Annotated in this window: 48 protein-coding genes and 1 pseudogene (1 of these 49 running past the window's edge); 20 read left to right on the top strand and 29 right to left on the bottom strand. The window is 67.9% G+C overall.

The genetic code is table 11. The features are described 5' to 3' along the window. Both OO71_RS11755 and OO71_RS11750 read right to left on the bottom strand, forming a co-directional pair. A protein-coding gene (locus OO71_RS11755) for a protein kinase domain-containing protein (RefSeq protein WP_051791459.1) crosses the window boundary here: on the bottom strand, positions 1–1,191 show its 5' portion. 1,086 nt of this gene lie to the left of the window's left edge; only the first 1,191 of its 2,277 coding nucleotides appear in the window; it begins with the start codon at positions 1,189–1,191; its stop codon lies off the left edge, out of view. Between the two features lie 75 nt (positions 1,192–1,266). After that, on the bottom strand, positions 1,267–2,250 hold the full coding sequence (locus OO71_RS11750) for a winged helix-turn-helix domain-containing protein (RefSeq protein ID WP_033289751.1): 984 nt from the start codon (positions 2,248–2,250) through the stop codon (positions 1,267–1,269). A gap of 67 nt (positions 2,251–2,317) precedes the next feature. On the opposite strand from OO71_RS11750, the gene OO71_RS11745 reads away from it, so the two are divergent. Further along, on the top strand, positions 2,318–3,505 hold the full coding sequence (locus OO71_RS11745) for an MFS transporter (RefSeq protein WP_033289750.1): 1,188 nt from the start codon (positions 2,318–2,320) through the stop codon (positions 3,503–3,505). Here the strand turns inward: OO71_RS11745 and OO71_RS11740 are convergent. From OO71_RS11740 to OO71_RS11730, 3 genes are read right to left on the bottom strand one after another with little or no spacing between them, the layout of a single operon-like run. Next, positions 3,497–4,846 carry a four-carbon acid sugar kinase family protein gene (locus OO71_RS11740; protein WP_033289749.1) on the bottom strand — a complete coding sequence of 450 codons (1,350 nt, stop codon included), beginning with the start codon at positions 4,844–4,846 and terminating at the stop codon, positions 3,497–3,499. The genes OO71_RS11745 and OO71_RS11740 overlap by 9 nt on opposite strands. Further along, entirely contained in the window at positions 4,836–5,207 is a 372-nt protein-coding gene (locus OO71_RS11735) for a VOC family protein (protein ID WP_033289748.1), read from the bottom strand. The genes OO71_RS11740 and OO71_RS11735 overlap by 11 nt, the downstream gene beginning before the upstream one ends. Positions 5,208–5,245: 38 nt before the next feature. Then, entirely contained in the window at positions 5,246–6,595 is a 1,350-nt protein-coding gene (locus tag OO71_RS11730) for a tryptophanase (RefSeq protein WP_033289875.1), read from the bottom strand. A 173-nt stretch (positions 6,596–6,768) separates the two neighbouring features. Between OO71_RS11730 and OO71_RS11725 the strand changes: the two genes are divergently transcribed. After that, positions 6,769–7,386 carry a cupin domain-containing protein gene (locus tag OO71_RS11725; RefSeq protein WP_162186065.1) on the top strand — a complete coding sequence of 206 codons (618 nt, stop codon included), beginning with the start codon at positions 6,769–6,771 and terminating at the stop codon, positions 7,384–7,386. On the opposite strand, the gene tsrT is transcribed toward OO71_RS11725, so the two are convergent. Beyond that, entirely contained in the window at positions 7,379–9,040 is a 1,662-nt protein-coding gene (tsrT, locus tag OO71_RS11720; protein WP_033289746.1) for a tryptophan 2-C-methyltransferase, read from the bottom strand. The two genes, OO71_RS11725 and tsrT, sit on opposite strands and share 8 nt — an antisense overlap. Before the next feature lie 433 nt (positions 9,041–9,473). Between tsrT and OO71_RS11715 the strand changes: the two genes are divergently transcribed. From OO71_RS11715 to OO71_RS11700, 4 genes are all read left to right on the top strand, one after another. Continuing rightward, complete coding sequence (locus OO71_RS11715; protein ID WP_162186064.1) at positions 9,474–10,448, top strand: AraC family transcriptional regulator; 975 nt, start codon at positions 9,474–9,476, stop codon at positions 10,446–10,448. A 129-nt stretch (positions 10,449–10,577) separates the two neighbouring features. After that, entirely contained in the window at positions 10,578–11,261 is a 684-nt protein-coding gene (locus OO71_RS11710) for a FadR/GntR family transcriptional regulator (protein ID WP_033289745.1), read from the top strand. A 1-nt stretch (position 11,262) separates the two neighbouring features. After that, complete coding sequence (locus OO71_RS11705; protein WP_033289744.1) at positions 11,263–11,715, top strand: VOC family protein; 453 nt, start codon at positions 11,263–11,265, stop codon at positions 11,713–11,715. 450 nt (positions 11,716–12,165) lie between these two features. Beyond that, on the top strand, positions 12,166–13,497 hold the full coding sequence (locus OO71_RS11700; RefSeq protein WP_063740054.1) for a DegT/DnrJ/EryC1/StrS family aminotransferase: 1,332 nt from the start codon (positions 12,166–12,168) through the stop codon (positions 13,495–13,497). 24 nt (positions 13,498–13,521) lie between these two features. Here the strand turns inward: OO71_RS11700 and OO71_RS11695 are convergent, their stop codons facing one another. Together OO71_RS11695 and OO71_RS11690 are read right to left on the bottom strand one after the other, a co-directional pair. Beyond that, positions 13,522–15,129, bottom strand: coding sequence for a N,N-dimethylformamidase beta subunit family domain-containing protein (locus OO71_RS11695; RefSeq protein ID WP_033289743.1), 1,608 nt, complete (start codon positions 15,127–15,129; stop codon positions 13,522–13,524). A gap of 9 nt (positions 15,130–15,138) precedes the next feature. After that, entirely contained in the window at positions 15,139–15,618 is a 480-nt protein-coding gene (locus OO71_RS11690) for a VOC family protein (protein ID WP_033289742.1), read from the bottom strand. Between the two features lie 189 nt (positions 15,619–15,807). Between OO71_RS11690 and OO71_RS11685 the strand changes: the two genes are divergently transcribed. Next, on the top strand, positions 15,808–16,671 hold the full coding sequence (locus tag OO71_RS11685) for an HpcH/HpaI aldolase family protein (RefSeq protein ID WP_051791457.1): 864 nt from the start codon (positions 15,808–15,810) through the stop codon (positions 16,669–16,671). A 15-nt stretch (positions 16,672–16,686) separates the two neighbouring features. Then, on the top strand, positions 16,687–17,505 hold the full coding sequence (locus tag OO71_RS11680; protein ID WP_051791456.1) for an SDR family NAD(P)-dependent oxidoreductase: 819 nt from the start codon (positions 16,687–16,689) through the stop codon (positions 17,503–17,505). A gap of 169 nt (positions 17,506–17,674) precedes the next feature. Here OO71_RS11680 and OO71_RS11675 read toward each other — a convergent pair whose 3' ends face one another. Continuing rightward, the gene (locus OO71_RS11675) at positions 17,675–18,415 is read right to left on the bottom strand and encodes a FadR/GntR family transcriptional regulator (protein ID WP_033289870.1); all 741 of its coding nucleotides are present in this window, start codon (positions 18,413–18,415) and stop codon (positions 17,675–17,677) included. 296 nt (positions 18,416–18,711) lie between these two features. On the opposite strand from OO71_RS11675, the gene OO71_RS11670 reads away from it, so the two are divergent. From OO71_RS11670 to OO71_RS11650, 5 genes are read left to right on the top strand one after another with little or no spacing between them, the layout of a single operon-like run. After that, positions 18,712–20,283 carry an ABC transporter substrate-binding protein gene (locus OO71_RS11670; RefSeq protein WP_033289741.1) on the top strand — a complete coding sequence of 524 codons (1,572 nt, stop codon included), beginning with the start codon at positions 18,712–18,714 and terminating at the stop codon, positions 20,281–20,283. Further along, positions 20,280–21,311 (top strand): ABC transporter permease, encoded by a 1,032-nt coding sequence (locus OO71_RS11665; RefSeq protein WP_245633646.1) that lies wholly within the window; start codon positions 20,280–20,282, stop codon positions 21,309–21,311. The genes OO71_RS11670 and OO71_RS11665 overlap by 4 nt, the downstream gene beginning before the upstream one ends. Further along, positions 21,308–23,254, top strand: coding sequence for a dipeptide/oligopeptide/nickel ABC transporter permease/ATP-binding protein (locus OO71_RS11660; RefSeq protein WP_051791455.1), 1,947 nt, complete (start codon positions 21,308–21,310; stop codon positions 23,252–23,254). The genes OO71_RS11665 and OO71_RS11660 overlap by 4 nt, the downstream gene beginning before the upstream one ends. 44 nt (positions 23,255–23,298) lie before the next feature. After that, positions 23,299–24,321 (top strand): ABC transporter ATP-binding protein, encoded by a 1,023-nt coding sequence (locus tag OO71_RS11655; RefSeq protein ID WP_245633645.1) that lies wholly within the window; start codon positions 23,299–23,301, stop codon positions 24,319–24,321. A gap of 46 nt (positions 24,322–24,367) precedes the next feature. Continuing rightward, positions 24,368–27,316: an FAD-dependent oxidoreductase gene (locus tag OO71_RS11650; protein WP_033289740.1), complete on the top strand. Its 2,949-nt coding sequence runs from the start codon at positions 24,368–24,370 to the stop codon at positions 27,314–27,316. A 43-nt stretch (positions 27,317–27,359) separates the two neighbouring features. On the opposite strand, the gene OO71_RS48725 is transcribed toward OO71_RS11650, so the two are convergent. The 14 genes and pseudogenes from OO71_RS48725 to OO71_RS11585 form a co-directional block, all read right to left on the bottom strand. Next, complete coding sequence (locus tag OO71_RS48725) at positions 27,360–28,106, bottom strand: sterol carrier protein domain-containing protein (RefSeq protein ID WP_281178407.1); 747 nt, start codon at positions 28,104–28,106, stop codon at positions 27,360–27,362. A 109-nt stretch (positions 28,107–28,215) separates the two neighbouring features. Next, positions 28,216–28,605 (bottom strand): annotated as a pseudogene (locus OO71_RS53315) (GNAT family N-acetyltransferase); the annotation flags it as partial. A 1,090-nt stretch (positions 28,606–29,695) separates the two neighbouring features. Continuing rightward, entirely contained in the window at positions 29,696–30,955 is a 1,260-nt protein-coding gene (locus tag OO71_RS11640) for a phthiocerol/phthiodiolone dimycocerosyl transferase family protein (RefSeq protein WP_033289739.1), read from the bottom strand. 202 nt (positions 30,956–31,157) lie between these two features. Further along, a complete protein-coding gene (locus OO71_RS11635) occupies positions 31,158–32,432 on the bottom strand; it encodes a polysaccharide pyruvyl transferase family protein (protein WP_033289738.1) in 1,275 nt (424 codons plus the stop codon). A gap of 60 nt (positions 32,433–32,492) precedes the next feature. Beyond that, a complete protein-coding gene (locus tag OO71_RS11630; protein WP_033289737.1) occupies positions 32,493–33,638 on the bottom strand; it encodes an acyl-CoA dehydrogenase family protein in 1,146 nt (381 codons plus the stop codon). A 4-nt stretch (positions 33,639–33,642) separates the two neighbouring features. Beyond that, a complete protein-coding gene (locus OO71_RS11625; protein ID WP_156096259.1) occupies positions 33,643–36,045 on the bottom strand; it encodes a hypothetical protein in 2,403 nt (800 codons plus the stop codon). Next, on the bottom strand, positions 35,999–37,264 hold the full coding sequence (locus OO71_RS11620) for a sedoheptulose 7-phosphate cyclase (RefSeq protein ID WP_033289736.1): 1,266 nt from the start codon (positions 37,262–37,264) through the stop codon (positions 35,999–36,001). Before OO71_RS11620 ends, OO71_RS11625 begins: the two co-directional genes overlap by 47 nt. Positions 37,265–37,356: 92 nt before the next feature. Continuing rightward, the gene (locus OO71_RS11615) at positions 37,357–37,590 is read right to left on the bottom strand and encodes a lipoyl domain-containing protein (RefSeq protein WP_033289735.1); all 234 of its coding nucleotides are present in this window, start codon (positions 37,588–37,590) and stop codon (positions 37,357–37,359) included. Beyond that, positions 37,587–38,576 (bottom strand): alpha-ketoacid dehydrogenase subunit beta, encoded by a 990-nt coding sequence (locus OO71_RS11610; RefSeq protein ID WP_033289734.1) that lies wholly within the window; start codon positions 38,574–38,576, stop codon positions 37,587–37,589. The genes OO71_RS11615 and OO71_RS11610 overlap by 4 nt, the downstream gene beginning before the upstream one ends. After that, positions 38,573–39,520, bottom strand: a complete 948-nt coding sequence (locus OO71_RS11605) for a thiamine pyrophosphate-dependent dehydrogenase E1 component subunit alpha (protein ID WP_033289733.1) — start codon at positions 39,518–39,520, stop codon at positions 38,573–38,575. Before OO71_RS11605 ends, OO71_RS11610 begins: the two co-directional genes overlap by 4 nt. Further along, a complete protein-coding gene (locus OO71_RS11600; RefSeq protein ID WP_033289732.1) occupies positions 39,517–39,954 on the bottom strand; it encodes an FAS1-like dehydratase domain-containing protein in 438 nt (145 codons plus the stop codon). The genes OO71_RS11605 and OO71_RS11600 overlap by 4 nt, the downstream gene beginning before the upstream one ends. A gap of 8 nt (positions 39,955–39,962) precedes the next feature. Beyond that, positions 39,963–40,424, bottom strand: a complete 462-nt coding sequence (locus tag OO71_RS47275) for an FAS1-like dehydratase domain-containing protein (protein WP_051791452.1) — start codon at positions 40,422–40,424, stop codon at positions 39,963–39,965. Then, positions 40,421–41,983 carry an AMP-binding protein gene (locus OO71_RS11590; protein WP_033289731.1) on the bottom strand — a complete coding sequence of 521 codons (1,563 nt, stop codon included), beginning with the start codon at positions 41,981–41,983 and terminating at the stop codon, positions 40,421–40,423. The genes OO71_RS47275 and OO71_RS11590 overlap by 4 nt, the downstream gene beginning before the upstream one ends. Positions 41,984–41,992: 9 nt before the next feature. Further along, a complete protein-coding gene (locus OO71_RS11585; protein ID WP_033289730.1) occupies positions 41,993–43,138 on the bottom strand; it encodes an acyl-CoA dehydrogenase family protein in 1,146 nt (381 codons plus the stop codon). Positions 43,139–43,248: 110 nt separating this feature from the next. On the opposite strand from OO71_RS11585, the gene OO71_RS11580 reads away from it, so the two are divergent. The 6 genes from OO71_RS11580 to OO71_RS11555 all read left to right on the top strand — a co-directional run bounded on the left by OO71_RS11580 (position 43,249) and on the right by OO71_RS11555 (position 49,443). Next, positions 43,249–44,466 carry an iron-containing alcohol dehydrogenase gene (locus tag OO71_RS11580; protein ID WP_051791451.1) on the top strand — a complete coding sequence of 406 codons (1,218 nt, stop codon included), beginning with the start codon at positions 43,249–43,251 and terminating at the stop codon, positions 44,464–44,466. 140 nt (positions 44,467–44,606) lie between these two features. Continuing rightward, positions 44,607–45,464 carry a 3-hydroxybutyryl-CoA dehydrogenase gene (locus tag OO71_RS11575; protein WP_051791450.1) on the top strand — a complete coding sequence of 286 codons (858 nt, stop codon included), beginning with the start codon at positions 44,607–44,609 and terminating at the stop codon, positions 45,462–45,464. Between the two features lie 29 nt (positions 45,465–45,493). Beyond that, positions 45,494–46,489, top strand: a complete 996-nt coding sequence (locus OO71_RS11570; RefSeq protein ID WP_033289729.1) for a 3-oxoacyl-ACP synthase III family protein — start codon at positions 45,494–45,496, stop codon at positions 46,487–46,489. Between the two features lie 19 nt (positions 46,490–46,508). Then, on the top strand, positions 46,509–47,891 hold the full coding sequence (locus OO71_RS11565) for an acyl-CoA carboxylase subunit beta (protein ID WP_033289728.1): 1,383 nt from the start codon (positions 46,509–46,511) through the stop codon (positions 47,889–47,891). After that, entirely contained in the window at positions 47,888–48,109 is a 222-nt protein-coding gene (locus OO71_RS11560; RefSeq protein ID WP_033289727.1) for a biotin/lipoyl-binding carrier protein, read from the top strand. Before OO71_RS11565 ends, OO71_RS11560 begins: the two co-directional genes overlap by 4 nt. Continuing rightward, the gene (locus OO71_RS11555) at positions 48,106–49,443 is read left to right on the top strand and encodes an MFS transporter (RefSeq protein ID WP_033289726.1); all 1,338 of its coding nucleotides are present in this window, start codon (positions 48,106–48,108) and stop codon (positions 49,441–49,443) included. Before OO71_RS11560 ends, OO71_RS11555 begins: the two co-directional genes overlap by 4 nt. A gap of 4 nt (positions 49,444–49,447) precedes the next feature. Here the strand turns inward: OO71_RS11555 and OO71_RS11550 are convergent, their stop codons facing one another. Then, positions 49,448–50,335: a formylglycine-generating enzyme family protein gene (locus OO71_RS11550; RefSeq protein WP_033289862.1), complete on the bottom strand. Its 888-nt coding sequence runs from the start codon at positions 50,333–50,335 to the stop codon at positions 49,448–49,450. A gap of 63 nt (positions 50,336–50,398) precedes the next feature. On the opposite strand from OO71_RS11550, the gene uriH reads away from it, so the two are divergent. Next, the gene (gene uriH, locus OO71_RS11545; protein ID WP_033289725.1) at positions 50,399–51,334 is read left to right on the top strand and encodes a uridine-preferring nucleoside hydrolase UriH; all 936 of its coding nucleotides are present in this window, start codon (positions 50,399–50,401) and stop codon (positions 51,332–51,334) included. Here uriH and OO71_RS11540 read toward each other — a convergent pair. Genes OO71_RS11540 through OO71_RS11520 form a run of 5 tightly spaced genes read right to left on the bottom strand, consistent with a single transcriptional unit; the run spans position 51,331 to position 57,530 of the window. Next, positions 51,331–52,287, bottom strand: coding sequence for a LacI family DNA-binding transcriptional regulator (locus OO71_RS11540; protein ID WP_033289724.1), 957 nt, complete (start codon positions 52,285–52,287; stop codon positions 51,331–51,333). The genes uriH and OO71_RS11540 overlap by 4 nt on opposite strands. Before the next feature lie 7 nt (positions 52,288–52,294). Next, on the bottom strand, positions 52,295–53,101 hold the full coding sequence (locus OO71_RS51595; protein WP_033289723.1) for a ribokinase: 807 nt from the start codon (positions 53,099–53,101) through the stop codon (positions 52,295–52,297). Next, on the bottom strand, positions 53,098–54,030 hold the full coding sequence (locus OO71_RS11530; RefSeq protein ID WP_033289722.1) for a nucleoside hydrolase: 933 nt from the start codon (positions 54,028–54,030) through the stop codon (positions 53,098–53,100). The genes OO71_RS51595 and OO71_RS11530 overlap by 4 nt, the downstream gene beginning before the upstream one ends. Continuing rightward, the gene (locus tag OO71_RS11525) at positions 54,023–56,221 is read right to left on the bottom strand and encodes an arylsulfatase (protein ID WP_033289721.1); all 2,199 of its coding nucleotides are present in this window, start codon (positions 56,219–56,221) and stop codon (positions 54,023–54,025) included. The genes OO71_RS11530 and OO71_RS11525 overlap by 8 nt, the downstream gene beginning before the upstream one ends. Continuing rightward, positions 56,214–57,530, bottom strand: a complete 1,317-nt coding sequence (locus OO71_RS11520) for an MFS transporter (protein ID WP_051791449.1) — start codon at positions 57,528–57,530, stop codon at positions 56,214–56,216. The genes OO71_RS11525 and OO71_RS11520 overlap by 8 nt, the downstream gene beginning before the upstream one ends. Positions 57,531–57,671: the final 141 nt, after the last annotated feature.

Raw genomic sequence — 57,671 nt, 5'->3', positions numbered from 1 at the left:
GGCGTTGATCCGTTGTCGCGCAGCAGGATCCGCTCCTCCGGCCACCTCGGGGTACTGGAGGTCGTACTTGAGCGGCAGCGCCTGCTCCTGCCCGGCGAGCGTTTTCACCGCCACCGTGAGCGGCGCGGGCGGCGGTGGATCGCTCTTGTTCCCGAAGATCAGAATCCCACCCGTGACCAGCGCGCCGACCACCACGATCGCCGCCGCGATCTTGCCGATGATCACCGCGGTGACGCCGGTTCCGGTTCCCGTGGCGGGCACCCCGGCCGCCACCGCACCGGCCGCGACCGGCGCCGCGGCAGTCCCCGCGCCGGTCAGCAGCGCCAGCGGGGTCAACGCGGTCAGTGCGGCGACCGAAGTGGCCAGCCGCTTCCAGCCGCGCTTCTCCCAGTTCCGTCCGTACGCCTTGCGCGCGACCGTTTCCAGCTCGGTCACGAAAGCGTCCGCTGTGGACGGTCGCCACGCCGGATCCTTGGCCATCCCGCGCGCGATCAGCGGCCGCAGCGCCTCGGGGACGGTGTCCAGCGGCACCGGCGCCCGTTCGTGCATCGAGCGCAGTTCCTGGGTGGTGTCCGCCTCGAACGGCCGATGCCCGGTGATGCTCTCGTAGAACACGCAGGTGGCGGCGTACACGTCGGTGGCAGGCCGGCCCGGCTGCCCGGACCACTGCTCCGGCGCCATGTACGACGGCGACCCGGCAGTCAGCCCGCTGTGCCCGGCCAGCGTGGCCAGCCCGAAGTCAACGAGCTTCGACTCCCCTTCCCGCGACACCAGCACGTTTCCCGGTTTGTAGTCCCGGTGGACCACCCCGGCCGCATGCGCGCCGGCAAGGCCGAGCAGCGAACCCTTCAGGATCGCGAGCGCCGATTCGGGGGCGAGGACGTTCTCCGTCGCCAGCAGCGCGCGCAGCGAAACACCGGGTACGGCCTCCATCACCAGCGCGGCCCCGTGCGGCGTCTCGACGAAGTCGAACAACCGCACCACGTGCGGGCTCCGGACACCCGACAGCAGCCAGGCTTCGCGGCGGAACCCGTCCACGATCCGGGCGTCGGCAAGCAGATCCGGCTGCAGGTACTTGATGGCCGTCAGCTGTCCCGACGCCTCGTGCTTGGCCAGCACGACGCGGCCGAAGCCGCCGGTGCCGAGCACGTCGACCTCGGTGTACCCGGGCACGCGCCAGGTGTCGCTCATCCCCGCCGTCACGATCCTCCCCGTTTCCCGGTCGTGGAGGACATCAGACCACGAGCATCCGGCTGATGTGGCATCTTAGGCAAAGTTGTCACAGTTGTCAGGCCGGAGCAGCGCCAAGCCGCGGCGGGTCGTCTGGTAAAGGACAGTACGGCCGGACCGCTGCCCGGCGACCAACCCGCTGTCCCGTAACACCCGCAGATGCTGCGACACCGCACTCGGCGACACGCGCAATGCCTCGGCGAGCCCGGTGGTGGTGGCAGGGGAGCGCAGCGCGTCGAGCAGTTCGGCGCGGCGCCGCCCGAGCAGGCGGATCACGTGGTCCGGCGCGGGATCGCGGTTCCACAGTGCGCCGCTTCCCCGGGCTGGGTACCGCACTGTGGTCTGCGTGGTGGTGTGCAGCTTGAGCAGAACCCGCGGCGGCCCGAGCACCACGGGGGAGAGCACCAGGCCGCCCGCCGGACGGCCGGGCGAAGGACGATGGTCGCGGCGGAGAATCAGCCGTCCGTCGCGCCAGTTCACCTCGGCATGCAGGTCGGCGAACAACCCGCTGGCACCGCCGTCGGCCCAGCGCCGGGCGCGGTAGGCGATGTCGGCGTCGAGCACCGCGCGCAGCCGGGACCAGTGCGGCGCAATCAGCCGATCGTGTGCCTGGCGCAGTTCTGCCGCAATCGCGTTGAGCCCGGCTGCAGGTTCGGCTGCGAGCGCCCGGGCGGCTTCGGGTAACCGGTCGCCGAAAACCCCGTGCAGGCTCCGCCGGACTTGAGCCGGAGTGGTCGCGCGCATGGCTTCGAGGGCTTCGTCGATGGTCGTCGTGGCCCGGGCCGGGGCGGGCAGCAGGAACTGGGGCCAGCTCGTGCGGTCGTTGACGATCAACGGCCACGTCCATGCCAGATCGAGTGGCCGGGCGGCGAGTTCCCGGCGCGCCCAGCGGACCCACGGCAGGTGCCGATGCGGCGTGCGGGCGAGGGTCTGCAGCCCGGAAATCGTCTCGGACAGCGGCGAGAAGGCGAGCCGGGTGTCCGCCAGGTCGCCGATGGTCAACTCCAGCGTTACCGGCACCCCCTGATTATGCAGTACCGGGCTTAATGGTGGCGAACACACGTTCGAGTCATTCACGGTGGCAGGCATGACACACCGTGAGCTTCCGGCGGCCTACTGGCGGCTGTGGTGGGCGTCGGCGGTGGACAACGTGGGCGACGGCGTTTTCACGGCCGCCGTCCCCCTTCTCGCCGTCACGATCACCCGAGACCCGATCCAGCTCTCGATCGTCTCCGCCGCGACCTACCTGCCGTGGCTGCTGCTCTCGCTACCGGCGGGCGCTCTGGTGGACCGGCTGGACCGGGCCCGGCTGATGTGGCGGTCGCAGGCTCTGCAGACCGTGATCGTCGGGATTGCTGCCGCTCTGATCTGGTTCGGCGCCATCGGCATTCCCGGCCTGGCCTTGATGGGATTCGGCCTGAGCGCGTGCGAGGTCGTGTTCGCCACCGCGTCGCTCGCCATCCTGCCGGACCTGGTTCCCGGCCCGCTGCTGGCCCGCGCCAACGGCAACCAGTACACCATCGCCAGCACCGGCCAGAATTTCCTCGGACCACCCATCGGCAGCCTGCTGTTCGCCGCCGGTGCGGCTTTGCCGTTCGCCGTGGACGCGGCTTCCTTTGCGCTGTCCGCCGCAGTGCTGGCAACCCTGCCCCGCCGCTCGCGCACCCGTCCGGCCCGGACCCCGATGCTGGACGGAATCCGCTGGCTGACCCGGCATCGCCTCCTGCGCACCCTGGCCGCGCTGCTCGCCGTCAACGCTTTTTGCTTTCAGCTCGGCAATGTCACCGTCGTGCTGCTCGCCACCCAGATCCTCCACGTCGGCACCCGCGGCTACGGCCTGCTCCTCGCCGGCGCCGCCGCGGGCAGCGTGCTTGGTGGTCTGGTGAACGCGCGAGTGGTCGCCAAAATCGGTGCCCTGCCGGCATTGTTGACCGCGCTCTCGGCCAACGTCGTGATCTTCGCGCTGATCGGTCTCAGCCCGAACGCCGTGGTGCTCGGCGTACTGCTGGCGTTGAACGGTTTCGCGACGACGCTGTGGAGCGTGGTCACGGTGAGCTTGCGGCAGCAGGTCGTACCCGCGGACCGGCAAGGCCGCGTGCACAGCGTGTACCGCATGCTCGGCTGGAGCCTGATCCCTCTTGGCGCGCTGGCGGGCGGCTTCGTCGCGGACACCCTCGGCATCCGCGCCGCGTACCCGATCGCGGGGGTGGTGCGGGGAATCGCGTTGGTGGTGGCGTTACCGGCGATCCTGTCGGCGATGCGGACGTCAGGCTGACCGGAGCTTTTCCACCACCGCCGCAAGGGAATGTTCGTCCCCGACATTCCCCGCGAATACCACGTACGGCATCCCCGCGAACGGACCTCCGACGGGTTCCCACAGTGAAACAATGCCGGGCAACAACGTCCCGCGGGCGATAGCGCGCCGGATGCCGAGGCTTTCCGTGGCGATGTCGCTGGACGTGATGCCGCCCTTGGCAATCACGAAAGCCGGACGCTGCGCTTGTGCAGTAGCGGTGACAGTCTCGACCAGCGCACTCGACACCTCCCGCGCAATGGCCAGACCGTCGTTTCCCCGGACCACCTCGCGACTCGTCCGGATCACCACGTCCCCGTGCTGCAACGCCTTTGCTGCCGCAGCAGCAACATCGGCGATGTGCCCGCCGCGCGTACCCGGATCCAGCACCGCAGGCGCGGAAAGCTCGATTTCCCGGACCCCGTCGAGCTTGCGCAGTTCCGCCAGCTGGCGCGTCGTCAGGTCCACATGCGATCCGGCCACGATCAACCCGTGGCCGGTACTTTCCGGGCCCGGCAACGGATCCCGGGCCGCCTGCCCGATCCTCGCCCGGACGAACGACGGCCCCACCCGGTACAGCAGCCGGGTTCCCGCTGCCTCGGCCCGGACGATCGCCAGCGCAAGCACGCGCAGATCGTCGTCGCACACCGCGTCCACCACCACCGGCTGCCTGTCGCGCAGCGTGCTCAGCAGCCCGGCGACGTGGTCGGGCCCGCCGAGCCGCACGTCCTCGATGCCCACCGCCAGCACCTGGTCCGGCTTGATCCGCCCGGCGGTCTTCTCGGCGACCCATTCGCGCAGATCCGAGCTGTGGTACCCGAAAGTGGCATCCCGGGCGAACTCGGTCTCGCCCACCGGAACCAGGCCCGCCGGGGTGCGCATCCAGTGCGTGGCGCCCAGGGTGACCCGCCCGGCCTCGACGTACGCCGGAGCCAGCACGACCCCGTCGATCGGCCCGAGCTCGTCGGCCAGAACGTCGGTCTCCAGCGGGAAATGCCCGCGCAGGGTCGAATCGCTCCGGCTCGCCACCACGATGTCGCGCCCCGCCGTACGGAGCGCGCGGACCACTTCCCGGTTGCGGTCCGCGGCCTCGCGCGCGGGCAGGCTGCGGGTGTTGGTGAGCACGTAGCAGGCCGGATGCCGGACGCCCCAGCGCACGTCGGCACCGGACCAGCCGGTGATCACCGGCACGTCGGCGACGGTCTGCGTCCCGGTGGGGTCGTCGTCGAGCACGACGACGCACGGGCCGCCGTCGATCGCGCGGGCGACCTCCGCGGCGCTGACCGGCCGCACCGGCGGCAGCGCGCCGAGGTCAGGCGCCACGGAAGTTGAGCTCCAGCCGGATCTTGCTCGGATCGAACAGATAGACCTGCCGCAGCGGCAGCCGGGGGCGCGAATCGACGGTGTCGTAAGGGATCCCGAGCTCGTCGAGCCGGGCGCGGAGGCCGTCGAAATCCTGCGCTTCGAACGCGACGTGGTCGATCGGCCCGGTCCGTGCGGCCCGATCCTCCCCGACCTCGTTCACGTGCACCACGGCATGCCCGCCGATGCACAGCCACGCCCCTTTGACGTCCAGCGCGGGCCGGTCCCCGAGCGTCATGCCGAGCACGTCGCGGTAGAAGGAGATGGTGCCGCCGAGGTCCGCGGTCTCGATGTTGTAGTGGTCGAGGGAGGTGAGGAACATGGTCTCAGGCTAACATTGGTTGACCGGTGTGCCAATCCTCAGTTCAAGGGCTTGAGCACCGCGGTGAAGTGCCGCAGCGCATCGGCCTGCTCGACGATGCGGTAGCCGGGAAGGTCCGCCGCCGCAGCCGCGATCCGCGCTGCCGCCTCGGCCACGTACTCGAGGTGGTTGCGGGTGTACACCCGGCGCGGCAACGCGAACCGGACGAGTTCGCGGGGCGCGGGCAGATCCGGTCCGCCGTCCGGATTGCGGCGCCCGAAGACGAGCGTGCCGAGCTCCGACACCCGCACGCCGCCTTCGCGATACAGCGCGTTGGCGAATGCGGTCGCCGGCAGCTCGTGCGCGGCGATGTGCGGGAGCAACTGGGCCGCGTCTACGTAAACGGCATGACAGCCAACGGGTTCGACCACCGGCAGACCGGCTTTCGTGAGCCGGGCGCCGAACCACTGCGCCGATTCGGTGCGGTAGCGCAGGTACGCCGGATCGGTGACCTCGACGAGCCCCTGCGCGAGCGCGTCGAGGTCGCGTCCGGCCAGACCGCCGTAAGTGGGAAAGCCCTCGACGGCGATCAGTTGCTCCCGGCAGCGCGCGGCGAGTTCTGGGTCGGTGAGCGCGATCAGGCCGCCGATGTTCGCCAGGCCGTCTTTCTTCAGGCTCGCCCAGCACCCGTCGGCGAGGGTGAACATCTGCCGCGCCACCTCGCGCGGCGATTCACTCGCATGTGCGGAATCCCGTGCAGTGATGAGGTAAGCGTTCTCGGCGAAGCGGGATGCGTCCAGCAGCAGCCGCACGCCGTGGCGGGAACAGAGGTTTCGCGCCCCGGCGATGTTGGCCATCGACACGGGCTGGCCACCGGCCGCGTTGTTCGTGACGGTGAGGACCACGCAGCGCACCCTCGCCCCGTCGGGGGAGGTGAGCAACTGCTCCGCGCGGGTGAGATCGAGGCCGCCGCCGAACCCGGCTTCCCCCTGGCCGGACGGGAAATCCAGCGCGGTCGCCCCGGCCGCTTCCACACTCGCCCTGGTGGTGTCGAAATGCGTGTTGCTGACCGAGAGGTCGCCGTCGCCGAGCAGCGCGCCGAGCAGAATGCGTTCGGCGGCCCGGCCTTGGTGCACGGGAATCACTTCGGGGTACCCGGTGAGCTCGCGCACGACGGATTCGAAGCGCTCGAACGACCTCGCACCCGCGTAGGACTCGTCCCCGCCCAGCAGCGCCGACCATTGCGCCGCGGACATCGCGCTGGTCCCGGAATCGGTGAGCAGGTCGATGGTGATCGCCGAGGACGGCACGCGGAACAGGTTGTGCCCCGCGTGCTCGAGCGCGCGTTCGCGTTCTTCCCTGCTGGGAAAGGGGATCGGCTCGACCATCTTGACGCGGAAGGGTTCCATGAACGCCGGCACCTCCGCAGCGTAACGACCGGGCACGGCCCCGCACGATCCGATTCGCGTCGGCGACGATCCGGATCGCGCCCGTCCCGTGGCCAGGAACTGTCCACCCGGACAGCAAAATCCGTACTGGCGCCGGAGTCGGTATGCAGTCATGCTGCCAGGACCGGGTTTCGATGATGAAGCCGGCGATCGTGGAGGGCGGGCTGATGACCATGGAGCGAGACCATTGGCCGATGCTCCGGGAGGAGACGGAACCGCCGTGGCTGTCCCGTTTCCGGCTGGAGCAGCTCGATCCCGACCGGTTCGACGCGCGCTTGCGCCACGTCGACGTGTGCGACGGGCTCGCGCTGTCGTACCTGACCTTCGGCGGTCCGGTCGAGCTCGAGCTGCGGCCGATGATCAAGACCTACCTCGCGGTGATCCCGATGCGGGGCGAGGTCCGGCTGGTGGCCCCGGGCACCGACGTGCGCGCGACCACCGAGCGGGCGGCGGTCGTCGATCCGGTCGACGGCCATTGGCAGGTGTGGTCTGCCGAGGCCGAGGTGCTGTTCGTGCATGTGCACATCCGCCGGGTCTCCGGCGTCACCGGGAACCGGCGGCGGGCGCGGCTGCGGCCGGTGCTCGACCTCGCCACCCCGGCGGGGCGGAAGTGGCTGGACTCCCTGATGTCCCTCGTCCGCCGGGCCGACGACCTGGCCGACCTGCCACCGGCAGGCGAGCCGCCGCTCGACGTCCTCGCCAGGGCCGACGAGCTGACCCGGGCGCTGCTGCGCCTTCAGTCGGTCAACTGACGGTGTCCTGCATGATTTCCTGCCGCCGCGGCCAGTGCGACCAGTACGCGCCGGTGTACCCGAGCTCGCTCAGCCGCAGCAGCAGCGGGTTGTCGGCGTAGTTGTTGTCCTCCGGGGACAGTCCGGGGGACGTCGGCAGCATCACCCGTGGGCGGTCCGCGAGGGGCACGCAGTCCCACAGCAGCGCCAGGCTCTTCTCCCACCGGTCGCCGGGGCCGGGCGCGCCGCCGTCGCCTTCCGGGAGGCCGGGGGAGAAGTAGTACACCGGCCGGAAACCGCCGCGGCGGTCGAACATGAACTGCCGCTCGTAGGCGACGGTGCCGGTGCACCGGTCCTGCGGGGTGAGCAGGATCGGCTCGGTGGCCGTGTTGGACTGGACGCCCGGAACGGACGTGGTCCCGTCGCTCTGCGCGGCGAGGCTGCGGCCCAGCGGGGAGTACGGGAACGCCCTGATCCCCAGCGTGTACCCGACCACCGTGGCCCCCAGGTCCAAAGTGGACTGTACGCAGTCGCGCAGCGTCTCCTCGGTTTCGCCGGGCATGCCGAGCAGCACCTCGACCATGGTCAGCATGCCGAGCTCGTGCGCCCAATCGCAGACTTGCCCCACGTCCTCGGTCCGGTAGAATCGATGCCCTTTTCCGGAGACCTTCCAGCCGTCGAGCACGTCGTCGCGGACGTGGTCGGGGGCGACGTTGATCCCGGCGCAGCCCGCTTCGGCGAGCAGCCCGGCGTACTCGGCGTCGAACGGGGCGGGCTGGACGTAAATCCACAACCGCAGGTCGTGCAAGGAGGAACCGGCGGACGCTTTCTTCCGCCGCACGATTTCCCGCAGCACCTTTTTGCTGTGCGCGATGTTGAGGTTGAACTCGCTGTCGGTGGTGTGCAGGTCGTGCACGCCCTGAATGATCAACGACTCCATTTCGTCGACCACCGCCGACGGCGCCCGTAATGCGAAACGATTCCCTTTCGCGTCGGGTTCCACGCAGTGCGTGCACGCGAATGGGCAGCCGTTGCGGGTGAGAATGTTCCCCAGCCCGCCGCGGCGGTAATACGCCAGGTTGTCCACTTTGTTCGGGGACCCGGAGCGCCGCGTGTACGGCGTCGTGACGTTGACCATCCGCGCCCGCCCGCGGTCGATCGTGATGCCGTCCGGCACGGTTTCGCGGACGTGTCCGGCGTGGTCGTTGACGATCAGCCCCGGCACGCTGCGGCCGTTTCCGCCGCTGGCCAGCGCTTCCGCGAGCTGTACGAGGGTCAGCTCGCCCGGGCCCTTGACCCCGAAGTCGATGCCGAAGTAGTCGACGAGCGCGAACGGCATCGACGAGAACCCGACGCCGCCGCCGACGACCGGCGCGGCCGAGCAGCCGCGGATCGCGGCGATGATGTCGCGGTGCGAATCGAGGAAAACGCGTTGCTCCTGCGGATAGATCGTGTCGGTATTCCGCACCGTCACGCCGACCAGAAAGGGTGACCGTTCGGCGAAATAACGATGAACAACGTCTTGCCAATGATCACGGACCAGAGTGAGATCGAGAATGTCGGTCTCGAACCCGGCGGCCTCCAGTGAGGTCGTCAGGATATCGAGTGCATACGGCGTGATCGGCGGGTGCACCAGATTCGGATTGACCAGCGTGACCAGGTTTGTGTCTGTCATTGTTCCCTCTCCCGAGTACCCCGTTCATCACAACGCATGTGCTCGGGAAGGTGCTGCGCGGTTGCGCGAAGAGGACGGAACGGGGCGCCAACCGGACGGCGGTGCGTGCCGCCTGTGCCGGTGTCCGGTCCATGAGGGGACGTTGCCCGCTATGTTGCGATGTGGTAACACTCCATTGACGGTGTTAGCATTTGCCGACAGTTTGCCGTCGAGCACGCGTTTGACCAGCAGGACACCGGTTTCCGGCGGGTGCACCCGTGCCCCGCCGCGGTACCGGGCAGGCGGGTCCGGTGGCTGACCCGCTCGTTCCGGTGACCCGCATGGTGGTACGGCACTGGTAGCGTGCTCGCCAGAATCAATATGCATGTTGCAGGTTGCAGGCACGACGGATCGGGTACCACTCAGGAGAACCGTGCTTCCCGGGGGAAAGATGATGACCGAGCCCCTCACGTTGCTGAGACGACACGAGTTGTTCCGTTCGGACGACCTTGGCCAGGTCCGCGAGGAAGTGGCTCGGATCTTCTGTCCGCACGAGCTGGCGTTGTACGGGCGAGGGGCGCGCCTCGATGCCTTCGTGCGGTCGAAACGGCTCAAGAACATGGCGGTCAACCTCATCGCGTACGGCGGCGATGTGCTGATCGAACCGGGCAGGCTCGACGATTTCTTCGTGGTCATGATGCCGCTCACCGGGAGTGCGCACATCCGGTCGGGCAGCGAGGAAATCGAGTCGTACCGCGGTCTGGCGTCCATCCCGCATCCCGACCGGCCGCTGCGGATGCGCTGGACCGCCGACTGCGTGCAGCTGATCATCCGGATCGACCGCGCCGCGCTCGAGGCACACCTGCGCGACGAGCTCGGGCATCCGCTCAACGACGGGTCGCTCACGTTCCGCCTCGGCATGGACGTGACGTCCGGGCTCACCGCGAGCTGGCGCCGGGTCTCCCTGATGTTCGCCCGCGAACTGGACCACGACGAGAACATCCTCGACCGGCCGGAACTGGTCGGCGACTGGGAAGCGCAGCTGATGGCGGGCCTGCTGAACGCCCAGCCGCACAACTACAGCGGCGGCACCGGTGCGTCCCCGGCGGCGAAACCGGAGGTCAACTCCGCGATCCGGCTGATCAAGGACCGCCCGGCGGAAGACTGGACGGTGACGCGCCTCGCCCGGGTACTGGGTGTCGGCCCGCGCAAGCTCCAGCAGGGACTCCAGGAGATCGGCACGACGTTCACCCACGAACTGCGCACCGCCCGGCTGCAACGTGTGCACGACGCGCTGCACGCAGCCGTCCCCGGCACGATTTCCGTGTCGAAAGCGTTCGCACAGAACGGAATCAAGCACCACGGCCACGGCGCCCGCCAGTACCGCGAACTGTTCGGCGAGCGCCCGTCCGACACGCTGCACCGCTGAGCCCGCCCGCGCGTACGCAATCGGGATCGCCCCGCGCGCACGAAGGCCGGGCGGGCCCCCGTGATCACGCTACGCTCGGTAACCCCGCCCCGGAACGGGGCTTCGGACCACGGCTGGAGGTGACGGGACATGATGTCCGGACCACTTTCGCATGGGAACGCCCCGGTCAGTGACGTCGCCCGCCTGCTGATCACCTCGTTCGAGTCGGGGTCGCTGGGTCCGGGGCAGAAGCTGCCGTCCGAGCGGCGGCTGTGCGAGCTGATGGGCGTCGGCCGGTCGAAGCTGCGGGAGGCCATGAAGTCGCTCGAGCTGCTGGGCCTGGTGGAACAGCGGGTGGGCGACGGCACGTACCTCGCCGGCATGAGCTCGGAGCTGCTGCCCGAAACCATTGCCTGGGGCGTGCTCCTTGGCGATCGCGACACGGCTCAGCTGCTCGAAATGCGCCGCCTGGTCACGGTCGAGGCGGCCGGATGGGCGGCCGAGCGGCGGTTGCCGGAGCAGCTGGAGCACCTGCACGAACTGTGCGCCGCGATGGCCGCCGATCCCGATCGTTTTGGCGACGCCAACGCCGCGTTCCACCGGCTGATCGGGGAAGCGAGCGGGAACGGGGTGCTGTCGGGCACGGTCGCGAACCTGCACTCCCTGCTGCTCGTCCGGATCAACCGGGTCGAGGACGCCCGTCAGACACTGGCGGAGTACGAGCTCCTGCTGAAGGCCATCGACGTCGAGGACGCGACGACCGCGCGTGCCTCGATGGCGGTGCACGTCGAGCGGGTGGCCCGGAAGATCCGCGCATTCGGGACGGACAACTGACGTGGGGATCACCGGTCTGGACCACACCGGAATCGTCGTCCCCGACCTGGAGCAGGCAATCCGCTTCTACACCACCGCTTTCGGTGCCGAGGTGGTCGGCCGGGAACCCGACACCGACGTCGACCCCGACGCAATCGGCCTTCCGGGAGAACCCGTCCGGCTGCGCGGCGCCCTCCTCCGCTGCGGCGCGGGCCTCCTGGAACTCCATGAATACCTCACCCCACGCGGCCGGGAATCCCGTCGCCCCTGCGACACGGGGATCGGCCACCTCGCCTTCGCAGTCACCGACATCGACGCGATGTACACGAGCCTGCGCCGCGAAGGGGTCACGTTCGGAACCACCCCGCAGACCATCGAAACCGGCCTGTACGCGGGCCGGCGCTGGGTGTATGGCCGGGATCCGTGGGGGGTGCTGATCGAGCTTTGCCAGCACCCGCCGCACTGGGGTGGATGAGCGGGTGCGGCGGGATCTGACTTGGGTGCCGGTCGCTGCTCCTCATCCGCGATGAGGCGACTCCGCTCCGGAGCACATGGCTCGTCGTTCAGGGCGCCGAAACCAAGTGCGTTGCGCGGACACGCCGTGGCCGTACGCATGCGCGCAAAATGGACAGGGGTGGTCGGAACGGGGACGGATGCCGTGCGCTCGTGGCAGCTAAGTTGGCCGATGCGGCACGGTGCCTGACATACGGTGGATTCCGTTCTGTGCCGGGGGATCCGGATCCGGTGAAGAGCGATTCGGCTATCAGCGTGGGCGGTCGACGCGTATTGCGGCAGGCGCTGGTGGTGTACTAATCTACCGGTGGCTGACCGGTCGACCAATCGGCTGGGAAGTGGTCGAAACCGAAGGCTGTGAGCTCGGTGCGGCATCAAGGATCACCGTGGACGGACAAGAGTGGGAGTCATGATGAAAGGCGATCGTCTCGCGATCGAAGGCGGAACGCCGGCCGTGCCGGCCGGTGCCCATCGGCTGTGGCCCGACATTCTTCCTGCCGACCACGATGCCATCCGGCGGGTGCTGGACAGCGGGGAACTGTGGGGTGCGCACGGCACCGAAGTCACCGGGTTGCAGGACGATTACGCCCGGTTTTCCGGTGCCCGTTACGTTCTCGCGGTGAACAGCGGTACCGCGGCTTTGCATTGCGGGCTCGTCGCGGCCGGGGTGAACCCGGGGGACGAGGTCATCGTTCCGGCATTCAGTTTCGTGGCGACGCCCATGTCCGTGCTGCACGCGGGCGCGCGGCCGGTGTTCTGCGACATCGACCCGGTCACGTTCAACATCGATCCGGCCAAGGTCGAGGAATTGATCACCGACCGGACGTCCGCCATCATGCCGGTGCACATGAACGGATTGCCGGCGGACATGAATGCGCTCGACGAAATCGCCCGGCGCCACCACCTGGTGGTGATCGAGGACGCCGCCCAGGCGCACGGATCGACTTACCTCGGCCGTCCGGTCGGCACACTCGGTGCGGCCGGAGCCTTCAGCCTCAACGGGGCGAAGAACCTGAGCGCCGGCGAGGGCGGGCTGTTCGTGACGAACGACGAAAGCCTGTTCACTGCCGCCCGCCGGCTGGCGATCTTCGGCGAGGACACCCCGCGGCCGAAGCCCGGCGAGGTACGCGCGTTCTGGTCGCGGGGAATCGGCTGGAACTACCGCATCCACGAGATCACGGCAGCTCTGGCACGTTCGCAGCTCACCCGGCTCGACGCCTACAACGCACAGGCGCGGAGAAATGCGGCAGTGCTCACCAAGGGCCTTTCCGGAATTCCCGGAATCATTCCGCCGCTGGTTCCGGAAGGGATGGAAAGCTCGTATTTCCGGTACCGGGTCCGTTTCCGCCCGAGTGAATTCGGGTGGGCGGGAAGCGATCCGGAATTCCGCGACCGGTTCATGTCCGCGCTGCGGGCCGAGGGCGTGGCGGTCTCGACGTGGCAGCTGCATCCGCTGCCTGCCCAGCCGGTGTTCCGGCGCGACCACTACCAGCCGTGGCGCCCCGGCGTCGACGAGCAGCCGTTGAAGCCCTGGAAGCCGGACAGCTACCCGGAAGCCAGCCGGGTCCTCGAGCAGTCGTTCGTGCTCGGCCCGGACCGGGAGCCGCTGCAGGTGCAGTCCGAGGAAGTGATGGCCCGCTACGTCGAGGCGTTCGAGAAGGTCGTGGCCCGGATGGACGTGGTGTTCTCCGCGGACTACGAACCGGTCCGGGTGACCCCGCCCATTCCGGACGACGAGCTGTGACGACGAGCCCCGGCAGGCCCTGGCCTACCGGGGCTCACCTCGCGCCAGCGTGGTGAGCACATTGCGCGTGATCGTCCGGACGTCGCTCGACGGGCCGGGAATCCGGGGCGGTTTCCCGTCATCGGTGTAGTCGGCGAGGGCAGTCAGCGCATGGACCCAATCCGTCGACGGGGCAGTGAAAACGGTTCCCCGGCCCGAGGTGAAGGTGACGATCGGAACGATTCCGCCGCTCGCCGCTTTGTTGGGGTTGCCCGCGGACCGGCGCGGCGGTGAGTTCGAGTAGTCGAGGTCCGTCCAGTCGCGGCAATCCGCGTAGGCGAGGATGCGGAGGTCGGCGGGCGCCCCGTCCCGGTGGGTCGGCACCGGGACACCGTCGTGCCATGCGACATCCAGCCCGTCGCATTCGAATCCGACCACTTTCTGCTCGGCCCCGAATTCCTCGTCCATTTTCAGTCCGGTACCCGCGAATGCCCAGTGATCCGGGACGGCCACGCGGAATCCTCGCGCCGGTCGCGGAGGTCCGCCGAAGTTCTCCCACCACCACGCCGCTCCGGACGGTTCTCCGGCCGTTCCGGACGGCGCCGCCCCGCTGAGATGCTGCATGGAGACACCGGTGAGCGAAGTCGTGTTCCGGTCGAGGGGAGCGGACCAGTATTCGACGGTCACGTCGGAATTGTCGTGGTCCGGATACGCGCTGGGGTCGGCGTAGAGCGGATCCAGCGGTTCGCCGTCTCCTCGGCCCGGGGTGATATCGGCTCCCCGTTTGTAGCAGCTGAGGCTGGTCAGGTCGCTCGCATAGCGGATTTGCCAGAAACAGATGTTGCCGCCGAAAAACGCGGCGTTACCCCCTTGCCGCACGAAGTTCTCGACCGCGTCCCGCTGTGCCCTCGACCAGTATTCGTCGTGGCCCACGCTGAGCAGCAGCTGATAGCCGGCCAGATCGACGGCTCCGGAATGGAGATCGGCACCGGTGCAGAAGTCGACCTCCAGCCCTTCACTGCGCAACCATTCGATGAAAGCCAGGTTGTACATGAAGGCCGTCGGCGGAAAATGCGGGATGTTGCTGCGCGGCGCCAGCCCGATTCCCGGCCGGTGGAACGAGACGGTGTGCGCGCGTAGTTCTTTGACCGTGTGCCCGGTGTCGTCGCCCGCGTATCCGATGTAGAGATTCCTGTTCTGCCAGATGTGGTACGCATTCCAGGTCGCGACGTTGACCTGCCACAGGATCGGACGGCGGGGGGCGGGCGGGCGGACGATGAACAACGCGTCCTGACCGCAGTCCGGACTGGCTTTCCCTGTCGGTTCCGGGCTCTCGGTGAGCTGGGCGAGGTAGATCCCGCTCGGCCAGTCCGCGGGGATCTCGGGCAGCAGGGTCCGGGACGGCCAGCCGCAGCCGGACACGTCGGCGTCCCCCGGGCCCATCCGGTCGGATGCCTGCGGCGAGTACCTGGTCGGGCAGTCGTAGGGTACCCGCAGGACAAAGTCGAGCCGAGGTTCGTAACGGCAATCGCGCGTACCCACGACGTGATAGATGTCGACCGACAGCGGCACCGAAAGCCGGGTTGCCGCGTGGGCGATCAGCGGGTCGCCGGGCGCCACGCTCATCGCATCGAGATAGATCGCTGACGACATAGTGGTCTTTCAGTCCCCGCGGTTGGCGTTGACCTGTTCGTAACTCCGGTTGACCAGCTCGAGAATGTTGCCGAACGGGTCCTCGCAATAACAGACGACGCAGCCCGGGGCCACTTCGTGGAATCCGCTTCGCCGTTTGCCGCCGGATTCCTCGATGCGGTGGGCGGTCTCCTCGACGTCCGGGCACGTGAAGGCGATGTGGAAGATGCCGGTCCGCCAGTAGTCGAAATTCTCGCTGCGGCGTTCGGCAGGCGGGTCGCCGAATTCGAACAGCTCGACGCCGATTCCGTTCGCGGTGGCCAGATGCGCGATGCGGGCGCGTTTCCAGCGGGGCCCGAAGATGTCCGCGGGCGGTTCGTTGCCCGGCGCCGTGACGTCCAGGGTCAGCGGGCCGCGGATCAGGCGCAGGCCGAACACGTCGCCGTACCACTCGACGGCTTTGCCGAGGTCGGTGACCGACAGGCCCGCATGGTTGAACGCTTGGATCATCGTCGACTCCTCCTCGATCGGACGCTCCCGATCGGACTCTCTCGTGGGCACAGACGGTAAGCGCGATCACGGAGCGCGTCAATGGTTGACCGGTCGGCCGAAGTGGGGCAGTCTTGCTTCGACGTGCGACGGCGGTGTTTGGGGTCTGGAGTGTCCCGCCGTCGCCTTGACGCTCGAAAGGAGCGACTCGTGGGCATCATCGAGCCCGAGAGGCGGCCGGCCGCATGGCAGCTCGGAATTGCGAAACGGTTGCGGGCGGGGGAGGGGCTGGTCGGCGTGGTGCTGAAGATGCCCGCCCCCGCGCTGGCCGAGCTTGCCGGGCACGTCGGTCTCGATCTGATCGTTCTCGACACCGAGCACGGCCCGAACAATGCGGATTTGCTGGAGCACCACATCCGTGCGGCGGACTCCGCGGAAATCCCGGTTCTGGTCCGGGTCAGCGCGAATGACCGGACGCAGATCCTGACCGCACTCGACGCCGGTGCCACCGGCGTGATCGTGCCGCACGTGAATACCGCGGAGGAAGCTGCCGCGGCGGTGCGGGCGGCGCATTACCCGCCGATGGGCGACCGCGGTTTCGCATTGTCGACGCGAGCCGGCCGGTATGGGACGAAGCGTCCGGAATCGCATATCGGCGACGCGGCCAACCACACGATCGTCATTGTCCAGGTCGAGGATGCCGCCGCAATTCCGCACGTCGCGGACATTGCCGCGACCTCCCGGCTGGACGCGATCTGGGTGGGTCCGAGCGATCTGTCGATGTCGCTGGGACATCCGTCGCAGTTTTCGCATCCGGAGGTCGTCGCGGCTTTGGACGAGATCGAGTCGAAAATCAGGTCGGCGCACAATGCCCGGCTGTGTGTGATCGTGCGGAAAAAGGACGATTCCCGGAAGTGGCGCCGCCGCGGCGCGGGAATCGTGTTGTTCAGCGCGATGGAAGTGATCGGCGACCAGTTCGCCGAATTCGCGTCCGACGCGATCGCCGACGAACTGCACGGCGCCGCCATCGCCGACGGGCACCGGCCTGCCGGTCCGTTGCCCGATTTCACGTGACCGTAAGGAGAAACGATGAACGAGCTCGCCGGTGACGTCGTGTATCACGGCCAGGGCGGCAAGAAGATCCTCGAACGATTTGCGCTCGACCGCCGCGTCGCGCTCGTGACCGGTGCCGGACAGGGGATCGGCCGCGCATTCGCGCACGCCCTCGCCGAAGCAGGCGCCGCGGTCGCTGTGGTGGACGTCGATGCGGCGAAAGCGAAAACCGTGGCCGACGAGCTGGTGACCAAGGGCGCCCGGGCCGCCGCCCTCGCCGTGGACGTCACCGATCCCGCCCAGGTGTCCGACATGGTCGACCAGGTCCAAACTGCACTCGGCGGCCTGCACATCGCGGTGAACAATGCGGGCGTCAACCGGAATTCGGCGGCCGAGGAAACCCCGCTGCCCGAATGGGACGAGGTGTTCGAGCTGAACACCCGCGCAGTTTTCACGTGCTGCCAGGCGGCGGCGAAAGTGATGCTGGCGCAAGGGTACGGAAAGATCATCAATACCGCGTCGATGGCGTCGATGATCGTCCCGCACCCGCAGAAACAGGCGGCGTACAATGCATCGAAAGCGGCAGTCGTGCAGTTGACCCGTACGTTGGCCGCCGAATGGGCCGATCGAGGGGTGCGGGTCAACTGCATTTCCCCCGGCATCATCCGCACCGCATTGATCGAGACGAATCCGGCATTGCAGCCACTGGTCGAGCGCTGGGTCGCGGATATTCCCATGGGACGGCTCGGCGAGGTGACCGATTTGCAGGCCGCGGTGGTGTATCTGGCGTGCGAAGCGTCGGACTATATGACGGGGCACAATCTCGCGATCGAAGGCGGTCAGACCTTGTGGTGACCCCATTTCGGTGACCACCTTCGGCGGCCCGTTCGACGGGCGCGTGAGCTGATCCTTACGCGCCCGTCGAACGCTGCCTGCTTCCCGCGTCCACACATCGAGTCTTGGCGGCAGCCGGCGGGTCCACGGTCCACGCCTGCCTCCGGAGTGGCACTATTACCGGGAAACCTCAGTCGGGCGCGGATCCGGAATGCTTCGGCAGCCCGGCACGCAGCCGCCGGATCGCCCGCTCCATGTGCGCCCGCATGGCCTCGCGCGCGGCGTCGGGGTCGCGCGCGTCAATGGCCTTGAGAATCGGCTCGTGCATGGCCAGCGACGTTTCGGTTTCCCCCGCCGTATTGATCACGCGCGACGCCCAAACATGCAGCAGTGACTGGATATTCGTCAGCACCCCGACGAGCACACTGTTGCCACTCGAGCGGGCAATTTCGAGGTGAAAGGCGATGTCCGCCTCGACGTAGCGGTTGAAATCGCCGTCGGCGGACCGCATTTGCTCGATGAGCTCGCGCAGCCGGGTGAGCTGTTCCTCGGTCCGGTTTTCCGCCGCGAGCCCGGCGAGCAGGACCTCGAGGTGCCGGCGCGCCTCGAGCATGTCCTCGCGCTGGTGCACGGTGAGCAGCAGGCCCCACTGGATGACCTGCGGCAGAAGCTCGGAACTGGACCCGCTGAGGTACGTGCCGTCGCCGACGCGCTGCTCCACGAGCCCGAGCAGCTCCAGTGACTTGATCGCCTCGCGAATCGTCGACCGGCCGACCCCGAGCGCCTCGGCAAGCTGCCGCTCGGACGGGATCTTCTGGCCAGGCTCGACCTCGCCGGAAAGCAGGTAGTCGATCAGGCTGCGGGTAGTGGCGACGCCCGGCCCCTCGCGCCGCGGACGGCCCGCCGACCTGGGCAGTGGAGCAGAAGCCACGGTAGTCCTCACTTCATCGGTCAACCGGTTCGCCACCAGTAGAGCACATCCTGCTCAGTGAGCGACGAGACTGCTGTCGTCACTGAGCGTAGCAGAGGTCGACCGGTTGACCAAGTCCAATCACCCGGTTACGATGACCGGCACGTAACCAGCGTGAGTTCACCCAGGGCAGCGGTTTCACCGGATGTGCCGACGAAGGTGTCGGTACGGAATCCAAAGGCTGATTCAGGGGTGACTGCGGCAATGAGCCGGCGTGGGGGCGCCGCCGAGTTGGCCGGCAATGGAAAGGATCAAAGATGATCAGCTGGCCGTTTCATCGACGCCGGGACTGCGCGGCACCGCGAGCCCGGTCGCATTTGCTGGGTATCGGGTCCGTATTCGCCGCCGCGGCCCTGGTGGCTGCCGGCTGCGGTGCGGACAGCGCGGCACCCGCTGCGAAACCGGTATTGCGGATCGGCATTCCCGATGCTCCGCTGACGTTCGACCCGGCGAAGAATGCGCAGGGCCCGCCGATTCTGATGACTGCGTTGACCCATGCCTCGATCACCGACCAGAAGACGGACGGGACCATCGGTCCGGCTCTGGCGACATCGTGGAAGTACGTCGGAGAGGGAAACCGGCAATTCGAGTTCACGCTGCGGGAAAATGCCCGGTTCTCCGACGGGGAACCGGTGAACGCGGCCGCGGTCAAGAAGTGGCTGGAATACTTCCCGACGGCGAAGGGGCCGGCGGCAAGCACCCTCCGGATCCAGTCGGTCGAAACGACCGGAGATCGGACGGTCCGGTTCACCCTCGCCGCACCTGACCCGGACGTTGCGCTCAAGCTGTCCCAGCAGGCCAACTGGGGTTTCGTTTCTTCGCCGAAAGCCGTTTCGGACCCGGAATACGTCAAGAAGTCCTTCGGAGCGGGTCCCTACACAGTGGATCCGGCGAGTTCGACCTCGGGCAGCACGTACACCCTGGTGCCGAACAAGTACTATTTCGACCAATCCGCGATCAAGTTCAGCAAGGTGATTTTCCGCGTCGTCAAGAGCTCGTCGTCCATGCTTCAGTCGATCAAAGCGGGCGAACTGGACGTGGCTTCGGGTGATCCGGAAACCGCCCCGCAGGCGGCGGCCGGGGGGCTGGATGTCGTTCAGGCACCCGCCGACTGGATCGGGCTCGCGATCGGCGACCGTCTCGGCGATCAGGTCAAACCCTTGGCGGACGTCCGTGTTCGCCAGGCTCTCAACTATGCGGTCGATCGCGCAGCGGTCTGCAAGGGACTGTTCGGCGACTATGCCGCGCCGACCTCCGCGGTGACGACGGCGAACGGGTGGGACGAGAAGGCCCGGAACGAATACCCTTACAATCCGGATCGAGCGCGATCGCTGCTGAGTGAGGCCGGGTACCCGGGTGGATTCACTCTCAGTGCGCAGGCTATCGGCTGGCGCGGCCAGTACGGCACGCCGACGGTGCAGGCGATCGCGAAGTACCTCTCGGACGTCGGGGTCAAGATGACCATCGATCCGCAGAAGACATCCGGTGAGTGGATTCAGAACACGCCGAAATACCCGGTTTCCCAGGTGTTCGCGCGCTACTACACGATGGTCGAATTCTACGATCTGGCACTCAAGCCACGGTCGATCTTCAACCCGCACCAATACAACGATCCCGCGATCGACGATCTGTATCAGCGAGGGCTTGCCGCCACTCCGGCGGAAGCAGGCACGATCTGGAAGGAGATGACTGCGCGGATGACCGAACAGGCGTACTTCATCCCGGCATGCCAGAACTCGGTCGTGTGGTTCGTGTCGAAGAAGGTCGGCGGAGTCGCGATTTCCCCGAGCCGGGAGAACCCGTGGCCGACGGAATGGTTCCCGAAGTGATCGGCACTGCGATTCGGGAGAACGCGGCCGGGCGTCGCCACCCTGCGGGTGGCGACCGCCGGTCCGGGGGGCTCCTGCATCATCCGCTCGTCCGCGTCATCACCCGGCGGGTTGCGATGTCGCTGCCCCTCCTGCTGGTCGTCACGACGCTGACCTTCCTCATGGCGTCCCTGACGCCAGGCGACGCTGCCCGGGAGATCCTCGGACTCGAGGCGACTCCGGAGGAGTACGCGAACCTCCGCGAGGCACTGGGCCTGGACCTGCCGATCTACGAGCAGTACTGGCACTGGCTCACGCACGCGCTGACCGGAGACCTGGGCACCTCCCTGTTCAGCGGGGTGCCCGTGATGGATGCGATCGCCGAGCGACTACCCGTGACGGTGTCACTGGTCGTGGGTTCTCTGGTGGTCAGTCTCGTGATCGGGGTCGCGCTGGGAGTGGCCAGCGCTTTGCGCGGCGGAGTCCTCGGCCGGATCGTCGACATCTTCGCTCTGGCGGGGTTCGCCTTGCCGGCGTTCTGGGTCGGGGCGATGGTCATCGTCATTTTCGCCGTGCAACTGCATTGGCTTCCGGCGACCGGTTATGTCTCGCCGGCACAGTCACCGGTCGATTGGCTGAAATCCCTCATCTTGCCGGTCGTCGCCCTCTCTCTCGGCGGTGTTGCGGCAGTGACGAAACAGACCCGGGAGGCGATGCTCGACGTGCTCGCCAGTGAGTACATCCGGATGGCGTGGGCGAGTGGCATTTCGGCTCGCTCGATCATCTACCGGCATGCGCTGAAGAACGTCGGCGTCCGGGTCGTCACTGTGATCGGCCTGCAGGCAATCGGGCTCCTGGGAGGAACGGTGGTGATGGAGACAGTGTTCGTCCTGCCCGGAATCGGCTCACTCGCGGTGAGCGCGTCGATTCAGCACGACCTACCGGTCGTCCAGGGCGTCGTCGCTCTCATCACGGTGGTCGTGGTCGTCATCAATCTTCTCGTCGACCTCGCATACACGTGGCTCAACCCGAAGGTGCGTGCCCGATGAGCACGGCGGAGGCTCTTCCCGCTCGCACTGTGGACGCCGCACCGCGATTCGCCCGGCGTTTGCTCCGCAATCCGATGGCGCTGGTGTGCCTGGCGTTCCTGGCCGTGGTGATCGGCGTCGCCGTGATCGCTCCGGTCTTGTGGCCGGACGTCGCCGCCCAGCAGGCCGGTGACCTGCTGGCCGCCAAGCGGGGCCCGAGCGGGGGTCATCCACTCGGAACGGACGCACTCGGGCGGGACATGCTCGATCGCCTTCTGGTCGGTGCTCGCCCCACCGTCATCGGTGTCGCCGAAGCACTCGTGGTGGTGCTGGCCGTGGGCGTTCCGCTGGGTCTGGTTGCGGGGTTCTTCGGCGGGCGCCTTGACCGCATCATCAGCTGGATCGCCGACCTGATGTTCGCCACGCCCGCGATAGTGATCATCCTGGTGGTCCTGTCGGTCTTCCCGCAGAACATGGCGGCTGCCATGGTGACGTTCGGCGTGATCGCAGCGCCGGGATTGCTGCGGATCGTCCGATCGGCCACGCTCCCCGTGCGTCAGGAGCTGTATGTAGATGCGGCGCTGGTGGCCGGCTTGTCGCGGTCGTACATCATCGTCCGGCACGTACTGCCGAGGATTGCCGGACCGGTGATCGTGCAGGCGTCGCTGCTTGCTTCGATCGCCCTCCAGGTGCAAGCCGGTCTGTCGTTCCTCCAGCTCGTCGTGCCGATCCCGGCGCCGAGCTGGGGTGGCATGGTGGCCGACGGCATGCAGGTGATCGAGCAGCAGCCTTGGCTCGTCGTGCCACCCGGCTTGGCGATCGCGCTGACCGTGCTTGCCCTCGGCCTGCTCGGTGACGCGGTCCGTGACGCGACGACGGAAGGCTGGACGGTGGCGATCCCTCGCCGTCCGCATCGTCGTGCCGCATCGTCGGGGCAGGCCCAGCCGATCGGCTCCGACGGCGATTCCGGCGCCCTGCTGTCGATCGACGGACTTCGGGTGGCCTATTCGGCGCGCGACCGCAAGACCACGATCCTGGACGGTGTCGGTTTCACCGTCGATCCTGGTGAAACAGTGGGAATCGTCGGCGAGTCGGGTTGCGGCAAGACGACGGCAGCAATGGCGATTCTCGGATTGCTGCAAGGAACCGGGACCATCGAAGCAGGCAGTATCCGGTTCGGCGGACGTGACCTTGCGGCCCTGCCGGAACGGGAGCTGCGCAAGGTCCGGGGGAAGGAAATCGGGCTGATTTCCCAGGAGCCGATGGTAAGCCTGAACCCGGCATTCCGGGTCGGCTGGCAGCTCGCGGAGGCCCTGCGGCAGCATCGCGGCTTGTCGCGCAAGGATGCCCGGGCAGGGGCGATCGACCTGCTGCGGCAGGTGCAGCTGCCGGACGCGGAGGCAGTCGCCCGCCGCTATCCGCACGAACTGTCCGGCGGTATGGCCCAGCGTGTCTCGATCGCCCGGGCGCTCGCCGGCCGGCCGAAACTGCTGATCGCCGATGAACCGACCACCGCGCTCGACGTCACCGTTCAGGCAGAAATTCTGACCTTGCTGCGGAAAATCCAAGCGGAGGAGGGAATGGCGATTCTTCTCGTGACCCACGACTGGGGTGTCGTAGCAGATATCTGTGACCGGGCCATCGTGATGTACGCCGGCCAGGTGGTGGAGCATGCGGACCTGGATTCCATGTTCCGCCGGCCGTTGCATCCCTACACCGAGTCGTTGCTCGCCTCGAATCCCTATCACGCGCTCGACGACGAAGCCCTGCCGACCATTCCGGGCGATGTGCCCAAACCGGGAGAATGGCCGTCGGGCTGCCATTTCCATCCGCGGTGCCGGTACGCGACCGCCGAGTGCCGGGAGGTCGTGATACCCCTCCGGAATCCGGAGCCCGGACGACTGACACGCTGCATTCATCACGAGACCGTGGCTCGATCCGATTCGGGAGCCGTGAGCGTATGAACTCGGCCGAATTCCCTGACCTCCAGCCGGCTCCGCTCTTGGAGGTGCAGCAGCTCGCCGTGGAATACCACGCCGGGCACGGCCGCGCGCCGATGCGGGCCGTCGATGGCGTGGACCTGACCATTGCACCCGGGGAAACGGTGGGCCTGGTGGGCGAGTCAGGCTCCGGAAAATCGACGATAGGCCGCGCGATTCTCGGCCTCGCCCCCATTGCCGAGGGCAGTGTGCGCTTCGGGGGGCTCGACATCACCGACGCCGGCTATCGGGAACGGGCCCGGCTCAGCGCCGACCTCCAGGTCGTGTTCCAGGATCCCTTCAGCTCACTGAGCCCGACCAGGACCATCGGCCAGACGCTGGCGGAAACACTGCGTGTCCACGGACGTATCCCGAAAGCGGAGGTCGACGAGCGGGTGGAGGCGATCCTCCGGCGCGTCGGCCTCGGCCCTGAAGCGGCGCGGCGCTATCCGGCACAGTTCTCCGGTGGGCAACGGCAGCGGATTGCGATCGCCCGCGCACTGATCGTCCGGCCGAAACTGGTCGTCTGCGACGAGCCGGTCAGCTCGCTCGATCTTTCGGTGCAGGCGCAGGTGCTCAACTTGCTACGCGAATTGCAACGTGACTTCGGCCTGAGCTATTTGTTCATCGCGCATGATCTTTCCGTCGTCCGTTATCTTTGCCACCGCGTCGTGATCTTGTATCGCGGCACCGTCATGGAACAGGGCGACGCATCGGCGATCTACGCTGCGCCTGGGCATCCTTACACCAGGGCGCTCTTGGAATCCGCACCTGTTCCGGACCCGCAGGCGCAACGTCGTCGCCGGGCAACGCAGGTCCGGCAGGACGCAGTATCCGGCGGTGGAAGGTCGTCCGGATGCCCGTTCGCGGCTCGCTGCCGGCACGCGGTCGAGGAATGCTTCCGGAGCCGTCCGGCCCTCGAGACCGTGGCAGGCGGGTCTGCCGTCGCTTGTCATCGATGGGCGGATCTGAACCAGGGCCCGGCGGAAAGGCACGAGGAAGTCCCGATCCAGACCGTCCGCGTCACCGACGAAGCCACGCTCAGAGGGTGACGTTGGCTGTCTCGCGCAACCCCGATGCACTCGAAGGAGTTTGATCATGGCTTCCGTTCCACCGGCTCCGCTTTCCCTTTTCGATCGCGTATTCGACGTTGTCGTCGTCGGATCGGGCTACGCCGGATACGCGGCGACGATCACCTTGCGCCGGGCCGGGCGGAGCGTTCTGCTGATCGGACCGCACGGCGACTTGCTGTGGGAATCGGGGCGTGCGTTCTGTCCTGATGTTGGTGCGTGTCCGGAACCGGCGTGGCGTGACCTGGTCGACGCGGTGGCGAGGCGGACCGGCGGGGCCGACGGCGCGCTGGACGGTGCTGTCGCCGAAGTGGTGGCGACCGATCAGCTGGTAGCCAACGGTGCCGAGGTGCTGTACTACGCGGTTCCGGTTGCCGTCGAAGAAGACCAAGGCGCCCTGACCTCCTTGATCGTGGCGACGAAGTCGGGGTTGCGCCGAGTCGCCGGACGCCGGTGGCTAGACGCCACCGAATCAGGCGAGCTGGTCCGCCTTGTTTCACCGGAATCGGTACCGCGCCGTCCCGGTGAAGCACGGGCGGCCCTGATGCTGCAGCATCCGGATTGGTCCACAGTCCCGGGTGCCTCGTCGCTGAGGATCACCGCATGGCCGAGCGAACGGGTCATGAGCTTCGATCTTCCGCCGGACGAGCAGAGCTGGCGGGAACGAGTACCGAAGGCGCTGGCCGAGCTCGAAACCATGATCGGCGCGGAGATCGCGCGCGTGTCGATGAGTCATTTCAGCATCCGCCCCATACCGCGTTACCGGGCGGGGGTGCCGGCCGAGATCGCTGTACCAAATCTGGCGAGCGCGGTGCCGGGATTGCACGCCGGCGAGGTGACCACACTCGCCGACCGGTTCGTTCTGGGTGTGCGATCAGCGGCGCGGCTGCTCGCACTCGAAGACCATGAGGTGCCACCGCAGGTCCTGGCGCGGGCGATCCAGCGGATCGTGCCGGCGCGCACGCTCACGACCGAGGTACTCGTGGCCGGCGCAGGTACCGGTGGTGCGCTGGCCGCGGTGGCGGCAGCCAGAGCGGGTGCGCGAGTGATGTGCGTGGAACCGACGACATTCGTCGGGGGAATCGGCACCGGCGGTGGCATTCATGTGTATTGGTTCGGGGTACCGGGAGGGCTTCAACACGAGGTGGACCTGCGCACCCGCGAAGTGATGCGGTCCTTCCGAGGCGGCCCGTTCGGGGACGGCCCGTTCAACCCCTGGGCCAAGATGGTTGTCCTGGAGCGAATGCTTCGCGAGCACAGCGTCGATTTGCACACCGATGCGTTGCTTTTCGATGTCGAGCGGCACGGCGACCGGGTGGTCGCGGCGTTGGTCGCCACGCCGGACGGTGTCGTGCGTATCGAGGCGGGTGGTTTCGTCGATGCTTCCGGGGACGGCGACCTGTGCGCGGCGGCCGGTGCCGAGTTCTCATATGGCCGGGAACACGACGGTTTGCTGCACGCGTACTCCCAGTCGTCCGGGAAGCTCCGCGACCTGCGTGGGCGGCCGCGGATGGCGGTCGTCAACATCGACGCGGGTTTCTGTGACCCGGTGGACCCGCTCGACATCACCCGGGCCCGGCTTACCGGTATTCGGCAGCACCTGCGCGGCTCGTACACCAACCTGACCCGGCCGACGTACATCGCACCCGCGCTGGGGATCCGGCAATCGCGCCAGTTCGTCACCGAATACACCCTCAGCCTCGACGACCTGATCCGGCGGCGCCGCTTCGCCGATGTGATCGGGTACACCGGCGCCCACTACGACAACCATGCCACCGACTGCGAGTTCGAAAGCGATGAGTCCGTCTTCTGGATGTGGGCGAACCGGCAGTTTTCCGCACCGCTCGTCGGTGAGATGAGCTATCGCATGGTGGTGCCTCGCGGTCTCGGTAACGTCTGGATCGCGTCGCGGTGCCTGGGTGTTTCGCAGGATGCGCACTATTCGTGCCGGATGCAGCGCGACGTGCAGCGCGTGGGGGAGGCAGCAGGCTATGCCGCCGCGCTGGCGGTAAGGAGCGGGACCGCGGCGCAGCAGCTGCCGTACCCTGACCTGCGGGAGTGGCTGGACAAGACCGGCGCGCTCGACAAAGAACCGCGCAACATCACGAGTGGGTTCACCTGGCCCGACCCGGGTGAGGCACCCATGGCGGAGCTCGAAGTGCCGGATCTGCCGTCCTCGGCTGCCGAAGCGTTGGCTGCTCTCGACCGCGGGGAGCCGGGTGAGGCGATGTGGTGGCTGTACCGGAACGAACCGTCGGTGCGCGACGATGTGATGCACCGCCTTGCTGCTGCCGAGGCGGGGCCGATGGTGAGCTGGCTTGCGGCGGCTGTAGTCGCCATGTGGAAGGACCCTGCTGCCGAACCACGGCTGATCGCGGCGGTCGAATCGCACGAGTACGGGTTCGGCGGCAGTTATGGCCCGCCACCCGGATACAGCGTCCGGCCCGGTGAGTTCGACCCCTTCGAACAGCCGTACCTGGCACCCAACTGGTTGTGCGCGGTCGCCTTGCTGAGGCGATGCGGGACGGAGGCTTGCCTGCCCGCGCTCGAGCGCCTTCTTGCCCGGCCGGTCCACGGGATCAACACGCTCACTACGGTGGCATTGACGCTCGAGCGTATCGCTCGGCGCATTGGTGCCCCGGACACCGAGGTACGAGACCGGATCGGTGCAATGCTCGATCGAATGTTCGTGATTCGCACGGTGGGCAGTCTCGATCACGCGGGCCGAAGTGTCGGGAAGTACAGCGAATGTGCGATCCGCGGGGTGTACGACGCAGACGATCACCGGGCAGCCGAGGCAGAATTTGCGAGCGGCCATTTCTGCGAGAACAACGGATGGCAGCTTCACCTCGCGGTCGCCCGTGCCCGTGCTGCGATGAACCTGCCCGCCCATGGTGGCGCCGAGAGGTACCTTGGAGACGCACGAGCGTTGGTTCGCCGGGCATTCGCAACCGTGCGCCGAACAGCTGAAGGGTGAGAACTCTGTCGAGCGGATTTTGGCCAGGTGCGCCGGGAAAAGACTAGAAAACGTCGATCGTGGATGGTGCGAATGCCCAGGTGAACGCCCTCGCGGCGGAACGGATAGCGCCCGGCCGGAGCTCGCGGATGCGACCGGCGCCGGCGAGTGTGGAGATCGGGGTCCCGCCAAGGTATGCGGCGCCGAGGTCTGCGACATCGCAGGTAAGGTCTGGTGCCTCTGCTGTGGCGCTGCACTGTGCGGCACCGTCCCTGTTCGCGGTCAGGCGCCATCGCCCTGCGTTCTGGGGTACCAGGTTGTCCGTCACCTCCAGCACGAGATCGACCTCCGCCGAGTACTGCCGTGCGGCGAGTGCTTCCGGCACATTGACGAGGCGTACCCACAACGCGTCGGCGGTAGCGGCATTGAGAGCTCTTGGCTCGTTGACGAGCCACCACAGCGGTTCGTCAATCGCCGAGAATTCGGTGACCACAGTCCGTGTGCGATCGATCGACAACAGATAGCGCCAAAGCGCAATGTACCCTTCTGCGGTCTCGGCGACCAGTTCGGTGACCTGGACTTCGTCAGCGGCGATCCGATTGTGCCGCCGGTGGCGCTGCCGCCACACAGCGTATCCTTCTGGGCCATCCGCTCCCTCGAAAACAATGGAACGGCTGGTGCCGGATTTCGGTACCTCGGAACGTGCTCGTGCGAGCAATTGTCTCCACCATGCGCCATCCCGGCTTTGACCAGCCGGGCCGGTGTCGCCAGACGCGGTCGTAGACGTGAAGCATTTTCTCTCCGCCTCGATCGAGAGGATATTCGCGGACGGTTCCGGATGTCGCGGTGAGTGGGTGCTCGATGGTGATATCCCGGGTGTCGATGCGAAGACTCGCGGTCCGTGATCCGAGCCCGAAGCCGTACCTTGGGTAGATACTTGCCTCGCTCGCCCACAAGACGATCAATGGTTCGCCATATACTTCTCGGACCTGCTGGATGTGGTGGCGCATCAGCCGAGTGAGCAACCCGCGCCGACGGTGCGACTGGCGAACTCCGACTCTGGTGAGATGTGCGGCCGGGGTTGTCGTTCCGGGAATGGCAAGCAATCTCGCATGTGAAGCGAGGTTGGCCACCGGATCACCGGAGTACGCGATGACATGGTTGCGTTTCGGTTCGAATACGAGGTCCTCTGCGAAGGATGCGTAGCCCAGAATGTCGAAACCGAATGCGTCCGTTAGCACTGAGTAAACTTTGGCCAGTTCTTGCGGCTTCGACAATCTCTGCAGATGATAGTTGGTGGAACTCGTCACGAATGTCCTTGATACAAGGGCTTGGTTGACTTTCGCAAGTGCTCGGCCCTGTCCTGCGCGAGAAGGATCGAATGCGGCGCGGCGTGGATCATCCCCGTTGACGTGGCACGCTGACGTGATCGGTCGGCGGATTCGGGGTGCGCGCTGGTCATCTGTCGGTGAGTGTCCTCGATCTGGGTTGACTGCGTGCGGAAGTGGAAACCGGCTTTCCGGTCTTGAGTGTATTGCGGAGGGTGGAGTCGTGTTCTAGGCTGGTTGCATGGTCGACCGGTCGGCCAATAGGGGGAAGCGGCTGCCTCCCGGCGATGCTGGGAGGCAGCCGCAGGCTCGACATCGAGGAAGTGGCCACGTCGCGACAGGAATTTCGACGGTAAGGGTCTGGTGCAAGGCTCTGGGGCGGGGCGTTTCCGGCAGTAGTTGCCTGATGTGTTGCGACCGGATGGAGGCGACGGCGCGGCCGCAAGGAAGACGCAAGACAACTGACTGTGATGCCAGCCCAAGGAGATCTCGAGGCGATCTTGTTTGGGTCGCGTGCGACAGGTGTCGATGTCGGGTGGTCTATGCCCACCCGCTTCGGCAATCGACGGCAGCGAGAATCTGATGACCTTGCAGCAGGTCGTCCCGAGTGGGAATCGGGATGTCTTCGCATCACTCGACGTCGTTGGCATTGCACTCGAAGTCGACTATCTCCGGCTTCGCTCCGAACTCGTCGCCCGGGTCCAATCCGGTCTCTTATGCGCCCAGCGCTCCGGTCCGAGGAGGCGGAACCCCTTGCGCTGGGCGAGTCGAACCGGCGAGTCATCCCACGATCAACCGGCCTCGGGAGAGGTCGTACGCACGATCCCGGTTCATCGTCGCGGCGGCCTTCGTGCACCTCGGGTCCGCGCCCGTAGCAGCTGAACGTGGACCCGTCCGCAAGGCCCGCGGATTTGTCATCAGTAGATGTTGCGCATGGGGATGCAGCACTGCCCGGAACATCTGTGTTGTGGCATATGCAAAAGCGTTCTCCTGGCGTCACGCGCGTCGAGCCGACGGCGGAGCGCCGAGCAAGACTGCCCGCCCGATGAGGCGGGCAGTCTCCGACCGAAGGCTACTGGTCACCGTGTCTGGCAGCGATATCCGTGACCTCGCGGAAAATGCGCTGCATCAGTGCTTCGAAGCCACTCTGTGAGTAATTGCTCTGCGGAATGATGCCGTCGATCGCGAGGCGTCCATTGAACGTCGAGATGACGATGTAGGGAGAAGTCAAGCCGGTAACGTAGGGGTGGACGAGGTCTGCAATCAACCGAAGATCGACTACGGTGAGGTCGTCGGTTCCCGGGAAGGGAGGAATCACCCCCGCGTTGCCGATCGCGAATTCGATTGGATGATCTCCTGGCTCGGGCCGCCGGCGCGGGAGGCTGGGCACGGCGCGCGGTGCGGGAACCCCGGGGAACCGGCGCGATATCTCGGAATCGAGCTGGTATTTGATCGCCGAGCCCACGTCGACCGGATCGGCGCCCGGTGGTATCGCGACGTCGCAACGGACCGGGAAATTGATGACAGCGGTATCGGTCGGCCCGATGGGCGGATTGACCCGGTTTCTGATGTCGACCATGGAGGTGCAGGAAACGTAGTGCGTTTGATTGGGGCTTTCGCTGCCGCAGAGGGCGACGCTCAGCGCGCCGCACATCAGGGCGTGCACGGAGGTCCCGCAGTTCCGGGCCGCTTTGACGAGACGGCCGGTTTCTTCCTGGGTGAGCCGGATTCTCGGGTCCCGGGGAATCACGTCCTCGGGGACCGCGTCGGGGTCGACGGGGTTCGAGTCGAGCGAAAGGGAAGTGTGGCGAGCTCGGCGTTCTTCGAGATTTTCGAGGTCGGCTTGAGTCCAGATGTCCCGCATGAAGGTCGAGGGAGGCTGTGGAAGCGGCCCAGGCGTCTCGATCACCTCGACGCCCTTTGCGAGATCCAGGTAGAGATGCCAGAGATCCCGAAGCATCGCAAAGATCGAGGGTGAGTCGGACACCGCATGCGACGCCTGGATTGCCACTTTGCCGCCGTCCGTCCCTGGGGCAACGACGAAGCGGGCAAGCGCGTGTTTGAAGTCCGGGCGGTAGCGCAGTTCGTGCAGCAAATCATCCGTTTCGCCGAGAACCAGGAAGGGAGGCGGAGAATCGAGGTTGACGCGCAGCATGTACCCGGACGGACCGTGCTCGGCGAATCCGCGCAGCGTTGGATACCGCAGAGACAGGAGTTCGGCAGCTTGCTGCAGCACACCAACGTCGACGGTGCCGCGCCACTCGGTGACCGCGGAGATGTAGTCCTCTTTCCAGACGACCTCCACTTCGTCGAGCTGCCGGGTCAGCGTCATGGCGCGGATTCCTCTCTGACGTGGATGGTGGAAGGAGCGATCGGCCCAGGGCCGAACGTCGCCTGGACCATTCGAGCGAGACCTGTGCCTGCCGGCGGCGTGACCTGCCAGCGGGGGTGAGGCATGGCACATGCTACGGGGTGAACAGGTAGAGGTCAACCGGTCGACCTATTGCGGGAGGGTCCACGTGTGAAGATCATGATCAGGAACTCTGCATTCGGTATGCCTGACGCTGTGCGGATCGATTCTTCCACTCGGCTTCTGTGGGTTCCGGAGACGGTGCGAGAACCTTTTCGGCAAGTGCTTCGAGATTTTCGTGCGCCAATGTGGAGAGTTTGGTGGAATGCCGTACCGTCTCGGGATCGTCGGCGAGTGCCAGAGCGTGGTCGATGGCGTGGTCGAGCGCGCCGATCGAGGCGTCGTAGGGCATGTCGTGGTCCCAGAGCCCGGCGTACCTGTTGACCTTGGGATTGAGATCGGCGAGAGATACTCGGGGGACATTGTAGGCCGCCGAGACAATGCGCAGATGAAGTGAAGTGCCAATAGTCAAGCGTGCCCCTGCGATCTGCTCTACCAGGTCGAAAGGGCGGCGCTCTTCGATGACTTCGATGTCAGTGTTCGGAGAAGTATCTTTGACGAACTTGCGCACCTCGGCATTCGACTGAAAAGCAGGGGAGCGACCGATCGTTCCGGCGACCAGGATCCGGATGGGCAGCCCCCGCAGGGTGCGGCTCCGCATCAGCGATTGCGCCACGTTCATTGTGCCGAGCCGAGACAACAGTGTGTCCGACATCTGGACGATTGCATAGTCGGATCCCGAGGATCGTTCGCGAGGGTGTGTCACGCTGATCGCGTGTACAGCATCGGGTACGAGGCTGTGTTCGATCTCCAGCATATCGAGAAGTTCACTGGACCTCCTGTCCCTGATCGAGATGTATGTCGTACCTCGAAGCAACGAGATGACCGCGGCCCGCTGGGCGGAGGGAACATCGAGGATGTGCGCGATCCCGGCGGAATTGAGCACGGACACCGAACCGGCATTCGGCGGGTACTCGGCGGGGGAGGGCATGTCCGGATGAATGATCGGACTGCCGCCGGTGGCGCGGTATAGAACGGCGTCCCGCTCTGCGTCGTTCGTGGCCTTCTCGAACTCTCGGTAGGCATCTTCCGTTGCCGCGATCCAAAAGGCATGCTGCAAATCCCCGCCGCGCTGCCCCAGATCGGCGCACAGTTCGCCGCCGACAGTCCAAATCGCGTCGAATCGCTCCTTCTCGAGCAGCGGTCCGTATCCGTCTGTCTCCCGATCGAGCAGTGGCTTCATGTCAGTACTGGCTGAGGCGAGAAAGGCGCCTGCGGCGACGACCTTGGCCTCGCGGAGATAGTGCTCAGTGACCAGAAGCAGAAGGAGGTCGCCGAAGTTGTCCATTTGGTAGCCGCCGGTCGCGAGGATGCGCGGCGCGGGTGCGTTCAGGTGCATCTGTGATCGTGTCCTTGTCGTTCTGGAGGCGGCGAGTAGGTGTCGGAAAGTGGATCCTCGTCAGTGCCTGGCCGAGATCCCGAGCAGATCGCGGGCGATCATCCACCGGTGGATTTCCGCGGTGCCGTGGCCGATGCGCCAGACCCGGACCTGGCGGTAGAAGCTCTGGATCGGCAGTTCCTTGCTGTATCCCATTCCACCCAGGATCTGCAGGCAGCGGTCCGTTACGCGCTGGGCCATTTCCGTCGCGTACAGCTTGGCCTTGAAGGCTTCCGTCTTGATCGGGTGGCCCTCGTCGGCCAGCCAGGCGGCGTGGTAGACCAGCCAGCGGGCCGCTTCCAGCTCCGTGACCGAATCGGCGAGCATCCATTGGATTGCTTGGCGGGACGCGATCGGGCGGCCCCACGTGACGCGGTTTCTTGCCCAGTCCACGGCGATTTCCACGCAGCGCTGGGCGATTCCCAGCTGGTACGCGGCGATCTTGAGCCTGCCGTGGGTCAGCTGGTCGTTCGCCAGGGCCCAGCCGCCGCCGGTGGGGCCCAGGCGGTTGGCGTCGGGGACCACGCAGTGGTCGAAGGTGAGTTCGTACGGTTCCCAATCGTCGCCCATGGTGGGGATCGGGCGGGACAGGGTGAAGCCGGGGGTGCCGGTGTCGACCAGGAAGCAGGTCACGCCGCGGGCGCCCAGCGTGCGGTCGGTGGTGGCGAACAGGATGACGAAGTCCGCGCGTTCGGCGTGGGAGATGAAGGTTTTCGTGCCGTTGATGACCCAATTGTCACCTTCGCGGACGGCGGTGGTGCGCATTGCCGCCACATCCGAGCCGCCGCTCGGTTCGGTGAAGGCGTAACAGCAGCGTTTTTCCTCCTTGATGATCGGGTACAGGTAGCGTTCTTTCTGCTCCGGCGTGCCTTCGTACAAAACCGGTTCCGGGCTGCCGCCGAATTCGAACATGGCGGGGTGTTTGTACAGTTCCTCGGCGACCAGGCAGGTGCCGAGGGTGCCCAGGCCCTGGCCGCCGTGGTCAGCGGGGACGTCGAGGGCCCAGAAGCCCTGCTGGCGGGCGCGGTTTTCCAACGTGGACCGCTGTTCGGAAGTGAACCGCCCGGCTCTCAGGAAATCAGGTTCCAGCGGCATCAGCTCGCGTTCGCGGAATTGCCGTACCCCGTCGACGAACAAGGCGAGTTCGCCGGGAATTTCGAAGTCCACTCGCTTACCTCCGCTTGCCGTACTCGGGCATCCGCCAGTTCTTCCGCGACGCGGGCATCACGCTGTCGCCCTCGTTGTCGTGCGCCAGATACACCGAAACGAGGTTGACGGCCGACGGCGTCAGCAACCGCTCCTTCATGCGTTCGCGGTCGATCGTCGTGAGCCGTTCGTGGGTGACTGTCGTGCCGCCCCACTGGCGCTGCCACGGTTCGTCGACCGGCGTCAGGAGCGACATCTGCGCGTCGGCGGTCGTGGCGTGCTGGAGTTCGCGGTACGAGCGGATGATCGAGAACCCGCCGTTGAGCAGGCGGAAGATGGTGACATTGCCGTCCACCTGGCCGGATTCGTACCGGAGTTGCTGGGCCAGGCTGGGCAGGAACGACGGGACCAGGGCGCCCGCGCCGTCGCCGATGAAGCCGAGGATGTTGCCCCGCTCGCTGAGTGCGAGGGCCGGGATGGCGAGCAGCGCGTCGCCCATGAGCGCGCGGCCGTACCAGCCGGAGAGGCCTTCGCCGGTGCGCGAAAGGTTCCGGACCGCGGAGATGCCGCCGCGGCCGACGTCGTAGCACCCGGTGTAGCTGTAGCTGTGGTGGCGGATGAGGTCGTCGAGGACTTCGTCCAGCTGGGTGAAGAAATACTCGTGCGTGAGGGGCATGGTCGGCACGTCGCGGAGCGGGTCCGGGGGCGCGGCGACGGCAGCCGCGATGGCCTCGCGCCGGAAGCGGACCACGCGCTCGTCGGGATCGAGACGCCGGCTCAACCGGAGGAGGAACGAATGCAGGTCCTCGACCACCGGCAGGTCGGTGAACGGCGCGATGTGCCGCGGCGTGTCGGTGACTTGCACGACGCGCAGGCGGGTGAACAGCGCTTTTTCGCTGAACGGCGTTGCGAGGTCGGGAATCCGGCTCTTCAGGAAGAAGATCGCGTGCTCGTCGTACCCGAGGGAGGTGCCGGCCGGGTGCAGGAGCCGCCAGACCGCCGGTGACGAGCCGTACAGGCTGAGCGTGCCGAGGTACTCGTCGACGACCTGGCCGCGGTGGAAGCGGGCGACGGTCCCGGGACGGCCGAGCGAATCGGTGAGCGCGATCCCGGCGTCGTGCGCCAGGCGGTAGACCAGCTCGCGTTCGGGTTCGGTGAGGTGGCCGCATTGCCAGACCAGGGCGCTTTGCTCGGTGTTGACGATGCGCGCGACCGCGTCGATGGTGTCCTCGGTGACCCGGGGATGTGCGATGCCGGACGTTGCTTTCGGCAGCTCGACGCCGCCGGTGTGCGCGAGGACGCTCGGCGACGTCAGCAGCGCGACCGGCCCGCTGCGCTGGTGGTACGCACGGAATGCGGCCTGCAGATCCTGGGCGATGCGGGCCGGGTCGGTCAGGTGGAAGCACGGAATCCGCCGGGCGGCGAATACGGCGCGCGCGTCTTCGTGATCGTGCACGGTGCCTTGGAAAGGCTGCCACTGACCAGGTTCGGTTTCGCCGAAAATGATGAACCCGCGCGCTTGCGAATCGCGCAGATTCGCCAGGGTGCCACGGAGTTCGTCGACCATTCCCGCGGTCACGACCATCAGGAACGGCGCTTCCCGCAGCTGCCACCGCGCGAGCGCGCCGCAGGCGAGGCTGTGCTCGCTCGGGCCCCGCAGCACGGGATTGCCTGCCCGGCGGGCGATCACGGTGGCGTCCTGGATCACTTTGGACACGATCGACCCGGTGAAGAAATGCAGTCCCCATTTCGCGCCCGATTCCTGGGTGAGGAATTCCGTCAGGGTGGTCGCGAGGGTCGCGGGTGCCTCGGTGTGCGGCAGGACGGCGCGGGTGTTGGCTTGCCGCAGCTGGACCAGGTCGGTGAAGGCGCGGATGGTGTCGACCGCGAGCACCCATGCTTCGTCAGGAGTTTGCCGTGCGGTGCAGTCGGTGCGTGAATACACCGAGTCAGCGTCGTGATCGTCGTACACGAAGACGGAGTACGGGGAAATCCCGAATCCGGCCTTTTCCCGGAGGGCGTGGAGCCGTGCGATCGTGGTGTCGAGACGGGCGTCGACGTCGTCGCCGGGTACTGCGGTCCGGGCGTCGACGAGGAAGAGCACCGTGTCCGCGGCGCTCCAGGGTTGCTGGCCGTCGTGCGTGCGGACCGGTAGCCGGAGTTCTCCCGCCAGCTCGTCGATTCCCGGGGCGACGACGAGCTCGACCTCGGCGGCAGGCAGGACGTCGTCGAGGAACGCACCGGCGCGGTCGGCCAGCGTTGCGAACGTGGTGGGCCACGTCCGGTCCGCCTCGCCGGCGAGCGCGGCGGATCCGGTGAACTGCCGCTCGCCGGTGCCGAGCCGGGCCAATGCGGTGGCGACCGTTCTGCGGAATCCCTCGCTAGCGCTTGCTACTGCTACGAAGAGGCGTTGTGGTTCGGTGGCCATTGCCGTCGGGTCCTCCGGTCATCTCGGCTCGGCTGGTGCCAAGGTCGCGCTGGCGGGCGAGCGCGAGGTCGATCTCCTGCGGGGTGACGTCGTTGACGAAGACGACGTCACCGATCCCGCGGGGCAGGGGGAGACGCTGCTTGCCGTCGCGGTGGCGCACGGTTTCCCGCAGCGCGTTCGTGAGCAGGTCCGGGTCCAGTACCGGATCCCACGTGGGCAGCCGGAGTTTGCGCATTACGGTGAAGATGCGCTCGCGCTCGCCGGTGGTCACGAGGTCGCGGTCTTCGGCGATCAGCGTGGTCATCGCCATGTCGATGCACACCGCCTCGCCGTGCAGAAGGGCAGGCAGGGCACGCATTTCGACGGTGGGGCTGAACGTGTGCCCGTAGTCGACGGCACGTTCCAGCTTGGCTTCCCACAGGTTCGGCTGCAGCTCGTCCAGCATGCCGTGGATGGCACGGGTGAGGGCCTCGTCGGCTTCGCCGCTGTCGTCCTGGAATTTGCCGTCCAGCAGCCGCGACCCGGATTCCTCGAGCAGCGTGAACAGGCGGTCGTCCTTGATCAGCGCCATTTTCAGGATCTCGGCGAGCCCGTTGCTGACGTGCCGGTGCTCGAGGGTGGCGAGGAAAGACTTGTCCAGCAGGGTGAGATCGGCCGGATGGTAGGTGCCGAGCCGGTTCTTGTGCCCGTCGAAGTTGACCCCGGTCTTCACGCCGACCCCGGCGTCGACGAGGCCGATCAGCGTGGTCGGGACGCGGATGAACGGCGTGCCGCGGCGGTAGAGGCTGCTGACCATGCCGACGACGTCCATCAGCACGCCGCCGCCGATCGCGATGATCGGCTCGGTGCGCCTGGCGATGCCGAACCGGTCGATGTCGCGGATCACCTGCGTTGCGGTGTCACAGTTCTTGACGGTTTCGTCGACCGGGATGACGGTGATCGTCGCGTCTACGTCGTGGTGCTTGAAGTACTTCCGGACGCGGTCGCCGTAGCGCAGCTCGACGTTCTCGTCGATGACGACGATCCGGCGCCGCGTCCCGCCGACGGTGCCGCCCGCGGTGGCGAGATCGGTGTGCTCGGGGCCGAGAACGTCGGTGCAGAAACGGATTTCGTAGGTTACGGGTTTGTCCGCGCGCACGGTCCAGGAGCTGACCCGGGGGCTGTAGGTGTACAGGCCAGGGGTGCGCGTTCCGTCGTGAACAGCAGAGGCATAGGTCACTCAGCCAGTTATAGGCTCGCCGCGGGGGCGGTGGCGATCCGCGATGCGCCGGTCTTGGACCTCTTCGCGCCTGCCCGTCCCGATCGCGCGGATCAGGGGCCGAGTTTCGCGATCGCCTTGCCGGTCGGGATGTCGTCGCCGGGTTCGGCGAGCAGTTCGAGGATCGTGCCGCCGTCCTGGCTCACGATTTCCTGCGTGACCTTGTCCGATTCGACGAGGCAGACCGGTTCGCCTGCCATCACGGGATCTCCGGCCTTTTTGTACCATTCCAGGAGCGTGACTTCCTCGATCGTCAGGCCCCATTTCGGTACCACGATGTCACTCATCCGGCTGCGATCTCCTTCGGCATCACCCGGCGCACCGCGGCGGCGATTTCGCTTTCCTGGGGGAAATACGCGTGCGCGAGCGGCGGCGGGAACGGAACGGGGGCGAATGGGGGTGTGACGAGTTCGGGTGCGGCACGCAGGGCCCCGAACCCTTGCGTGGCCACGATCCGGACCACGTCGCTGCCGACGCTGCCCGGACCGGTCGCGTCCTGGGCGACCACCAGGCGTCCGGTCCGGGAGACCGAGTTCAGGATCCGGGGGACGTCCAAGGGCAGCAGGGACCTCAGGTCGAGCACCTCGACGCTCACGCCGCCGGCCCCGAGCGCGGCTGCAGCGGCCTCGGCGCGGGGGACCATGCCACCCCAGCAGACCAGCGTCACGTCCGTGCCCGGGCGGCGGATCACGGCTTCGCCCAGCGGGACCACGTGGCCATCGGGTACCTCGCCGCGGGTCGACCACAGACGCGCGCTTTCGATCACCACCACCGGATCGGGGTCGCGGATCGCCGCTTTCAGCAGGCCGTTGGCGTCGGCGGGAGTGCTGCCCCAGACGACCTTGAGGCCCGGTACCGACGCGGGCCACGCTTCGAGGTTCTGCGAATGCTGCGGTCCGGCGCCGAGATGTGCGCCGCAGAAGGTGCGCAAAGTGAGGGGTACGGAATAGTGGCCCATCGACAGGTACGAGCTTTTCGCGGCCTGGTTGGCGAGCTGGTCGAGGGCGAGCGGGAGGAAATCGAGGAACATGATCTCGACGACCGGGCGTAATCCGGCCATGGCGGCGCCGACGGCCATTCCGGTGATGGCCGCTTCGCTGATCGGGGTGTCGCGGACCCGGGTCGGCCCGAATTCGCTCAATAACCCTTTGGTGGCACCGAAAGGACCGCCGGGAGCGCCGACGTCTTCGCCGAACAGCACCACGCGCTCGTCGCGGCCGAGTTCCTCGCGGAGCGCGTCGTTGATGGCCTGCCAGTATTTGCGGCGTGTCATCCGACCTCCTGGGCGCGGTAGACGTGGTCGGTCAGCGACTCCAATGCGGCCGGAGGCTGGGCGCGGGCCCAGACCGTGGCCTCGGCGATCTCGTCGGCACAATCGCGGTCGATGTCGTCGAACTGGCCGTTCAGCCCGTCCACGTTCTTGCGCAGCACGGTGAGCGGGTCCCGGGCGCGCCAGAGGTCGACCTCCGCCGTGGTGCGGTAGCCCTGAGCGTCGCCTTCGAAATGGCCGTGCCAGCGGTAGGTGCGGCATTCCAGCAGGGTCGGCCCGTCGCCGGACCTCGCCCGGTCCACCGCGCGTTGAGCCGCGTCGCGGACGGCGAGGACGTCATTACCGTCGACACTTTCCGCCGGGATGTGGTGCGGGCGCGCGTATTCCGTGACCGAGGATGCGCGCAGATGGGTCGAGGACGGTGTCATTTCGGCGTACCCGTTGTTCTCGCACACGAAAACGATCGGCAGACGGGACAGCGCGGCGAGATTGAGCGACTCGTGGATCACGCCCTCGGCCACCGCGCCCTCGCCGAAAAACGTGACCGCGACGCGGGGTTCGCCGAGCACCTGGGCCGCCAGCGCGCCGCCGAGCGCGATGGGGACCCCCGCGCCGACGATGGCATTCGCGCCGAGGATGCCCAGCGCCGGGTCGGCGACGTGCATCGACCCCGACCGGCCGCCGCAGTACCCGGTGGCGCGCGCGAAAAGCTCGGCCAGCATCCGCCGGGGGTCCGCGCCTTTCGCGAGGCAATGGCCGTGCCCGCGATGGGTGGTCGTGAGGTAGTCGGCGGGGCCGAGGACGTCGCAGACCCCGGCAGCGACCGCCTCCTGCCCGATCGACAGGTGCAGGAACCCGGCCAGCTCTCCGGACGCCATCAGCCGGGACGCGGCGGTCTCGAACTCCCGGATCAGCGCCATGGTCCGGTAAAGGCGCACCGCGGTCATGACGATTCCGCCGGGATGCACACGACCGCTTGCCCCGACACGCATACGGCGCCGCGCTGGTCGCGTTCGGCGAGCTCGACCTCGACCAGCCTGTCGTCCCCCTCGCGGACGACCGACATGACGTGGCCGGTCACCGTCAGCACATCGTCGGCGACCGCGATGCGACGATTGCGCCAGCGCAGCGACCGCAGCGTGGCCTGCGGCCCTGCCCACTTCAGCAGGGCGTTGACCAGGAAACAGCCGTGCAGGTGAGACTGTACGAGCACGTCCGGGTGGCCCTCGCTGCGGGCGTACGCGCTGTCGTAGTGGATGCGATGCGCGTTCCACGTGGCGGCGCTGAACCGGAAGAGCTGCACGGTGGTCGGGCGGACGGTGTAGGGCGTGACCGGTGCTCCGATCCTGAACCAGGACGCCGCTGTCTTGGGTGGGGTCATGGAACTCCTCAGCGCGCGATGAACGTTTCCTGGCAGGTGACGAGCGGACGGCCGGTGTCGTCGGTGAACTGCCGTTCGAGGCACAGCACCAGAAGCGGCCCGGATTGCCCGTACTTGATCTCGACGTCCCGCAGGCTGGTGTGCGCGAGCACCCGCGTACCTGCTTCGACGGGGGCGTGGAATTCGAGGTTCTGGCCGGCGCCCATGAGCCGTACCCCGGTGAGCCGAAGGCCGCGCGTGTCGGCAACGGCGGTGCCGTCGGTGTCGAGCTCGCCCTCGGGCGGGCCGGCGCCCCAGCCCATGACGGAGCTGAGGAAAAGCGGCGGCGCTTGGGTACCCGTGACAGGCGCGTGGGAGGCGACGGCGAACCGGTCGATGTCGCGCTGGGTGAGGACGCCGAGGTCCTCGGTGCGAGGGTTGCCGAGCTCCCCGCGGAGGCGGCGGTAATGGGATCTGAGAGTACTGGTCACCCGATCGCCCTCCTGGTCTCGATCTGCTGACGCAGCACCCGTTTCTCGATCTTGCCGACCGACGTTTTCGGTAGCTCGCCGACGATCGTCACCTCGGCCGGGACCTTGAATTTCGCGAGGTGCTGCGCGCAGTGCTCGGTGAGGGCGGCGGCGGTCGGCGTGGTACCCGGGGTGCCGACGACGAAGGCCACCGGTACTTCGTCGCGGATCGTGTGCGCCGCCGCGATCACGGCGGCCTCGGCCACTTCGGGGTGGGTGAGCAGCACCCGTTCGACCTCGCTGGCGGAAACGTTCTCTCCGGCGACCTTGATGACATCCTTGCGCCGGTCGAAGAAGTACACGTACCCGCGCAGGTCGGCGTAGGCGTTGTCACCCGTGTAGAGCCAGCCGTCCCGCAGCGTTTCCGCGGTTGCCTTGGGGTCCTTGTAGTAACCCTGCATGAGGTTCCGGCCGGGAACCCCGCCGACGATCAGCTCGCCGACCTCGCCGGGACGGACGTCGGCGCCGTGCTCGTCGACGATCCGCACGCGCCGGTCCGGCGCTGGCAGCCCGATCGACGGCCACCGCTTCTCGCCGTGCACGGGAGCGATCGTGACGATCGTCATCGCTTCGGACAGGCCGTACCCGTTGATGAGCTCCACCCCGAAGCGCTCTTCGAAGGTGGTCTTTTCCTCGTCGAGCACGTTGATGGCGAACATGACCCGGCGGACTGAGTGGTCGCGGTCGGCAGGATCGGGCGGTTGCGCGAGCAGGGTGCGGACCTGCATGGCGACCAGGGACAACGCGGTGGCACGGTGTTCGCGCACCTGCGCCCAGAACCTGCTTGCGCGGTATTCGGCGAGCAGCACACAACTCGCTCCGACGGTCAGCGCGGACAGGATCGTGAGCGTCTGTGCGTTGACGTGGAAGGCGGGCAGCGCGGTGAGACAACGGTCGCCGGAATCCAGCCCGAGCACGCGCCATTCCCGCTCCCCGGCGGACAGGCAGTTGGCGTGGGTGAGCATGACCGCCTTCGGCCGAGCCGTGGTGCCGGAGGTGAAGAGCAGCTCGGCCAGGTCGTCGGAGCTGACGTCCGCTTCGGGTGCCTCGGCACCGTGCTCCAGCAGTGTGGCAAAGGGCAGCCAGCTACCGGCCGGTGCGCTGATCGACACCCGGAGCCGGACAGCTGGCAGGTGCGCCGTGACCTGGTCGAACATGGCGCAGTACGCCGGGGCGGTGACCACGCCGACGGCGTCCGAAAAGGACACGACGTGGTCCATTTCGGCCGCGGTATTGGCCACGTTCGAAGGTACGGTGACCGCGCCGAGCCAGGCCAGCCCGAACCAGGAGAACAGGAATTCCGGACAGTTGGGCAGATGGACGACGACCTTGTCGCCCTTCCCGATTCCGGCTGCGGCAAAGCCTGCCGCCACGCGCTGCACCTGGTCGACGAAGGCGTCGTAGCTGTACTCGCGGACGGCGAGGTCGCGGTCGACGAAGGTCAGGAAGTTCTCGGCGCCGAACCGGCTTCTTCGTTCGAGCAGGAGGTCGCGCAGCGTCCGGTTCCCGGCGATGTCCATGGCGCCTCCTCAGTCCCGCGCCGCGGAGCCGAGCAGGTCGCGCGCGATCATCCACCGGTGGATCTCGGACGTGCCGTGGCCGATCCGCCACACGCGCACCTGCCGGTAGAAACTCTGGATCGGAAGTTCTTTGCTGTAGCCGAGACCGCCGAGGATCTGCAAGCAGCGATCGGTGACCCGCTGCGCCATCTCCGTGGCGTACAGCTTCGCCATGAAGGCTTCGGTCTCGCCGGGCTTGCCCTCGTCCTGCAACCAGGCGGCACGGTAGGTGAGCAGGCGGGCGGCGTCGAGCTCGGTCACCGAATCGGCGAGCATCCACTGCACGGCTTGCCGGGACGCGATCGGCTTACCCCAGGTGACGCGGTTCTTGGCCCATTCGACGGCGATGTCCACGCAGCGCTGCGCGATGCCGAGCTGGTACGCCGCGATCTTGAGCCTGCCGTGCGTCAGCTGCTCGACGGCGAGCTGCCAGCCACCGCCGACCGGACCCAGCCGGTTGGCGTCGGGGACGACACAGTTGTCGAACCTCAGCTCGTGTGGCTCCCAGTCGTCCCCCATCGTCGGGATCGGCCGGGACAGGCTGAAGCCCGGGGTGCCCTTTTCGACGAGAAAGCAGGTGACCCCTTTTGCGCCGAGTTCCCGGTCGGTGGTGGCGAAGAGGATGACGAAACCGGCGCGTTCGGCGTACGAGATGAACGTCTTGGTGCCGTTGATGATCCACGAGCTGCCGTCGCGGACGGCCGTCGTGCGGATCGCGGCCACGTCGGAGCCGCCGCCGGGCTCGGTGAACGCGTAGCAGCAGCGGAGGTCCTCTTTGATGATGGGGTAGAGGAACCGCTCCTTCTGCTCGTCGGTGCACTGGTAGAGCGCGGGCTCGGGGCTGCCGCCGAACTCGAACATCGCCGGGTGCTTGAAAAGCTCTTCGGCCACCAGGCAGGTCGCGAGCATGCCGATGCCCTGCCCGCCGTACTCCGCGGGAGCTTCGAGAGCCCACAATCCCTTGCGGCGCCCGGCTTCCTCGAGCGCGGTCCGCGTCTCGGAGCGGAACCGGCCGTCGCGGAGGAACCCGGGCTCGAGCGGCATCAGTTCCTTCTCGCGGAACTGCCGGACGGAGTCGACGAACAGCGTGAGTTCAGGCGGTATGGCGAAGTCCACCCGGTCAGCTTGACACCGCGGCCCACAAAGGTCAACCGGTTGGCCTTTGCGCGATTTCGGGGTACGTTGAGCCGTGCGTCCGTCGTGCCCGCACGCCCCGAGGAGGTCCCATGACGGCTCACCGCCCGGTTCCGGTCCCGCTGGCCGGCCGGTTCGACTCGGTGCCGCAGGAACGGGTGCTGTTCGGCCCCGGTTCGCTGGCCCGGCTCGCCGAGGAATGCGAACGGCTGGATCTCGACCGGCTCTTCGTCGTCGTGTCACCGAGCCTGAGCCGTCAGGCCGACGTCAAGGCGCTGGTCTCGCAGGCGACGGGGGACCGGGTGGCCGGGGTGTTTACCGGCGGCCGTCCGCACGTACCCGACGACGTGGTGCTCGCCGCAGCCGAGGCCGCGAGGGCCGTGGAGGCGGACGGCATCCTCAGCGTCGGCGGCGGGAGCGCGGTCGACCTCGGGAAGGCTGTCCAGCTGTGTCTCGCCGAGGACGTACGCACGCGGGACGACCTGCTCGCGTGGCGGGTCGTGTTCGAATACCCCGACAAGATCGAGATCCCGGCCACGACCGCGCCGCATCTCCCGCACCTGGCGGTGGGTACGACGCTGTCGGCGAGCGAGTTCACCGGCATCATCGGGATCACCGATACCGCCCAGCAGGTGAAAGACCTCTACATCACGCCGAGCTTGGCGCCCCGCGTGGTCGTGCTCGACCCGGAACTGTCGGTGTACACGCCTCGCGAGCTGTGGGCGTCGACCGGGGTCCGTGCGATCGACCATGCGGTGGAAGCTTTGTGTTCCACGAATGCGCAGCCGATCACTGATGCGTTGTGCACGGATGCCTTGCGCCGGTTGGTGCATTACCTGCCCGTCTCCGCGCGCGACGCTTCCGACCTCCATGCGGCGGGGCAATGCCAGGTCGCGGCGTGGGAGTCGATCTTCGGCCTGATGAACGTCAGCCTTGGCCTCAGCCACGGGATCGGGCACCAGCTGGGGGCACGCTGCGGGGTACCGCACGGCGTGACGTCGTGCGTGATGCTGCCGACGGTGCTGGAGTTCAACCTCTCGCACACGGAAGCGCGGCAGCGGGACATCGCGAAGATCTTCGCCGGTGCCGGTTCCGGTGCCAATGCGTCCGTGGAACTCGGCGCGGCCAGTCTGATCCGCAGCTTCGTGGCGTCGCTGGGATTGCCCACGCGGCTGAGCGAGGTCGGCGTCAGCCGTGACGACTTCCCGGCACTGGCCCGGGACGCGATGGCGGACCTGATCGTGGCGACCAACCCCCGTCCGGTCCGCAGTGCGGACGAGATCGTGGGGATCCTGAACGACGCGTACTGATCCGCGCTGCGTGCGGTGCGATCCCGTTCGCGGGGTCCGCCGTCAGTTGGATTTCTTGCTGCGTGCAATGGATAGCTGCCACTCCCGGGCGGCGCGTACCAATTGAAGGGACAAGGTGCCGCGCTGGCTGGGAGGTTCCGATGGACGACGTTCGCCGGGTCGGGGTCGTCGGGTGTGGGCTCATGGGGGTCGGGCTGGCGGAGCTCTGTGCGGGGCGGCAGCTGGACGTCGTGGTGGTCGGGCGGCAGGAGCTGTCCATCGAGGGGGCACGGGCGCGGCTGGCGAAATCGCTGTACCGCAGTGTCGCGAAAGGACGGTTGACCGAGGCGCAGCGGGTCGAAGCGTTGTCCCGCGTCAGGCTGACCACTGATTTCGGGGCGTTGGCCGACCGGCAGTTCGTCATCGAGTGCGTGCGCGAGGACGAGGACCTCAAACGGGAGATCTTCGAGGAGCTGGACAAAACCGCCGGGGACGCCGTGCTCGCGACGGGCACCTCGTCGATTCCCGTGATGCGGCTGGCGAATGCCACGGCGCGGCCCGGGCGGGTGATCGGGGCGCACTTCTTCAACCCGGTGCCGGTCATGCCGCTCGTCGAGGTGATTGCGACGCTGTGCACCGACGACGAAACCGTGCTGCAGACCGAACTGTTCCTCACCGGCGTCCTCGGCAAGGAGGTCGTGCGGGCGCCGGACCGGTCGGGGTTCCTCGTGAATGCGCTGCTGATCCCGTACCTGCTTTCCGCGGTGCGGATGGTGGACGGCGGCGCCGGATCGGCGGCCGACGTCGACCGCGCCGTGGTGCTCGGCTGCGGGTATCCGATGGGGCCGCTCGCGGTGATCGACCTGATCGGGCTCGACGTCGTCGCCAAGGTCGCCGCCGCGCTGTACGACGAGTTCAAAGAGCCGCAGTACGTCCCGCCGCCGATGCTGCTGCGGCTGGTCGACGCCGGCCGGCTCGGCAAGAAGACCGGGTCCGGCTTTCACCATTACCCGTCGTGACGCGGCGGGGGACAAGAGGGGACGAACGTATGGCCGTCGGTGTGCTCGGCACCGGTTCCTATTTGCCCGAACGGGAGGTTTCCAGCGCCGACGTCGCGGAGCGCGCCGGCGTCGACGAGGAATGGATTCTGCGCAAGACCAAAATCAAAACGCGAAGATTCGCGGCCGAAGACCAGGCCACGTCCGACCTCGCGGCCCACGCGGGCAGCGCGGCGCTCGCCGCGGCGGGGGTGAAAGCCACCGACCTGGACATGATCGTCGTCTCGACGTCCACTCCGGACTCCCCGCAGCCACCCACCGCGTGCCTGGTGCAAAACCTGCTCGGCGCGTGGCAGGCGGCTGCCTTCGACCTCAATGTCGTGTGCAGTGGCTTCATTTACGGCCTCGAACTCGCGCGCAGCCTGGTCGCCGCCGGTACCGCACGTCGCGTGCTGGTGATCGCGGCCGACCTGTATTCCCGGTCGATCGACTTCTCCGACCGGCGGACCGCTGTGCTGCTCGGCGACGGCGCGGGCGCGGCGGTCGTCGGTGAAGTGGCCGACGGCTACGGCATCCGGCACACCGAACTCGTGGCGCGGGGCGACCTGCAGCAGCTCATCCGGGTCGAAGCGGGCGGGAGCCGGATCCCGACGTCGCATCAGACCGTCGACGAGGACCGGCACTTCTTCCGGATGGAGGGCAGGCAGGTCCGCGATTTCGTGCTGGAGCAGGTTCCGCCCGCGATGGCCCGGACCGTCGAAGCCGCGGGAGCCGCACCCGGCGACCTCGCGCACGTCGTGCCGCACCAGCCCAACGGTGCACTGCTCGACGAGCTCGAGAAACAGGCCGGGTTCAGCAGCGCGCGGATGCATCGCACTGTCGAGCACTTCGGCAATGTCGGGAGCGCCTCGGTACCGGTGACCCTTGATGCCGCCGCGCAAGCCGGCGAGCTGCACGACGGCGATCTCGTCCTGCTGTCCGCATTCGGCGGCGGGATGGCGATGGGGCACTGCCTCCTGCGCTGGCACGCTCCCGCAACCCACTGACCGCGAAAGGGACAACTCCATGGCAGCCGTTCTCGACGGCACCGAAGCACGTTCCCCCGACGAACGCGTCGAGGCGCTCGCCGACCTCGGTACGACCGTTGTGCGGCAACGCAACGACGGCGCTCTGTGGGCGACCGCGGACCTGCGCGGGGTGCCGTCGGTCGTGTTCTCGCTGGATCACCGCATCCAGGGCGGCGCGATGCACGAGGGCAACTGCGCGATCATCGTCGCGGCGTACCGGCACGCGCTGCGGGAGGGGCTTCCGATCGTCGGGCTGTGGCATTCCGCCGGGGCGCGGCTGCAGGACGGGATCGGCAGCCTGCACGCGGTGGCGCAGGTTTTCCACGCGATGACGATGGCGTCGGGCCGGATTCCGCAGATCTCCGTGGTGGTCGGCGCGGCGGCGGGCGGGGCCGCGTACGGGCCGGGGCTCACCGACGTCGTGATCATGGCGCCGCACGCGCGGGTTTTCATCACCGGGCCGATGATCATCGGCGAGGTCACCGGGGAACGGATCGACGCGGTCAGCCTCGGCGGCCCGGACGCGCACAGCCGGGAGAGCGGGGTCGCCCACGTCGTCGCGGAGTCCGAAGTGGACGCTTACCGCAAGGCGGCGGCGCTGGCCGAACTGCTGGGCGCACCGGGTAAAACGGCTCAGGTGCGCGACCGGTCATTCAGCGGCCTGTTGCCGGAGCGGGCGCAGCGGGCGTACGACATCCACCCGGTGCTCGCGCGTCTGCTCGACACCCAGCCGCTCGAATTGCAGGCGGGCTGGGCGCGCAGCGTCGTGACGAGTCTCGGCCGGATCGGCGGCGGGTCGGTCGGCGTGGTCGCGAGCAATCCGTTGCACCGCGGCGGATGCCTGGACTCGCGGTCGGCGGAGAAGGCGGCGAGGTTCGTGCGGATGTGCGACAGCCTGGGCGTTCCGCTGGTGGTGCTCGTCGATGTCCCGGGTTACCTGCCGGGTGTCGCGGAGGAGCAGGGCGGGGTGGTGCGCCGGGGCGCGAAACTGCTGCACGCGTTCGCCGAGGCCACGGTCCCGCGGGTCACCGTGGTACTCCGCAAGGCGTACGGCGGAGCGTACATCGCCATGAACTGCCGCGGGCTGGGCGCGGACCGGGTTTATGCCTGGCCACAGGCGGAAATCGCGGTGATGGGGGCGACGGCGGCAGTGCGGCTGCTGCATCGCCGCGAGCTCGCCGCGGTACCCGATCACGAACGGCCGCCGCTCGAAGCCCGTCTTACCGACCGGCACCGCGCCGAAGCCGGGGGACTGGCTGCGGCAATCGAAGCACAGGTCGTGGACGAGATCATCGACCCGGATCGCACCCGCACCGCAGTGGCCGCGGCACTCGCCGACCTTCCGCCGCGGCGCGGCGAGCACGGGAACATCCCGCTGTGAACGAGATCCGCGCCGAACTGGTCGCCACCGTCCTCGACATCACCGCCGAAGCCGGGCAGCGCGTGTCCCCGGGAGACCCGGTGCTGCTGCTCGAATCGATGAAAATGGAGATCCCGGTGCTGGCCGAGGCCTCCGGGATGATCGGCCGGATCGCCGTGGCGCGCGGGGAGGTCGTGCGGGAGGGCACGGTGCTGGCCGTGCTGGTCCCGATCCCGTGAGCGGGAAATGGACCCTGCTCGCGGTGGTCGGCGCCGTACAGCTGGTGCTCGCCGCCGACACGACCATGATCAGCATCGCGATGCCGTCCGTGCAACACGATTTCCAGGTCTCGGACGCGTCGAGGCAATGGGTCGTCAGCGCCTACACCGTGGTGTTCGCCAGCCTGATCCTGCTCGGCGGGCGGCTCGTCGACCGGTTCGGCCGGAGAACCGTGGTCGTCGCCGGCGCGCTCGGGTTCGCCGTCTCGATGATCGTCGTCGGGACCGCCGCTGACGTGGGGGTGCTGATTGCCGGCCGGGCCGCGGAAGGTGCGTTCGCCGCGGCACTGACCCCGGCCAACCTTTCCGTGCTCTCGCGGGCTTTCCCCGATCCGCGGGAACGGGCGCGGGCCTTCGGGGTGTTCGGGGCCGTCCTCACCTCCGGCGGCGGGTTCGGGCTCGTCGCGGGCGGGGCGCTGACCGAGTTCAGCACCTGGCGCTGGTGGGTCTGCGTGAGCGCGCCGATCGCGATCGTGGCGGCGGCGGTGGCGTGGAAGCAGTTGCCGAGGGAACGGGGGGACCGCAGCGTGCGGCCGGATCTGCCGAGTGCGCTGCTGAGCACCGGCGGGTTCGTCACGCTGGTGTGGGCGCTGGCCGAAGGCAGCGGCGGCCGGTGGGGATCGCCCCTGGTACTCGGCTCGTCCGGCCTCGCGGTGGTGCTGCTCAGTGCGTTCGTGCTCCGGCAGCGGACCACGGCCCAGCCGCTCCTGCCCCTGTCGCTCCTGCAGGACCGGCGCCGGATCTCGGCTTACGTGGCGGCGGCCGGCATCGGGTTCGGCCTGCTCGGCATGTTCCTGCTGCTGAGCTACCAGTTCCAGCAGGCGCTGGGGTTCGGCGCGCTGCTCACCGGACTGGCGTTCTTCCCGATGCTGGTGGCCAATGCCGGCGTCGCGACCTGGTACACCCACCGGCTGCTCCGCCGCCGCGGGCTCAGCGTCACCCTTGGCGGCGGGTTCCTCCTGCTCGCGGCAGGCACCCTGCTGCTGAGCCAGGTCACCGCGACCAGCTCGTACTGGTGGCTCATCCTCCCCGCGGAGGTCGTGGTCGGCTTTGGGGCGGCGTTGACCGGGCCGCCCGCAATGAGCATGGCGACCGCGGAGGTCGGGGTGCGCGACAGCGGGATTGCGTCGGCGTTTTTCAGCACCAGCCAGATGGTCGGCACATCGGTCGGGGTCGCCGTGCTGAATACCATTGCCACGCAGAGTGGCGGTTACGCGACGGCATGCTTGTGGGCGGCGGTGATCCTCTGCGGAGTGGGAGCCGTGGCGGTTTTGCCGGGGCGGGTGCGCGTGTAAGAGGTCAGAGGTCCGCGACCGTACGGAAGCCGACGTTGCCGCTGGAACTGTCCGGGGTGTTGGACGTCCGGGCGGCGACCCGGTAGCGGTTGCAGTACGAGTCGTGGCAGAGGTAGGACCCGCCGCGCATCGGGCGGGCCTGCTGGTCCTCGGAAAACCAGCCCGCGCACCATTCCCACACGTTGCCCGAGACGTTGTACAACCCGAAACCGTTGGGCTGGAACGCATCCACCGGTGCGGTGCCGACGTGACCGTCTTCTGCCGTGTTGTGCACCGGGAACCGGCCCTGCCAGATGTTGCACTGGTGGACGCCGCCGGGGGTCAGGTCGTCGCCCCAGGGGTAGCGGGCCTGGTCGAGGCCGCCGCGGGCGGCGTATTCCCATTCCGCTTCGGTGGGGAGGCGGCGGCCCGCCCAGCGGCAGTAGGCGGTGGCGTCGTTCCAGGACACGTGGACGACGGGGTGGTCGCCGCGGTCCTCGACGGTGCTGCCGGGGCCTTCGGGGGCCTGCCAGAACGCCCCGGAAACTCCGCACCACCACGGCGCCTGTTCGGGTCGCGGCGATTGCTTGCGCAGTTCTCCGGGGACGAATTTCGCGAATACGAACGTCCAGCCGAACTGTTCTGCTTCGGTGCGATAACCGGTGGCGTCGACGAATTCGGCGAACCGGGTGTTGGTCACGCAATACGCATCGATGGCGAACGGTCCGACGGTGACTTCCCGCACCGGGCCTTCGTGGTCTGCGGGAAAACCGTCCTCGTCGGCGGTGCCCATCCGGAAGGTGCCGCCGGGCAGCGTGCGCAGGCCGTCCGAGCCGACGCCGTCTCCCGGTCGTACCTGGTCAGTGGCAACCGTTCCGGCTTCCGGCCGCGACGGGGGACAACATGCAGACAACGCCAACGCCTCCTCGGACTCGGGCCCCACTGTAACCGTGAACTGCCCGGATAGAATGCGGAAATGCCGCGCAAGATCATTCTCGACTGCGATCCCGGGCACGACGACGCGATTGCGCTCCTGCTCGCGCACGGGAATCCGGAGGTCGACCTGCTCGCGGTCACGACGGTGTTCGGGAACCAGACCGTGGACAAGGTCACCCGGAACGCGCTGGCCGTCGCGCGGGTCGCCGGGATCACCGGGGTCCCGTTCGCGCGTGGCATGCACCGGCCGCTGGTCCGCCCGATCCGGACCGCGCCGGGCATCCACGGCGAGTCGGGCCTCGACGGCCCGGTGCTCCCCGAACCGGCCATCACCCCGGACCCGCGGCACGCCGTCGACCTCATCATCGACACCGTGCTGGCACACGCGCCGGGCACGGTCACCCTGGTCCCGACCGGCCCGCTCACCAACATCGCACTGGCCGCGCGCAAGGAACCCCGGATCGTGCCGCGCGTGCGCGAGGTGGTGCTGATGGGCGGTGGGTACCACACCGGCAACTGGAGCGCGGTCGCCGAGTTCAACGTGGTGGCCGACCCGGAGGCGGCGCACATCGTGGTGCACGAGGACTGGCCGGTGGTGATGGTCGGGCTGGATCTCACGCACCAAGCGCTGGCCACGCCCGAGGTGCGGGCGCGGATCGCGGAGGTGGGCACCGGACCGGCCCGGTTCGTCGGCGGGCTGCTGGACTTCTTCGGGACCGCTTACCTTGCGGCACAAGGGTTCCCGCATCCGCCGGTGCACGATCCGTGCGCGGTCGCGTACGTGATCGACCCGGACGTGATGACCACCCGGCGCGTGCCGCTGACCGTCGAGCTGACCGGTACGCACACGCTCGGCATGACCGTCGCGGATTTCCGCGCCGAGCCGCCGCCGGAGTGCCACACGAGGGTGGCCGTCGACCTCGATCACGGCAGGTTCTGGGCACTGGTGGCGGACGCTCTGGCACGCATCGGCTAGAAAGTCTCGCGCCGGATCAGCTCGGGCGTCAGCAGCCGTCGCTCGAACGGGATTTCGCGCAGCAGGCAATCGATCAGCCGCACCATTTCCTCCCCGGTGACTTCGGGCCGCACCGCGCTCGTGGACAGGCCCGGGCGCACGTACCCGGCCAGCGGCACCTCTTCGCACACCACCACCGGGACCTGCCGCCCGCCGAGCGCGGACAGCGCCCCGAGCGCCATCGGAGTGGTTGCCACGACGAGGGCGTCGACCTCCTGGCCGAGCTGCGCGACCGCATCCCGCGCGCCCTCGAACCCGTAGCCCACCGCGACGACCCGGGCACCGTCCGCACCGGCGGCCAGCTGGCGGGCGATCGGGCTCTGCACGTCGCCGACCAGCAGCGCCGGGGACGACGCACCGGCGTCGGCGAGCGCGCGGAAGGCCGACCGGGTGACTGCGCTGTGGTCGGTGTGGACCGCGGTCATGCCCTCGACCCCCTGCTCCACCCCGGTGACGATGGCGAGCCCCTTGGCCGCGCACTCCCCGACGGCTGCCCGGATCGAGCCGGTGGACACGTCGTCGGCGGTGGCGAGCACGATCCCGTCGACGCGGTGCTGCGGGAGCTTGCGCAGCACCGCCTCCAGCCGCGCGGTGCTGTGCCCGAGGTCGTGCAGCTGCACGCCGAGCCCGCGCTGCTCGGCCGCGGCGACGACGGACTGTGCGAGACATCCGTGGAACGGCTGCGAAATGTCCCCCACGAGCAGGGCGATCATCCCGGTGCGCCCGCTGCGCAGGCCGCGCGCGACGCTGCTCGGCGCGTACCGCAGCTCCCGTGCGGCATCGAGGACGCGGTTGCGGGTGTCGGTGGTGACCCGGTCGGGCTCGTTGAGCACCCGTGACACGGTCGTGCGGGAAACCCCGGCGCGGCGCGCGACGTCGAGGATCGTGGCGGGGGAGCCGGCAGCATCGGTCACGCGCTGATCATACTGAACGCCATTGCTGCGCCCCGGATTTGCCGCATACCCCGCCCGCCGCGGCCACTGCGCGCCGCAGCGCGGTTTCCTTCGCGTGCCCGGTCGCGAGCAGGGCCGCCAGGGTGCCGGTGAAGGAATCTCCGGCGCCGGTGGTGTCGACCGGCTCCAGGCGGGTCGCGGCAACGCTCAGCTCGCCCCAGCGGGCACCTCTCGCGCCGAGGGTGGTGCACCGGCGGGAGGCCGGGACGGTGTCGCCGAGTTCCGCTGCTTCGAGTTCGTTCACCACGATGACGTCGGCGAGGGCGAGTATGTCGTCCGCAGGCCGCCAGGGCGACGGATTGACCAGCACCGTCGCGCCTGCCTCCTTCGCTTGCTTGGCAGCGGAAAACACCGTGTGGTGGGGGAGCTCGAACTGCAGTGAGACGACGTCGTCGTTGCTGAGCCCGAGGTCGTCGAGGGCAGGCTGCACGTGCGCATTGGCTCCTTCCGAGACGACGACGATGTTGTCGCCAGCCGCGTCGGTGAGCACGACCGCCGAACCGGTGGGGGTGTCCGGCACGGTGTCGATGTGGGTCGTTTCGACGCCGGATGCCTTGAGGTGCGCCAGGTAGCGCCCGCCGTCCGGTCCGACTGCGCCGAGCATGAGCACTTCTGCTCCGGCACGCGCGGCAGCCACGGCTTGGTTGCCGCCTTTACCGCCGGGCAGGACGACCTTCGTCGGGGCGGCCACCGTTTCGCCGGGCCGGGGCAGGTGCGGCAGGCGGAGAACGGTGTCGAGGTTGAGCGACCCGACGACGATGACCCGGCCGGTCACGAGAGGGTGTCCAGGAACAGATCGCGGTACCGCGGACCGTCCACGTCGATCACGATGTCGACCTGCCCGTCGCTCGCTCCCCGGCGGAAGTCCACGATCGTCCGCCCGCGGGTTTCCGGTCCCTGCAAGGCAACGGACACGGGTGCGCGCCGCACGACGGCGCCGTCGGGATCGATGACGGCGCACACAGTCCCGGCGTCGCCGATGGCCGCTGCGCCTTTCTCACCGGTCCGGCCCTGGTCGTCGCCGACGGTGGCGAGGTGTGCGAGCAACGCTCCGGCCGTCGCCTGCAGCGGGGATTCGGCGGCGGAGAGTTTCGCGATCGTGTCGGCGTCGCAGGTCACGCGATAGAAGGGCTCCAAGCCGTACATCGTGGCCGGAACACCGCTGCGCAGGACGATTTCCGCCGCTTCCGGGTCGTGCCACACATTGAATTCGGCCGACGCGGTGGCGTTGCCGAGGCCGATTGCGCCGCCCATGAACACGATCCGGGCGATGTTCGTGGCTGCTTCGGGGTACATCCGCAGGAGCATCGCGATGTTCGTGAGCGGGGCCAGCGCGATGATCGTGACCGGTACCGGGGCTTCGGTGAGGAGACGGCGGAGGTATTCGACCGCGTGACAGTCCTCGACCTGCCGGTTGTGGGGCGGCAGGGTGAGCCCGGCGAGACCGTTCCGGCCGTGGACGTAGCTCGCGTCGCGCGGCGGTTCGACGATCGGGTGCGGCATTCCCGCGGCGACCGGGACCGTCGTGTTTCCGGCGAGGGCGGTGACGGCGAGCGTGTTCTCCACGACCTGGCCGAGCCCGGCGTTGCCCGCCACGCAGGTGATCGCGCGGACGTCCAGCGCTGGATGCCGCAGGGCGAGCATGATGGCCAGTGCGTCGTCGATCCCGGTGTCGACGTCGAGGACGACGGGAGTGCTATTCATGGGCGAGTACCGCTTTCGCATAGTCATCGAGGTCGTCGGTGGCCGGGTGAACCGTGATCTCGATGCGGTCGAGCACCTTTTCCGGTAGTGCGAATGGTGGGGTGAATCGGTTGCTGAAGGTGCTGCCGGGTACCTGGGCGACATCGAGGCCCCAGAACGACAAATGCGCTGACGTACGAGGAATTCTCCCGTGTGCCAATGCTTCTCCGGCCGCGAACAGGACGACGTCTGCCGAGCCGTCATCGTCGGTGCGGAGCCGGAATCCGGCCGGTCCGGGGGCGGGGAGGGGGGCGTTGACGAGGACGTGGTCTTGCAGGTGGCGGTGCTCGAAGATCAACTGTCCATTGTGGAGGTACAGCAGGTAGCCGCCTTGCGCGTTTCCGCTGGACAGCAGGATTCCGTCGGCTGTTCCGGTGAGGTGGGCGACGACGTCGACGTCGCGGTTCGAGCCGGTGACCGCACTGGAAAAGGGAAGGTGCGACTGGCCGGGCCGGAGCGTGATCGTCTTCTCCGCGTACAGGCCGATCGGGCCGCGTTCGGAAATGAGGTCCCGCAACGGGCGGTCGTCGAGCGGGAATACGTCGTTGCGGCCCGCTTCGCGCCACCACAACTGCTGGAGTTCGCGTAATTTACCGGGTTCCGCCGATGCGCGGTCGACGGATTCGGAAAAGTCGGCCCGGGTGTCGTACAGGCGCCAGGTGTCCTGCTCGTACGGCGTTCCGGTTTCATGCGCGGTGACGGCCTTCCATCCGTCGTGCCACACGGCGCGGTGCCCGAGCGTTTCCCAGTACTGGGTCGTCCGGCCGGCTTTTGCGCCGGGGTCGGTGAAGGCAGCCGCGACGCTTTCGCCGTCCATGGCCGTACCCGGATCGAGGTGCAGGAGGTCGAGGAGGGTGGGCGCGACGTCGACGGCGTGGACGAACTGGTTCCGGATCCCGCGGGCACCCGAACCGGGCCGGGAAACGACGAGCGGGGACCGGACACCCCCGAGGTCGACGAACTGCTTGTACCGCCGGAACGGCGTGTTCCCGGCCATCGCCCAGCCCTCGGGGTAGTGCGCGCCGCCGGCCGGGCCGCCGATGTCATCGAGCAGGGCAAGCTGCTCGCGGACTTCGCGCCGGACGCCGCTGTACGGGGCATTCGTGTCGACGTCGCCGGTCGGCCCGCCTTCGCGGCTCGCGCCGTTGTCGGAGAGGACGAGGACGATGGTGTCGTCGAGGACCCCCAGTTCGCCGAGCGCGTCGAGCACGCGGCCGAGCTGCGCGTCGGCGTGTTCGAGGAACCCGGCGAAGGCGGCCTGCAGGTGGGTGAACAGGAGTTGTTCGTCCTCGCCGAGGTCGTCCCAGCCGCGGACGCCGTCGTTGCGTTCGGTGAGCGTGGTTCCGGCGGGGACCAGGCCGAGGTCGATCTGCCGGTGCAGCCGGTCGTGGCGGGTCCGGTCCCAGCCCTTGGCGAAGATCTCGGTGTACTTCTCGATGTACTCCTTCGGGGCTTGGAAAGGCGCGTGTGTCGCGCCGAATGCGAGCTGGAGGAAGAACGGGCTCTCCGGGCGGAAGGTCGTGTGGTCCCGGACGAAGGTGATGGCGTGGTCGGCGAGGTCCTCGCTGAGGTGGTAACCCTCGCGCCGCGGTACCGGGATCTGGTGGTTGTCCTCGAAGAGCTCGGGTTCGTACTGGTCGGTGCAGCCGTCGAGGAAGCCGTAGTAGCGGTCGAACCCGCGGGCGAGCGGCCAGTTGTGGTGCGGCCCGGCAGGCGTGATCTCGTGCAGCGGCGCGAGGTGCCATTTGCCGGCGAGGTAGGTGCCGTAACCGTTGGTGCGCAGGATCTGGGGCAGGAGTTCGACGTCGGGCCGGACGCTGCCGCGCGAGTTGGGGAATCCGGTGTCGGTGTCGGCGAGGAACCGCATGCCGACCGCGTGGTGGTTGCGGCCGGTGAGGAGCGCGGCGCGGGTCGGCGAGCACAGCGGGGTGACATGGAAGTTGGTGAAGCGGAGGCCGTTGGCGGCGAGCGCGTCGATGGCGGGAGTGGCGATTTCGGAGCCGAAGCAGCCGAAGTCGCTCCAGCCGGTGTCGTCGAGGACGACGAGAAGGACGTTCGGCCGCGTCGCGTCCCGGCTCGGCGCCGGGGGCCACCACGGGGTGGATTCCGCCACGGTGGTGCCGATCTTGCCGGCGAATGCGGGGTCAGTCATCGACGCGGGCTCCCTGGTGACGAGGTTTCACGCTGCGTGCGGCGAGGAAGGCGGCCACCGCAACGACGACGAGGTACAGCGACACCGGCCACGTGTGGCCGTGGGACGAACCGGTGAGGGCCTGTGCGATGAGCGGCCCGAAGCCGCCGCCGAGGACGGTGCCGAGCTGGAATCCCAGCGACATCCCGGAGTACCGGACCTCCCTCGGGAACAACGCGGCGAACAGGGTGGCCTGACCGGCGAAGAGCCAGCCGACGATGATGCCGCCGACGCCCGTCGCGACGAACAATCCGCCGACGGTCTTGGTGCCGATCAGCCAGAACATCGGGAACGCCCACAGCGCGAGGGCGGCGAGCCCGAGCGAAACCACGCGTTTCTGGCCGATCCGGTCGCCGAGCATCCCGGCGAGCGGGGTGGTGGCGAAGTTGGTGACCGAGGAGAAGATGTTGGCCAGCAACACGATCGTCGGATTCATGCCGAGCACGCCGGAGGCGTACCCGAGCACGAAAACGCCCTGTACGAGGCCCAGCGTGGTGTCGCTGGTGTGCACGAGCGCGGCGGCGCCGATCTGCTTCGGGAACCTCCGGACCGCCTGCCACACCGGCAGCCTGGCCTCGGCGCCCGCGGCTTTCATTCGGGAGAACTCCGGCGTCTCGGCGACCTTGATCCGCAGGAACAGGCCGACCACCAGCAGCAACGCGCTGGCGAGGAACGGGATCCGCCAGCCCCAGGCGAGGAGCTCGGCGCGGCTGAGGGTGGCGGTGAGGATGGCGACGCTGCCGGAGGAGAGGATCACGCCGACGGGGGCACCGGCCTGGACGAGGCTGCCGTAGAGGCCTTTCTTGTGCTCGGGCGCGTGTTCGACGGCGAGCAGCGCGGCACCGCCCCATTCCCCGCCGATGCCGATCCCCTGGACGATGCGCAGCACGACGAGCAGCACCGGCGCCGCCGCCCCGATCTGCGCGTAGGTGGGGAGGACGCCGATCAGGAGCGTGACGGTCCCGGTGAGCAGGAAGGTGAACAACAGCAAGGGTTTACGCCCGACGCGGTCCCCGAAATGCCCGAGGACGATGCCCCCGATGGGCCGCGCGACGAACCCGACGGCAAAGCTCGCGAGCGACAGCAGCCCGGAGACGGCGGTGTCGTGCGCGGGGAAGAAGAGCGGGCCGAGTACCAGCGCGGAGAGCGTGCCGTAGACGAAGAAGTCGTAGTACTCGAGGATCGAACCGACAGTGCTCGCGGCGACCGCGGTCCGCGCCGAGGCAGCGGCCGAGGTCGGGGCGGGGGGGATGCCCGTTGTGCTGTTCATGGGAGTCCTCAGTGGGGGCGAGCCAGTGATGGGATCGATCCCGGAATCGATTCCAGGATGGTAGGCGATGGGGTGGGGCGGTGTCCAGCGGGTGCTTGCGGGACGTTTTGTGGCGGGACGGCGGGGTGGTGGGGTGGGAGT

The sequence above is a fragment of the Amycolatopsis jejuensis genome, from assembly GCF_000717335.1.
Classification (GTDB): domain Bacteria; phylum Actinomycetota; class Actinomycetes; order Mycobacteriales; family Pseudonocardiaceae; genus Amycolatopsis; species Amycolatopsis jejuensis.
This window is presented reverse-complemented; position numbering and strand designations above follow the sequence as displayed.

Coding starts and splice junctions, on each gene's coding strand:
- OO71_RS11745 (WP_033289750.1), top strand. CDS start 2,318: ATGACACACCGTGAGCTTCCGGCGGCCTACTGGCGGCTGTGGTGGGCG.
- OO71_RS11735 (WP_033289748.1), bottom strand. CDS start 5,207: ATGTTCCTCACCTCCCTCGACCACTACAACATCGAGACCGCGGACCTC.
- OO71_RS11730 (WP_033289875.1), bottom strand. CDS start 6,595: ATGGAACCCTTCCGCGTCAAGATGGTCGAGCCGATCCCCTTTCCCAGC.
- OO71_RS11725 (WP_162186065.1), top strand. CDS start 6,769: ATGATGAAGCCGGCGATCGTGGAGGGCGGGCTGATGACCATGGAGCGA.
- tsrT (WP_033289746.1), bottom strand. CDS start 9,040: ATGACAGACACAAACCTGGTCACGCTGGTCAATCCGAATCTGGTGCAC.
- OO71_RS11715 (WP_162186064.1), top strand. CDS start 9,474: ATGACCGAGCCCCTCACGTTGCTGAGACGACACGAGTTGTTCCGTTCG.
- OO71_RS11710 (WP_033289745.1), top strand. CDS start 10,578: ATGATGTCCGGACCACTTTCGCATGGGAACGCCCCGGTCAGTGACGTC.
- OO71_RS11700 (WP_063740054.1), top strand. CDS start 12,166: ATGAAAGGCGATCGTCTCGCGATCGAAGGCGGAACGCCGGCCGTGCCG.
- OO71_RS11695 (WP_033289743.1), bottom strand. CDS start 15,129: ATGTCGTCAGCGATCTATCTCGATGCGATGAGCGTGGCGCCCGGCGAC.
- OO71_RS11690 (WP_033289742.1), bottom strand. CDS start 15,618: ATGATCCAAGCGTTCAACCATGCGGGCCTGTCGGTCACCGACCTCGGC.
- OO71_RS11680 (WP_051791456.1), top strand. CDS start 16,687: ATGAACGAGCTCGCCGGTGACGTCGTGTATCACGGCCAGGGCGGCAAG.
- OO71_RS11670 (WP_033289741.1), top strand. CDS start 18,712: ATGATCAGCTGGCCGTTTCATCGACGCCGGGACTGCGCGGCACCGCGA.
- OO71_RS11660 (WP_051791455.1), top strand. CDS start 21,308: ATGAGCACGGCGGAGGCTCTTCCCGCTCGCACTGTGGACGCCGCACCG.
- OO71_RS11650 (WP_033289740.1), top strand. CDS start 24,368: ATGGCTTCCGTTCCACCGGCTCCGCTTTCCCTTTTCGATCGCGTATTC.
- OO71_RS11640 (WP_033289739.1), bottom strand. CDS start 30,955: ATGACGCTGACCCGGCAGCTCGACGAAGTGGAGGTCGTCTGGAAAGAG.
- OO71_RS11635 (WP_033289738.1), bottom strand. CDS start 32,432: ATGCACCTGAACGCACCCGCGCCGCGCATCCTCGCGACCGGCGGCTAC.
- OO71_RS11625 (WP_156096259.1), bottom strand. CDS start 36,045: ATGGCCACCGAACCACAACGCCTCTTCGTAGCAGTAGCAAGCGCTAGC.
- OO71_RS11615 (WP_033289735.1), bottom strand. CDS start 37,590: ATGAGTGACATCGTGGTACCGAAATGGGGCCTGACGATCGAGGAAGTC.
- OO71_RS11610 (WP_033289734.1), bottom strand. CDS start 38,576: ATGACACGCCGCAAATACTGGCAGGCCATCAACGACGCGCTCCGCGAG.
- OO71_RS11605 (WP_033289733.1), bottom strand. CDS start 39,520: ATGACCGCGGTGCGCCTTTACCGGACCATGGCGCTGATCCGGGAGTTC.
- OO71_RS11600 (WP_033289732.1), bottom strand. CDS start 39,954: ATGACCCCACCCAAGACAGCGGCGTCCTGGTTCAGGATCGGAGCACCG.
- OO71_RS11590 (WP_033289731.1), bottom strand. CDS start 41,983: ATGGACATCGCCGGGAACCGGACGCTGCGCGACCTCCTGCTCGAACGA.
- OO71_RS11580 (WP_051791451.1), top strand. CDS start 43,249: ATGACGGCTCACCGCCCGGTTCCGGTCCCGCTGGCCGGCCGGTTCGAC.
- OO71_RS11575 (WP_051791450.1), top strand. CDS start 44,607: ATGGACGACGTTCGCCGGGTCGGGGTCGTCGGGTGTGGGCTCATGGGG.
- OO71_RS11570 (WP_033289729.1), top strand. CDS start 45,494: ATGGCCGTCGGTGTGCTCGGCACCGGTTCCTATTTGCCCGAACGGGAG.
- OO71_RS11565 (WP_033289728.1), top strand. CDS start 46,509: ATGGCAGCCGTTCTCGACGGCACCGAAGCACGTTCCCCCGACGAACGC.
- uriH (WP_033289725.1), top strand. CDS start 50,399: ATGCCGCGCAAGATCATTCTCGACTGCGATCCCGGGCACGACGACGCG.
- OO71_RS11530 (WP_033289722.1), bottom strand. CDS start 54,030: ATGAATAGCACTCCCGTCGTCCTCGACGTCGACACCGGGATCGACGAC.
- OO71_RS11525 (WP_033289721.1), bottom strand. CDS start 56,221: ATGACTGACCCCGCATTCGCCGGCAAGATCGGCACCACCGTGGCGGAA.
- OO71_RS11520 (WP_051791449.1), bottom strand. CDS start 57,530: ATGAACAGCACAACGGGCATCCCCCCCGCCCCGACCTCGGCCGCTGCC.